42 protein-coding genes are annotated in these 42,240 nt (G+C 72.8%); 9 read left to right on the forward strand and 33 right to left on the reverse strand.

The features are described 5' to 3' along the window. Positions 1 to 83: 83 nt before the first annotated feature. Positions 84 to 1,706 carry an MFS transporter gene (locus AB0C78_RS43855; RefSeq protein WP_360760317.1) on the reverse strand — a complete coding sequence of 541 codons (1,623 nt, stop codon included), beginning with the start codon at positions 1,704 to 1,706 and terminating at the stop codon, positions 84 to 86. Between the two features lie 156 nt (positions 1,707 to 1,862). On the opposite strand from AB0C78_RS43855, the gene AB0C78_RS43860 reads away from it, so the two are divergent. After that, a complete protein-coding gene (locus AB0C78_RS43860) occupies positions 1,863 to 2,528 on the forward strand; it encodes a TetR family transcriptional regulator (protein ID WP_360760320.1) in 666 nt (221 codons plus the stop codon). Between the two features lie 103 nt (positions 2,529 to 2,631). Further along, on the forward strand, positions 2,632 to 4,044 hold the full coding sequence (locus AB0C78_RS43865) for a glutamate decarboxylase (RefSeq protein ID WP_360760323.1): 1,413 nt from the start codon (positions 2,632 to 2,634) through the stop codon (positions 4,042 to 4,044). 1 nt (position 4,045) lies between these two features. Here the strand turns inward: AB0C78_RS43865 and AB0C78_RS43870 are convergent, their stop codons facing one another. After that, positions 4,046 to 5,245, reverse strand: coding sequence for a cytochrome P450 (locus tag AB0C78_RS43870; RefSeq protein ID WP_360760326.1), 1,200 nt, complete (start codon positions 5,243 to 5,245; stop codon positions 4,046 to 4,048). Positions 5,246 to 5,406: 161 nt separating this feature from the next. Next, positions 5,407 to 5,634, reverse strand: coding sequence for a hypothetical protein (locus AB0C78_RS43875; protein WP_360760329.1), 228 nt, complete (start codon positions 5,632 to 5,634; stop codon positions 5,407 to 5,409). Between the two features lie 73 nt (positions 5,635 to 5,707). Between AB0C78_RS43875 and AB0C78_RS43880 the strand changes: the two genes are divergently transcribed. Next, positions 5,708 to 7,831, forward strand: coding sequence for a hypothetical protein (locus AB0C78_RS43880; RefSeq protein ID WP_360760332.1), 2,124 nt, complete (start codon positions 5,708 to 5,710; stop codon positions 7,829 to 7,831). 122 nt (positions 7,832 to 7,953) lie between these two features. Here AB0C78_RS43880 and AB0C78_RS43885 read toward each other — a convergent pair whose 3' ends face one another. Together AB0C78_RS43885 and AB0C78_RS43890 are read right to left on the reverse strand one after the other, a co-directional pair. Beyond that, on the reverse strand, positions 7,954 to 8,169 hold the full coding sequence (locus AB0C78_RS43885) for a DUF397 domain-containing protein (protein ID WP_360760335.1): 216 nt from the start codon (positions 8,167 to 8,169) through the stop codon (positions 7,954 to 7,956). Between the two features lie 17 nt (positions 8,170 to 8,186). Further along, on the reverse strand, positions 8,187 to 9,080 hold the full coding sequence (locus AB0C78_RS43890) for a helix-turn-helix transcriptional regulator (protein WP_360760338.1): 894 nt from the start codon (positions 9,078 to 9,080) through the stop codon (positions 8,187 to 8,189). A 163-nt stretch (positions 9,081 to 9,243) separates the two neighbouring features. Between AB0C78_RS43890 and AB0C78_RS43895 the strand changes: the two genes are divergently transcribed. Then, positions 9,244 to 9,975, forward strand: a complete 732-nt coding sequence (locus AB0C78_RS43895; protein WP_360760431.1) for an ATP-binding protein — start codon at positions 9,244 to 9,246, stop codon at positions 9,973 to 9,975. 77 nt (positions 9,976 to 10,052) lie between these two features. Next, positions 10,053 to 10,418, forward strand: coding sequence for a helix-turn-helix transcriptional regulator (locus AB0C78_RS43900; protein ID WP_360760341.1), 366 nt, complete (start codon positions 10,053 to 10,055; stop codon positions 10,416 to 10,418). Here AB0C78_RS43900 and AB0C78_RS43905 read toward each other — a convergent pair. From AB0C78_RS43905 to AB0C78_RS43915, 3 genes are all read right to left on the reverse strand, one after another. After that, the gene (locus AB0C78_RS43905; protein ID WP_151540107.1) at positions 10,400 to 11,023 is read right to left on the reverse strand and encodes an ATP-dependent Clp protease proteolytic subunit; all 624 of its coding nucleotides are present in this window, start codon (positions 11,021 to 11,023) and stop codon (positions 10,400 to 10,402) included. The genes AB0C78_RS43900 and AB0C78_RS43905 overlap by 19 nt on opposite strands. Continuing rightward, positions 11,020 to 11,649, reverse strand: coding sequence for an ATP-dependent Clp protease proteolytic subunit (locus AB0C78_RS43910; protein WP_360760345.1), 630 nt, complete (start codon positions 11,647 to 11,649; stop codon positions 11,020 to 11,022). The genes AB0C78_RS43905 and AB0C78_RS43910 overlap by 4 nt, the downstream gene beginning before the upstream one ends. Positions 11,650 to 11,737: 88 nt before the next feature. After that, positions 11,738 to 12,457, reverse strand: a complete 720-nt coding sequence (locus AB0C78_RS43915) for an SDR family oxidoreductase (protein WP_360760348.1) — start codon at positions 12,455 to 12,457, stop codon at positions 11,738 to 11,740. Positions 12,458 to 12,582: 125 nt separating this feature from the next. Here AB0C78_RS43915 and AB0C78_RS43920 point away from each other — a divergent pair, with 125 nt between their 5' ends. Further along, positions 12,583 to 13,428, forward strand: a complete 846-nt coding sequence (locus AB0C78_RS43920) for a LysR family transcriptional regulator (RefSeq protein WP_360760351.1) — start codon at positions 12,583 to 12,585, stop codon at positions 13,426 to 13,428. Positions 13,429 to 13,435: 7 nt separating this feature from the next. Here AB0C78_RS43920 and AB0C78_RS43925 read toward each other — a convergent pair whose 3' ends face one another. The 6 genes from AB0C78_RS43925 to AB0C78_RS43950 all read right to left on the reverse strand — a co-directional run bounded on the left by AB0C78_RS43925 (position 13,436) and on the right by AB0C78_RS43950 (position 19,371). Continuing rightward, positions 13,436 to 14,056 carry a TetR/AcrR family transcriptional regulator gene (locus tag AB0C78_RS43925; protein ID WP_360760353.1) on the reverse strand — a complete coding sequence of 207 codons (621 nt, stop codon included), beginning with the start codon at positions 14,054 to 14,056 and terminating at the stop codon, positions 13,436 to 13,438. A gap of 109 nt (positions 14,057 to 14,165) precedes the next feature. Continuing rightward, positions 14,166 to 14,453, reverse strand: a complete 288-nt coding sequence (locus tag AB0C78_RS43930; protein WP_360760356.1) for a DUF3303 family protein — start codon at positions 14,451 to 14,453, stop codon at positions 14,166 to 14,168. 117 nt (positions 14,454 to 14,570) lie between these two features. Then, positions 14,571 to 15,740: a lipid-transfer protein gene (locus AB0C78_RS43935; protein ID WP_360760359.1), complete on the reverse strand. Its 1,170-nt coding sequence runs from the start codon at positions 15,738 to 15,740 to the stop codon at positions 14,571 to 14,573. Next, positions 15,737 to 17,038, reverse strand: coding sequence for an OB-fold domain-containing protein (locus tag AB0C78_RS43940; protein WP_360760362.1), 1,302 nt, complete (start codon positions 17,036 to 17,038; stop codon positions 15,737 to 15,739). The genes AB0C78_RS43935 and AB0C78_RS43940 overlap by 4 nt, the downstream gene beginning before the upstream one ends. A 53-nt stretch (positions 17,039 to 17,091) precedes the next feature. Beyond that, a complete protein-coding gene (locus AB0C78_RS43945; protein ID WP_360760365.1) occupies positions 17,092 to 18,264 on the reverse strand; it encodes an acyl-CoA dehydrogenase family protein in 1,173 nt (390 codons plus the stop codon). Next, complete coding sequence (locus tag AB0C78_RS43950; RefSeq protein ID WP_360760368.1) at positions 18,265 to 19,371, reverse strand: acyl-CoA dehydrogenase family protein; 1,107 nt, start codon at positions 19,369 to 19,371, stop codon at positions 18,265 to 18,267. It abuts the gene before it with no gap. Between the two features lie 343 nt (positions 19,372 to 19,714). Here AB0C78_RS43950 and AB0C78_RS43955 point away from each other — a divergent pair, with 343 nt between their 5' ends. Both AB0C78_RS43955 and AB0C78_RS43960 read left to right on the forward strand, forming a co-directional pair. Beyond that, on the forward strand, positions 19,715 to 20,275 hold the full coding sequence (locus AB0C78_RS43955) for a TetR family transcriptional regulator (protein ID WP_225991571.1): 561 nt from the start codon (positions 19,715 to 19,717) through the stop codon (positions 20,273 to 20,275). Between the two features lie 139 nt (positions 20,276 to 20,414). Further along, a complete protein-coding gene (locus tag AB0C78_RS43960; protein ID WP_192808742.1) occupies positions 20,415 to 20,648 on the forward strand; it encodes a DUF397 domain-containing protein in 234 nt (77 codons plus the stop codon). Between the two features lie 57 nt (positions 20,649 to 20,705). On the opposite strand, the gene alc is transcribed toward AB0C78_RS43960, so the two are convergent. The 16 genes from alc to uraD form a co-directional block, all read right to left on the reverse strand. After that, a complete protein-coding gene (alc, locus tag AB0C78_RS43965) occupies positions 20,706 to 21,686 on the reverse strand; it encodes an allantoicase (protein ID WP_360760372.1) in 981 nt (326 codons plus the stop codon). After that, the gene (gene allB / locus AB0C78_RS43970; RefSeq protein ID WP_360760375.1) at positions 21,683 to 22,990 is read right to left on the reverse strand and encodes an allantoinase AllB; all 1,308 of its coding nucleotides are present in this window, start codon (positions 22,988 to 22,990) and stop codon (positions 21,683 to 21,685) included. The genes alc and allB overlap by 4 nt, the downstream gene beginning before the upstream one ends. Then, complete coding sequence (locus tag AB0C78_RS43975) at positions 22,987 to 24,126, reverse strand: glycerate kinase (RefSeq protein WP_360760378.1); 1,140 nt, start codon at positions 24,124 to 24,126, stop codon at positions 22,987 to 22,989. The genes allB and AB0C78_RS43975 overlap by 4 nt, the downstream gene beginning before the upstream one ends. Positions 24,127 to 24,158: 32 nt before the next feature. Beyond that, positions 24,159 to 25,874 (reverse strand): glyoxylate carboligase, encoded by a 1,716-nt coding sequence (gene gcl, locus AB0C78_RS43980; RefSeq protein ID WP_360760381.1) that lies wholly within the window; start codon positions 25,872 to 25,874, stop codon positions 24,159 to 24,161. Between the two features lie 26 nt (positions 25,875 to 25,900). After that, positions 25,901 to 26,797, reverse strand: a complete 897-nt coding sequence (locus AB0C78_RS43985) for a 2-hydroxy-3-oxopropionate reductase (RefSeq protein WP_360760384.1) — start codon at positions 26,795 to 26,797, stop codon at positions 25,901 to 25,903. Further along, positions 26,794 to 27,603: a TIM barrel protein gene (locus AB0C78_RS43990; protein WP_360760387.1), complete on the reverse strand. Its 810-nt coding sequence runs from the start codon at positions 27,601 to 27,603 to the stop codon at positions 26,794 to 26,796. The genes AB0C78_RS43985 and AB0C78_RS43990 overlap by 4 nt, the downstream gene beginning before the upstream one ends. Positions 27,604 to 27,673: 70 nt before the next feature. Beyond that, positions 27,674 to 28,060: a gamma-glutamylcyclotransferase gene (locus tag AB0C78_RS43995; protein ID WP_360760389.1), complete on the reverse strand. Its 387-nt coding sequence runs from the start codon at positions 28,058 to 28,060 to the stop codon at positions 27,674 to 27,676. 14 nt (positions 28,061 to 28,074) lie between these two features. After that, positions 28,075 to 29,157, reverse strand: a complete 1,083-nt coding sequence (locus AB0C78_RS44000) for an XdhC/CoxI family protein (protein WP_360760393.1) — start codon at positions 29,155 to 29,157, stop codon at positions 28,075 to 28,077. 26 nt (positions 29,158 to 29,183) lie between these two features. Further along, positions 29,184 to 30,629 carry an NCS2 family permease gene (locus AB0C78_RS44005; protein WP_360760396.1) on the reverse strand — a complete coding sequence of 482 codons (1,446 nt, stop codon included), beginning with the start codon at positions 30,627 to 30,629 and terminating at the stop codon, positions 29,184 to 29,186. Positions 30,630 to 30,764: 135 nt separating this feature from the next. Then, a complete protein-coding gene (gene pucD / locus AB0C78_RS44010) occupies positions 30,765 to 33,086 on the reverse strand; it encodes a xanthine dehydrogenase subunit D (RefSeq protein WP_360760398.1) in 2,322 nt (773 codons plus the stop codon). Further along, positions 33,087 to 34,439, reverse strand: coding sequence for an 8-oxoguanine deaminase (locus AB0C78_RS44015; RefSeq protein ID WP_360760401.1), 1,353 nt, complete (start codon positions 34,437 to 34,439; stop codon positions 33,087 to 33,089). Next, positions 34,436 to 34,921, reverse strand: coding sequence for a (2Fe-2S)-binding protein (locus AB0C78_RS44020; protein WP_360760404.1), 486 nt, complete (start codon positions 34,919 to 34,921; stop codon positions 34,436 to 34,438). The genes AB0C78_RS44015 and AB0C78_RS44020 overlap by 4 nt, the downstream gene beginning before the upstream one ends. After that, positions 34,921 to 35,793, reverse strand: a complete 873-nt coding sequence (locus AB0C78_RS44025; RefSeq protein ID WP_360760407.1) for an FAD binding domain-containing protein — start codon at positions 35,791 to 35,793, stop codon at positions 34,921 to 34,923. Before AB0C78_RS44025 ends, AB0C78_RS44020 begins: the two co-directional genes overlap by 1 nt. Positions 35,794 to 35,806: 13 nt before the next feature. Continuing rightward, entirely contained in the window at positions 35,807 to 36,673 is an 867-nt protein-coding gene (gene pucL, locus AB0C78_RS44030; RefSeq protein ID WP_360760410.1) for a factor-independent urate hydroxylase, read from the reverse strand. Positions 36,674 to 36,677: 4 nt separating this feature from the next. Beyond that, complete coding sequence (gene uraH, locus AB0C78_RS44035) at positions 36,678 to 36,992, reverse strand: hydroxyisourate hydrolase (protein ID WP_360760413.1); 315 nt, start codon at positions 36,990 to 36,992, stop codon at positions 36,678 to 36,680. Beyond that, the gene (gene uraD / locus AB0C78_RS44040; RefSeq protein WP_360760416.1) at positions 36,989 to 37,489 is read right to left on the reverse strand and encodes a 2-oxo-4-hydroxy-4-carboxy-5-ureidoimidazoline decarboxylase; all 501 of its coding nucleotides are present in this window, start codon (positions 37,487 to 37,489) and stop codon (positions 36,989 to 36,991) included. The genes uraH and uraD overlap by 4 nt, the downstream gene beginning before the upstream one ends. A gap of 174 nt (positions 37,490 to 37,663) precedes the next feature. On the opposite strand from uraD, the gene AB0C78_RS44045 reads away from it, so the two are divergent. Beyond that, positions 37,664 to 39,190: a PucR family transcriptional regulator ligand-binding domain-containing protein gene (locus AB0C78_RS44045; RefSeq protein WP_360760419.1), complete on the forward strand. Its 1,527-nt coding sequence runs from the start codon at positions 37,664 to 37,666 to the stop codon at positions 39,188 to 39,190. Here the strand turns inward: AB0C78_RS44045 and AB0C78_RS44050 are convergent. From AB0C78_RS44050 to AB0C78_RS44060, 3 genes are all read right to left on the reverse strand, one after another. Next, a complete protein-coding gene (locus tag AB0C78_RS44050) occupies positions 39,187 to 40,254 on the reverse strand; it encodes a DUF4037 domain-containing protein (RefSeq protein WP_360760422.1) in 1,068 nt (355 codons plus the stop codon). The two genes, AB0C78_RS44045 and AB0C78_RS44050, sit on opposite strands and share 4 nt — an antisense overlap. A 42-nt stretch (positions 40,255 to 40,296) precedes the next feature. Continuing rightward, entirely contained in the window at positions 40,297 to 40,914 is a 618-nt protein-coding gene (locus tag AB0C78_RS44055; protein ID WP_360760425.1) for an NIPSNAP family protein, read from the reverse strand. Between the two features lie 200 nt (positions 40,915 to 41,114). Continuing rightward, positions 41,115 to 41,990, reverse strand: coding sequence for an alpha/beta hydrolase (locus AB0C78_RS44060; protein ID WP_360760428.1), 876 nt, complete (start codon positions 41,988 to 41,990; stop codon positions 41,115 to 41,117). Between the last annotated feature and the right edge of the window lie 250 nt (positions 41,991 to 42,240).

Genomic DNA, 42,240 nt, shown 5'->3' on the forward strand with positions numbered 1-42,240 from the left:
GGCGCACCGCGCCGCCGTACGCGAGCCCGGCGCCGTCCCTGGGCGGCGAGTGGGACGGCGCACCGCGGGTCATGCGGGACGGGTCAGACGGCGGCCGCGGCGTCCACCGGCGTGTTGCCGCGGCGGACGAGCAGCGCCGCGAGCACCGCGACGACGGCGACCGCGCCGGCGACCGTCAGCGAGGTCTGGAAGCCGTCCATGAACGCCAGGTGGCTGCCGTCGGTGATGGCCTTGGCGGCGGGCCCCGGCGTGCCGGGCGGGACGGGCGCGACGCCCTGCGCGACGAGCCCGTCGGTCCCGGACAGCTGGTGCGCCGCCCCGGCGGGCACGCCCGACTCGGTGAGCCGGCCGAACAGCACGTCGCCGACCTTCGTCGACAGCAGCACGCCCAGCACGGAGGTGCCGAGGACGCCGCCGACCTGCGACGCCGTCTGCTGCAGGCCGCCCGCGACGCCGGCGAGGTGCGCCGGGGCGTTCCCAACGATGGCCTCGGTGCCGGCGACGATCACCATGCCGAACGCCAGGCCGACGAGCACGAACCACGGCCAGAGCTGCACGTACGGGGCGTCCACCCCGATCCGCGACAGGCCGAACATGGCGGTCGCGGTGAACGCCATGCCGAGCACGAGCGGCAGCCGCGGCCCGAACCGGTTGGTGAGCGCGCCCGCGATCGGCGAGGCGACGATGAAGATGCCGGTCATCGGCAGCATCCGCACGCCCGCGTCCACCGGGCTCATCCCGTGCACCTGCTGCAGGTAGAGGGTGATGAAGAAGATCGTCCCGAACATCCCGAAGAAGCCGAGGACGATCAGCCCGGTCGCCGCCGACAGCGACACCGAGCGGAACAGCGACAGCGGCAGCAGCGGGTGCTCGGCGCGCAGCTCGTTCCACGCGAACGCGGCGAACAGCACGACGGACGCGGCGAACGACACCAGCGGGGTGGCGTGCCCGAAGCCGTGCTCGCCGGCCTTGATCAGGCCCCAGACCAGCGCGAACAGCGCGCCGGTCAGCAGCGCGACGCCGGGCAGGTCGAACGAGCCGGACGCCTCCTCGTCCTTGGACTCGCGGATCACCCACAGGCCGACCAGCAGCGCGACGAGGCCGAGCGGGGCGTTCAGGAAGAACACCGACTCCCAGTTGACGTTCTCGACCAGCAGGCCGGCGACGATCGGGCCGCCCGCGATGGAGATGCCGACGGTGGAGCCCCAGATGCCGATGGCGGCGTTGAGCTTGTCGGCGGGGAAGGTGTTGCGCAGGATGGCGAGGCTCGCGGGCTGCAGGAGCGCCCCCGCGAAGCCCTGCACGACCCGCCAGAAGATCACCATGCCGAGGCCGCCGGACAGCCCGATGGCCAGCGAGGCGACGCCGAAGCCGATCACGCCGGCGAGGAAGGTGCGCTTGCGGCCGAACCGGTCGGCGATCTTGCCGGCCGGGATCAGCGTGACGGCGAGGGCCAGCAGGTAGGCGTTGGTCACCCACTGCAGGCCGGACAGGGACGCGCCGAGGTCCTTGGCGATCGCCGGGTTGGCGATGGAGACGACGGTGGCGTCCAGGCCGACCATCATCACGCCGAGGGCGACGGCGACGAGGGTGAGCCAGGGATGCCCGTGACCGCGGCGGGCGGGTCGCCCGCGCGCCTGGTCGCGCGGCCGGGACGGGCGGGACGCGCCGGGGTCGAGCACCTCGGCGCCTCGGGTCTGGGACATGGGCGGAGCCTCCGTAGCGACGTTGAGGATCCCAAACTGTCATGTGCTGACACTTGTCGTCAAATGCCTCGCGTCATCAAGAGACATGATTCAGATCACGACAATCTTCGTTCACCGTCACTTGGCGTCGGGTCCGCGCGTCGTTACACTTCGCACATGACCGCGACCGCCCCCGAGACCCGCCAGGGCACCCCGCCCGCGGGCCCCGGATCCCAGCCCCCGGGCCGGCGCGAACGCAAGAAGCAGCGCACCCGTGAGGCGCTCGTCGACGCCGCGTTCACCCTCTTCGCCGAGAAGGGGTTCGACGCGACCACCGTCGAGGAGATCGCCGACGCCGTGGACGTCTCGTCCCGCACGTTCTTCCGCTACTTCGCCTCGAAAGAGGACGTCGCGCTCACCTTCCAGGAGGAGCAGACCCGCGCCGTCATGGCGGCGCTGGCCGAACGCCCCCCGGACGAGCCGATCATGACCGCGCTCCGGCGCACCGTGGTGGAGATCGCCCGCGCCTGCGAGCGCGGCGAGCTGGGCTTCGATCCCGACCGCTTCCAGTGCCTGCTCAGCATGATGAGCGACAGCCCGACCCTGATGGCGGGCAGCCTCGAGCACGCGCAGAAGAAGCAGCAGCTGCTCACGCAGATCATCGCCGAGCGGATGGGCACCGACCCCGCCACCGACCTGCGCCCGCACGTGATCGCGGCCTCCGCCACCTGCGGGTTCCAGGCCGCCTCCGACGTCGCCCGCCGGCACGAGGGCGCCTTCGGCTCGCTGTCGGAGACCATCGACCAGGCCTTCGCGATCCTCGAGCAGGGCCTGAACTCCTAGAACCGCGTTCGACGCGCCCGCGTCCCGCCCCGGTGTGGTCCCGGGGCGGGCGGGGTACCGCCTCCCGAGGACGGCCGAGGACGGCCCCGGAGAGGACGCGACCATGGCGCTGAAGCATCCCCGGCACGACGGCCGCGGCGAGCGGGACCTGCAGGTCAACCCCATCTTCAGCCGGGAGCCCGTCGAGGTGCCCCGGTACGCGCTGCCGCGCGGCGAGATGGAGCCCGGCACCGCCTACCAGCTCGTCCACGACGAGCTGATGCTGGACGGCAACGCCCGGCTGAACCTCGCCACGTTCGTCTCCACCTGGGCCGAGCCGGAGGCGCTGCGGCTGATGGCCGAGTGCGCCGAGAAGAACATGATCGACAAGGACGAGTACCCGCAGACCGCGGAGCTCGAGATGCGCTGCGTCCACATGCTCGCCCGGCTCTGGAACGCCCCCGACCCGCGGCACGCCGCCGGCTGCTCCACGACCGGGTCCAGCGAGGCGGCGATGCTCGGCGGCCTCGCCCTGAAGCGCCGCTGGCAGCGGAAGGGCCTGAAGGGCCGGCCCAACATCGTGATGGGCGTCAACGTCCAGATCTGCTGGGAGAAGTTCGCCGACTACTTCGAGGTCGAGCCCCGCTACGTGCCGATGGAGGGCGACCGCTACCACCTCGGCGCCCCCGAGGCCGTCGCCCTGTGCGACGAGAACACCATCGGCGTCGTCGCCGTCCTCGGCTCCACCTTCGACGGCAGCTACGAGCCCGTCGCCGACATCTGCGCCGCGCTCGACGACCTCCAGGAGCGCACCGGCCTCGACGTCCCCGTCCACGTGGACGGCGCGTCCGGCGGCATGATCGCCCCGTTCCTCGACCCGGACCTCCCGTGGGACTTCCGGCTGCCCCGCGTCGCGTCGATCAACACGTCCGGGCACAAGTACGGCCTGGTCATGCCGGGCGTCGGCTGGGCGCTGTGGCGCGACCAGGACGCCCTGCCGGACGACCTCGTCTTCCACGTCAACTACCTCGGCGGCGACATGCCGACCTTCGCGCTGAACTTCTCCCGCCCCGGCGCGCAGGTCGTCGCGCAGTACTACAACTTCCTGCGGCTCGGCTTCGAGGGCTACCGCCGCGTCCAGCAGACCTGCCGCGACGTCGCGACCCGGCTCGCCGCCGAGATCGCCAAGCTCGGCCCGTTCGAGCTGATCACCGACGGCTCCGCCATCCCGGTCTTCGCGTTCCGCACCCGCGACGGCGCCGGATTCAACGTCTTCGACGTCTCCGCCGCGCTGCGTGAGCACGGCTGGCTCGTCCCCGCCTACACGTTCCCGAAGAACCGCGAGGACCTCGCCGTGCTGCGCGTCGTCGTCCGCAACGGCTTCAGCCACGACCTCGCCGACCTGCTGCTGGACGACCTGCGCCGCGTCCTGCCCCGGCTGTCGGCCCAGCCGTCGCCGGTCCGCACCGCGGACGACTCCGGCGGCTTCGCGCACGGCGCCGAGACCAAGCACCCCACCACCCCGGGCCGCCACTGACTCACCAGCTGACCAGCAGCTCCTTCGGGCGCCGCACGAACCGGTCGGCATGCCACGGCACCTCGCCGGCCGGCACCGCGAGACGCAGCCCGGGTAGCCGCGTGACCAGCGCGGACAGCGCGACCTGGAGCTCCATCCTGGCGAGCGCCGCGCCCAGGCACCGGTGCAGGCCGTGCCCGAAGGCGATGTGCGGGTTGCTCTCGCGGGCGATGTCCATCGTCTCGGACGCGGGGAAGGCCGCAGAGTCCCGGTTCGCGGCGGCCAGCTCGACGAGGACCTGGTCCCCGCGCCGCAGCGTGACGCCGCCGAGCTCGACCTCCTCCAGCACGAACCGCGTCAGCGACCCCTGGGCGATCAGCGGGACGCACCGCAGCAGCTCCTCGACGGCCGTCGGCACGAGGCCGGGATCGGCGACGATCCGCGCGTACTCGCCGCCTTCGAGCAGCAGGTAGGCGAAGTTCGGGACCTGCGACGCGGTGGTCTCGAACCCGGCGATCAGGATCGCGCGCACGAGGTTGCTCACCTCCTCCTCGCCGAGCCGGTCCCCCTCGATCCGCTCGCGCACCAGCGACCCGATGAGGTCGCCGGTCGGGTGCCCGACCCGCGTCGCCGCCAGGTCCGCCAGGTAGCCGTTCATCTCGTCGATGTCGGCCGTGATCTCCGCCAGGGACCGGTCGGACGTGCTGAGCAGCGAGTCCGCCCAGCCGGTGAACCGGGCCCGGTCGGCGACGGGGACGCCGAGCAGGTCGCAGATGACCTGGATCGGCAGCGGCAGCCCGAACCCCTCGACGAGGTCGGCGGGCGCACCCGCCTCGACCATCGCGTCGAGGAGCCGTCCGGCGATCCGCTCCGTGCCGGCGCGCAGGGCCTCCACGCGGCGCGGCGTGAACGTCCGGTACACGAAGCGGCGCAGCCGGGTGTGGTCGGGCGGGTCCTCGCTGAGCAGCGTCCGGCTCGTCGGGTCGATCGGCGTCATCCCGGCGATGCCGTCGGCCGGGATGCCGGCCCGCTCGTGGTCGCGCCCGAACGCGGGACTGCTCAGCACGGTGCGGGCGTCCTCGTACCGCGTGACGAGCCAGGCCGGCGCCCCGTAGCCGAGCCGGACGCGGACGGGCGCGCCGCCGGCCCGCAGGTCCGCGAGCAGCGGCGAGGGCCGCAGGGCATGATCCGCCGGGAACGGAAATTCCGGAAGCTTCTGCACAGCCACTCCAAAGTTGACAGACCAGGAGATTCGCCATGCCGATAATCACCCCGAATACCCCGCCGCGACATCACCGATATGCCACGTGAAGCTGGCCACCGCACCAGCCCCCACTACCCCGACCAGGCATTACGGCACCGAAAAATCGGCATTAGGGGTCGTCAACAGAGCCACGGAAGAACAATGCCCGACCCGCAACGCGGAATAACGCGCGATCCTCCCACCAGAAACCCGCCAGGCAATCGACCCACCTCATATTCGGCCTCCCAGCCCACCGTTCGGCAGTAGCGGCGCATGAGACCAGATGGCTCGATGAACTGACCGAAGCCCACGCCGATCTGTTGCTCGACACGAGCGTCGCCGACGGAGACGGCGAGATCGTCCTGCACCTGACCGGCTCCTGCCGCAGAGTCGCCAGGATGCCGTGCGGACCGTCCGGGTCACGGGCAGTAGATTCTGGCTGTGATCGACAACGACGCCGAGGGCGAGGGCGAGGTCGAGGTCGAGCGGATCCTCGACGGCCCGCCGAGCAAGATCGCGTTCCGTGCTCTCTGCGCTGCACTCGGCCGTGCGGGCAGCCCACGGCATCTCGTCTCGTTGTGCGGCGAGCGACTCGCTTCGTGGCCTGACGCCATGCGCGAGGCGCCGTGGTCCTGGCTCGCCGCGCTGGAAGCCGGTCACTCGAAGCCGGTGTGGCCGCTCGTCCGGTCGCTGACGCTGAACTCGGCGAGGTGCGGCACTCTCGATGCCGCTTTGCCGGATCCGCACGCTCAGCCTGAAGTACGCGGCGTGACCCACCTGGATTTCGGCTGGTTCGCGGGCGATCAACTCACGGCATTGGCCGAGACCCTGGACCGCTGGGGCGGTCTACGGTCGATCCGTTTTCGCGGGCTTACCGAATCGGATGAGGAGTCGGTCGCGAAGCTTGCCGGTACCGCCGGCATCGCACGACTCGAGTCACTGAATCTGGTGGACGTCCGAGAGGACATGTGGCATTTCGGGAAGCCGCCGTTCCGCCCGGCCGCCGGACCGCCGTGGCGGCTGCGGCATGCGGGGCTGCGGGCGCCCGACCTCGTCTATTTGATGCGTTCGGGACTCGCGCCCGGCCTGCGTTCCGCCGATGTGCTCATCTGCGGCACCGAGGAGGCCCAAGACCTTGCCGGCTGCGCGGAACTCGCCCGGCTCGACCGGCTGGCGATCGGGTTCCGCTGCGGCAGGGACGGACGGCAGCCGCTGTGGGAACCGTACTTCGGCAACGTCATCGAGCAGGACGACAACGCATGCGAGGCATTCTTCGCGCGCGCCGATCTCGCGAACCTGACCAGCCTCACGGTACGGGGCACGGTGATGGGGCTCGGCCGGGAGGGGCTCGGTGCGCGCGGCGTGGACGCCATCGTCGCCAGCGGCGTGCTGCGCCGGCTGACCGAGTTGAACCTCGAACTGCTGCCGGTCGGCGACGTCACCATTGCCGGCGTCCTCGAAGGGATCGACCACGACCGCATCGAGAAGCTGGCGCTCACGGATCTGGTCGCCACGGACGTGACGGCCGCGGCATTCGTCGCTGCCCGCGGCTTTCCGCGCCTGCGGCATCTTGACCTGAGCCGAAACCGCATCGGCACGACCGGGGCTCGGCGATTGGCGACCGACGCCCGGATGCCCGCACTGGAACACCTCGACCTGAGCGGCCGCAAAGGCGCCTCGCCTTACTACGGGCGCTCCGACGTCCAACCGATCGGCGACGCCGGAGCCGAGGCCTGGGCCTCTTCGCCCAACGCTTCAACGCTGACGTACCTGAACATTGCTGCTACCGGGCTCGGCGTGGACGGCCTCGTCGCGCTGATGCGGTCCGAGCGGCTGCGGAACCTCAACACTCTCGACCTGTCGCACAACCCGGTAGACGGCTGGCCTGAAGCGCTCGCGAACGCCCCGGTCTGGCGCACGCTGCGAACTCTGGACGTCACCGAGTGCGGTCTCGACGATGACGACATCGAGGCCCTGGCGGCAACGACATCCGCGCCCTACCTCCGCGGCATTTCGTTGGCTTACAACAGCGTCGGGTCGCGTGGCATGCGAGCGCTCGCATCGTGGGCGGTGCTGCCGCAACTCTGGGAACTGAACCTGCACGACAACGTCATCGGGGACGACGGCCTGATCGAACTGGCCACATCCCGAACGGCCCGGCGCCTCCTCGAACTCGACCTGGAACAGGACTGCTGGAACGCCGCCGCGCGGAAGTACGGCACACCCTTACCGGCCGAGGTCGTCGAGCAGGCGTCATTTCCCAGTCTCGACGCGGTGTTCCTCGGCATCGTCGACGAATACCACGGCGCTCGGTACTCCTGCGGATTCCCCGCCCCTATCCGGGAGGACATCGCATCGGCCGGCAACATGCGCCCTGAGCTGGCCGGATTCCTCACCCACCTTGAAATGGAAGAGCTCGACGACGATCCCGAATGGGACGAAGGCTCCGACCACGACTTCCGCATTGAGCGCGCCGAGCGCCACGTCGCCCACATCGACGAGGCCCGGAACTTCGCCCAACGCATGATCGAAGGAAACATCGGCTGGCCCCCTCCGGACTCCTGACCCCCGGAGCGCGACGCCAGAACCGGCCCAGCTGGAAGCCCGCGCCTGCCCTGTGAGGAAATGGGCACTCCGGCCTCGACCCGAAGCGCTACAACACCCACGTCGAATGCCGGCGGCTCGCTTCAGCGCGCTTCGTCGAAGTCGTACGTCCCTTGCTTGATCTCCGACACCAGGGCCGCCCATGCGCCCGGCTCCAGGCTGAGAAACCCACCCTCAGGATTCTTCGAGTCCCGGACGAGGCGGCGAGAGCCGGAGGCGCACGTCTCGACGCAGCCGTTGGCTCCTTCGCTGTGACTGCTCTTCCGAAAGATCGCCCGGTCGAGAGGGAGATCGGACACTATGCCCCTCCTTGTACCTATTGCCGCGCAAGCCGTTCGAGCATAGCCAGCGACTCCTCCGGGCTCAGAGCCATGGCCCCCATCTGCTCGAACGCCAAAGAGTAGGTGTGCACCTCCTTCTCGTCCTCGATGTACAGGGCGCTGGTCATGTTCTCGACGTAGACGACGTCCGGGGTGAAGCGTTCGGGAAATCCCATGATCGCGAAGCTGCCCACGACGCCGGGGTGCCCGCCGGCGGCCACGGGCATGACCTGGAACATCACGTGCGGAAGGTCGGCCAGTTCGATGATGCGGCGGTACTGAGCGCGCATCACGTGGGGGCCGCCCATGGCGCGCGTGAGCGCCGCCTCATCCAGAATCGTCCACAACCTGGCGGGCTGCTCGCGCTCCAGCCATGCCTTCTGGCGCGTCATGCGGGCGGAGACGCGCCGCTCGACCTCTGAGGTCGGGGAGAAGCGCATCAAGATCGACTTGGTCACGTGGTAGGTGTAGTCCTCGGTCTGCATCAGTCCGTGGACCAGACCCAGCGTGTAGGAGTTGAGCCATTCGGCCTCGGCTTCCAGGCCCATGTACGTCGCATAGTCGGTGGGCAGGCTGTTCTCGTAGCTGTCCCACCAGCCACGCTGTCGCGTCGTCCGCGAGAAGCCGACGAGAGCATCGGAGCGCGGACCGGCCACCCCGTAGAGGTCGAGCATCCGCTGCACTTCGGCCGGCGTGACACGGCGAAGGGCGTTCTCGATCCGGGACAGCTTGGTCTTGCTCCACGCGAGCCGCTCGGCGGCCTCCTCGAGGTTCAACGGCGTGGTGTTCTCTCGCAGCCTGCGCAGCTCAGCGGCGAGGCGGCGTTCGCGGATTGTCGGGGGCCTGGCTGGCATGTGACCGAGCATGCCCAGTCCGTAGTCGGCCGACAAGCGGATCCGCGGACGATCACTGGAACGATTTTCGCTCTCTTCCCTGAAACTGTTGCGGACACGGTGGCGGTCGGCGCACCATGTGACCCGAGAAGACACTGACGGTGACCAACTGATCACTGTCGACGGCGACCGTGGGACCGGCAGAGGGCGGGATCCGATGATGGTGGAGGGTGCGGCGAGCCTGGGGGTGGGTGGGGCTTGTGCGTGGCGGCTTCCGAGTGACGAGAGCGGGCCGGCGACGGCGCGGTCCCACCTCCAGCGGACGCTGGCCGGGCTGGGGCTGGGGAGGGACGTGATCGAGGACGGGAAGCTCGCCGTCTCCGAGACCGCGACCAACGCGCTCCGCTACGGGCATCCCGATCCGCAGGACCGGCCGCATGCGCCGCCGGAGTTGTGGGTGTGGGCGCGGACGGTCCCGTCCCCTCAACTCGTCGTCTCGGTGTTCGACTGCGCTCGGACGGCACTGCCGCATGCGTCCGGCGCCGGTCTCCTCGACGAGCGCGGGAAGGGGCTGGCGATCCTTGAGGAGTTCACCGCCGGGTGGGGATGCGCGGCGACACGGTCGCGGGTCGCCGAGGAGGCCGTGCGCGGGAAGGCCGTCTGGTTCCTGCTTCCGCTTCCCCTCGACTGGCCAGGCCGGACGGTCGAGGTCCATCCGGGGACGGCCGCGCAGTGCCTCCTGCTCTGTGTGACGCGGCGCGGGTTCCGGGCGACGCGGACCAGCGATGAACGCGGCGTCTCGGTCGTCGTTCTGCCCGGCCTGAACGTCTGGGTCCATCGGCGGCACTTCTGCTGGTGGGCGTCCGCGACCCGCTACGTGCGCCGTCCGCTCGTCGACCTCCAGGAGACGGTCGAGCAGGTCGTCCGCCATCTGGACGGCGGGACCCCGTGACGCGGCGGGGCCGGGGGTCGTTCTGCGGTGGGCGGAACGCGTGGCTTCGGGGGGCGGCGGCGGGTTATTTTGGGCGCATGGCCGAGATCACGCGACCGCTCACGCCCGCCGACGAGACGCCGCACGGGCCGGACGCGACGCGCCCGCCGGCGGAGCCGCTGTGGCGCGACGCGCTCGGCCGGTGCCTGCGGAGCCTGCGCCTGGAGCGCGGCGAGATCCTGACGGAGACCGCCCGCCGCGCCGGGGTGTCCCCGCAGTACCTCTCCGAGATGGAGCGCGGCGTCAAGGAGCCGTCGAGCGAGATGATCGCGGCGGTCGCCGGCGCCCTGGACGTGACGCTCGCCGACCTCACGCTCGCGGTCGCGACGAGCCTGCTGGCCGCGCCGGCCGGGACCGCGCCGGCCGGCCCGACCTGCCAGGCCGCCTACGCCCTCGCGGCGTAGCCGTCCAGGGGCTCCGGCTGGCGCTCCTCGATCACGTGGTCGATGAGGCCGTACTCCAGCGCCTGCTTGGCGGTGAACACGCGGTCGCGGTCGGTGTCCGTGCGCAGCGTCGCGGTGTCCTGCCCGGTGTGCCGGGACAGGATCTGCTCGATGTCCGCGCGGACGCGGACGACCTCGTCCGCCTGCAGGATCAGGTCCGGGATCGCGCCGCGCCCCTGCCCCATCGGCTGGTGCAGGACGACGCGGGTGTGCGGCAGCGCGGCGCGCTTGCCGGGAGCGCCCGCGGCGAGCAGCACCGCGCCCACCGCGACGGCCTGCCCGACGCACGTCGTCGCCACCTGCGGCCGGATGTAGCGGAGCGTGTCGTACACCGCGAGCATCGCGCTCGGGTCCCCTCCTTCGCAGTTGATGTACAGCTGGATGTCGGCCTCCGGGCTGTCCGCCTCCAGGTGGAGCAGCTGCGCGACGAGCGCGTTCGCCACCCCGGCGTCGATGGCGGTGCCGAGGTAGATGATCCGTTCCGTCAGCAGGTGCGAGTAGACGTCCATGATCCGTTCACCGCGCGAGTCCCGCGCGATGACGTTCGGGATCGTGTAGGTGCTCATCGGCCTGCTCCTCCGGACGGGGCGCCGAGCCCCACGGGGCGGCGGCGCGGCGGCACGATGTCGTCGTAGGACCCGACGATCGCGTCGATGAACCCGTACTCCAGCGCCTCCCGCGCCGTGTACCAGCGGTCGTGCAGCGAGTCCTCGAAGACCCGCTCGAGCGGCTGGCCGGTGTCCTCGGCGATGAGGCCGAGCACCGTGTCACGGGTGTGGCGCAGGTCGTTGGCCTGCAGTTCGATGTCGACGGCGGCGCCGCCGATGCCGGCGGACCCCTGGTGCATCAGCACCCGGGCGTGCGGCATCGCGCGGCGCTTGCCGGGCGTCCCGGACGACAGCAGGAACTGCCCGGCGCTGTAGGCGATGCCGAGCACCACCGTCGCCACGTCGCACGGGATGAGCCGCATGACGTCGCGGATCGCGAGCATCGACGGCACGGACCCGCCGGGGGAATGGATCCACAGCGCGATGTCGGCCGACGGGTCCTCGCCCGCCAGGGTGATCAGCTGCGTGGCCAGCAGCGTGCCGTTGTCGTCGTCGAGCACGCCGTCCAGCACGAGGACGCGCTGGGCGTACAGCTCGCTGCGCACGCGCTCGTTGAACAAAGGGATCTTCTGTTCCTCGCTCATGCCCTTCAGCCTGCGGCAGCGCGGGCACCGGTCACAGCCCGCGCTGCCCACGGCGGATCCGCTCTCAGCAGCGCGCCACGGCGACGGGCTACCAGGGGACGGGGCCGTCGTCGTCGCTGAAGGTGCCGGTCGGGCCGCCGTCGGGGAGGGTCGCGAGCCGGATCGCGATCGCCGCGCCCTGCTCGGGGGTGCGGACGCCGCGGAAGCCGTTGAGGTCGGTCGCGCAGAAGCCCGGGCAGCCGGCGTTGATCAGGATGTTCGTGTCCGCCAGTTCCTTGGCGTACTGGACGGTGAGGGCGTTGAGGAACGTCTTCGACGTCGCGTACGCGGCGGAGATCGGGCCGGTCTGGGCGCCGGGGGCCGTCTGCCGGGTGAGGGACCCGACGGTGCTGGACATGTTCACGATCCGGGGGGACGGCGAGCGGCGCAGCAGCGGCAGCAGCGCGTTGGTGACGCGGATGACGCCGAGGACGTTGGTCTCCACGACCGTCCGCACGGTGGCGGGGTCGACCGCGGTGGGCTCCTGCGGCATCCCGCCGGTGATGGCGGCGTTGTTGACGAGCACGTCGAGGCCGCGCTCCTCCAGCAGCGCGGCGGCGGCGGTGACGCTCGCGTCGTCGGTCACGTCGAGCGGCACTCCGAATGCGTCGACGCCGGCGGCGCGCAGCTTCGCGACGGCGGCGTCCCGGCGCCCGTCGTCCCGGGCGCCGACGCCGACGCTCCAGCCGAGCGCGCCCAGCCCGGCCGCGATCTCGTAGCCGATCCCCTTGTTCGCGCCGGTGACCAGCGCGGTCTTCGTTTCGGTCATGCCACGATCCTCGCTGCGGGGCGGGCTCGGCTTCCAACACCGTCTGGGTGGGACGCGATACCCCGGCGGTATCGCACCGAGGTCAGGGGCGCCGCGGAGGGGGTCGCGGCGGGTACCGTGGCGGCATGGAGACGCGGGAGCTGCGGTACTTCGTCGCCGTCGCCGAGGAGCTGCACTTCGGGCGCGCGGCGGACCGGCTCGGGATCGCGCAGCCGCCGCTGTCGCGGGCGATCCAGCGGCTCGAACGGCGGCTCGGCGCGACGCTGCTGGACCGCACCAACCGCACCATCGCGCTGACCGAGGCCGGGGCGGTGCTGCTGCGCGAGGGCCGGGCCGCCCTCGACGCGATCGAGGCCGCCGACCGCCGCACCCGCCGCGCCGCCGCCGCGGCCGGACGGCCCGCGCTGGTCCTCGTCACGAAGGCCGGGGCGTCCGGCGAGCTGCTGGCGAAGCTGCTCGACGCGTACGCCGCCGAACCCGGCGCCGCCGAGGTCGACGTCGTCCTGTGCGGCCCCGGCGAGCAGGAGCGGATGCTGCGCGACGGGCGGGCCGACGTGGCGCTGCTGCACACGCCGTTCGACTCGACGACCGGGCTCGACACCGAGGAACTGCTCACCGAGGGGCAGGTCGCGATCCTGCCGGCCGGGCACCCCCTCACGACCCGGCGCCACCTGCGCGTCGCGGACGTCGCCGCGCTGCCCGGCCTGCCGCTGCCGCGCTGGCCGCGCCCGGACGGCACCTACCCCGACGGCCCGGGCCTGCGGGTCCGCGACCACGCGCAGCTGCTGCAGCTCATCGCGCTCGGCCGGGCGGCGGCGGTGCTGCCGGAGTCGTGCCGGGCCCAGCTGGGCGAGCGCCTCGCCGCCGTCCCGGTGCTGGACGCGCCCCAGGTGACGACGCTGATCGCGTGGCCGCCGCACAGCCGCTCCCTGGCCCTCGCCGGCCTGGTGGACGTCGCGACCCGCCTCTAGCGCCCGCTCACCCCGCCGCCGTGAGGAGGGACCCGCCGGACACCAGCGCCACGGCGGCGTCGGCGAAGTACTGCTCGTCGGCGTCGGGGGCGAGGCCGAGGACGACGCCCTGGCCGAGGCCGACGAACAGCGCGCCGAGCGCGACGGCGAGCCGCTTCGCCTGCCCGGGCGTGACGGTGCCGCCGCCGTGCGCCCGGCCCGTGAACAGCGCGACGAGTTGCTCCTCGTGCATGCGGAAGAGCGGCGCGAGCTGCGCACCCGGGTCGGGGGTGCGCAGCGCCATGTCGAGCAGGCCGAGCTGGAGCGACAGGCCCGACCGCGCGCCCGGGCCGTCGCAGGTGCGCCGGTAGTACCGGGCGAAGGCGGCGACCGCCTCCAGCAGCGGCAGGCCCGCGGGCACGGCGCGCTCGATCTCCGCGTAGTGCGGGCGCAGGTAGCGGGTGACCAGCTCGGTGATCAGCCCGTCCTTGCTGCCGAACAGCGAGTAGATGGCGCCGGTGGTCAGGCCGGCCCGCTCCGCGATGTCCTCGAGCCTGGCCTGGTAGCCGTCCCGGGAGACGGTCCGGAGCGCGGCGTCGAGCAGGGCCCGCCGGTTGCGCTCCTTGGTCTCCTCCCTCGTCAGTCGCATAATCCGATTATCCCGATAATCGGATTATGCGGTCATCGGGGTCCCGGTTCGCGCCGGGCCGCCCGGGCGGTCAGAGCGCCGCCCGGCGGTCAGAGCGCGGCCCGGGCGGTCAGAGGGCGGCGAGGCCCTTCTGCAGGTCGTCCAGGTTCATCACCGGGACGATCTCGACGTCCGCGCCCAGCGCCGTGAACAGCGGCTCGACGATGGCCGGGATCTGCGAGCTGTCCTGCATGTCGAACACGATGGTGCACGACCGCTTGCCCTCGCTCGGGGAGAAGTAGGCCGCCTCGGGCTTGAGCCGCTCCATCAGCGTCTGCATGGCCTGCGGCATCGTGCCGTTCTTGATGGCCTCGTTGCCGAGCCGGGTGTCCAACCGCGCCCGCAGCATCACCCTCATCGCACTCATCCCCCGAATGCCGCCGGACCGGCGCGGATGCCCGCGCGCTCGTGGGAGCCCGGCGGCGTCGGGGTGAGTGTGTCCCTCCGGTTCCGCGGCAAACGCGCAGGCCGGACGCTAGTCCGGGACGCTGAGGACCAGCCCGCTCGTGGGCACGCCGGTGCCGGCGGTGACCAGGACGTTGCGGACGTCCGGCACCTGGTTCACCGCGGCGCCCCGCACCTGCCGGACCGCCTCGGCGATGCCGTTCATGCCGTGGATGTACGCCTCACCCAGCTGACCCCCGTTGGGGTTGACCGGAAGCCTGCCGCCGAGCTCAATGCCACCGTCCTTGATGTAGTCCTTCGCCTGGCCGCGGCCGCAGAAGCCGAGCTCCTCCAGCTGAACCAGGACGAACGGGGTGAAATGATCATAGAGGATTGCGGTCTGGACGTCATCGGGCGTCAGCCCCGACTGGGCCCAGAGCGCGTCGCCGACGGTCCCCATCGCGGGGAGCGCCGACAGGTCGCCGGTGTAGTAGCCGAACATCATCATCTGGTCCGGGCCCGTCCCCTGCGCCGCCGCGGTGATGACGGCGGGCCGGTGCGGGAGGTCGCGGGCCCGGTCCAGGGACGTGACGAGGACCGCGACGCCGCCGTCGGACTCCTGGCAGCAGTCCAGCAGGTGCAGCGGGTCGACGATCCAGCGGGACGCCTGGTGCTCGTCCAGCGTGATCGGCCGCCCGTGGAACCACGCCGCCGGGTTCGTCGCCGCGTGGCGGCGCATCGCGACGGCGACGCGGCCGAAGTCCTCGCTGGTGGCGCCGTAGTCGTGCATGTAGCGGCGGGCCTGCATGGCGACCCACGCGGCCGGGGTCGCGAAGCCGAACGGCAGGTGCCAGGAGAACTCCAGCCCGGTCGCGTCGGCGCGGCCGGACGGGGCGGCCTGGCCGAAGCGGTGGCCGGAGCGCTCGTTGAACGCGCGGTAGCACAGCACCGCGTTCGCCTGGCCGGTCGCGACGGCCATCGCGGCGTGCGCGACGGTGCCGCAGGCCGCGCCGCCGCCGTAGTCGACGCGGGAGAAGAACCGCAGCGCGGGGATGCCCAGCTCGCGCTGGACGGCGATCTCGGAGTTGGCGTCGGCGGTGTAGGTGACCAGGCCGTCGACGTCGGCGGGGGTCAGCCCCGCGTCCTCGATCGCGGCGAGGCATGCCTCGGCGGCGAGCCTCAGCTCGGAGCGGCCCGACTCCTTGGAGAACTCCGTCGCGCCGATCCCCGCGATCGCCGCCTTCCCGGACAGGCTGCTCATCCGGCCTCCTTGAAACGGACGGTGGCGGTGAGGTGGTCGCCGATGCTCACGGCGCCGCGTACGCGGAGCGTGCGGTCGTCGACGCGGTCGCCGGTGAGCGTGAGCGTGTCGCCGGCGTAGGCGGGGGCGCCGAGGCGCACCTCGATGCTCTCCAGCGTCGCGTCCCGGACGGTCTCCAGCGCGTACCGCTGCACGAGCCCGATGCTGGTCAGGATGTTGACGAAGATGTCCTGCGAGCCCTGGGCACGTGCCTGCGCGGGGTCGTGGTGGACGGGCATGAAGTCGCGGGTGGCGATGGCCGTCGAGATGATGAACGTCGGGGTCAGCTCGATCTCCAGCCCGCCGGACGCGGGCTCCTCCTCGACCGGCTCCGCGGCGGTCGCCGGGGGCGGCGGGGCGTCCGCCGGGGTCCACTGCGGGAGGACGATCTCGTCGTCCATCCGCTCGAACACCAGCCGGACGGGCATGCCGACCCGCACCTCGTCGGGCGGGCAGCCGTTGACGTTCCCGACGACCCGGACGCCCTCCTCCAGCTCCACGACCGCGACCGCGTACGGGGGCGTCCGGCCGGGGACGGGCGGGTGATGGTGGACGACGTAGCTGTGCACCTCGCCGCGTCCGCTCGCCACGACGTAGTCGCGGTTCGGCGAGTGGCACTTCGGGCACATCGGGCCGGGCGGGTGGCGGAGCGTTCCACAGTCGGCGCAGCGCTGGATGCGCAGCTCGCCCGCGTTCACCCCGTCCCAGAAGAACGCGGTGTCCTGGCCGATCGCGGGCCGCAGCGGATACCGCCCGCCGGTGCCGCCGGTGCTTCCGGCGGGCGGGCGCGGGCCGGGCTTGAACTTCAGCACCCGGAACAGCATCTCGGCGACGCGCTCGTCGGTCTCGTCGTACCAGGTCTGGTGCCAGGTGACGAAGTAGCCCTCGCCCATCGCGGTCCGCTTCGGGCCGGTGACGCCGCCGAACCGCATCCGCGTGCTCAGCTGCTCGCCGACCTTCACGTAGCGGTCGTAGACCTGGTCGCAGTTGGTCGCGACGATGCCGGTGTAGCCGGCCGCGTCCAGCATCGCCAGCACGTCGTCCGCGGCGCCCCGCTGGTCCGGCCGCCGGACCAGGCCGGGCATCGACCACACCTGGATCATCGCGGGCGGCGCGACGTCGTCCCAGGTCCCGGTGTCGCCGAGGGCCTGCGTCCAGTTGCGGATCATCGCGGCGTTCACCGGGTCGGGGCAGGGCAGCGGGGGCCCCTCGCCGGCGGCCTCCAGCCGGCCGGCGAGGGCCATCAGTTCGTCGTGCACGGGTCTCCTCGTTCCGTGGGCTCCCGGGTCAGCGCGGTGCGCGGGCTCCCGGGTCAGCGCGGTGCGCGGGGCAGCCCGAGGCCGATCATCGCGATCAGCTCGCGCTGGATCTCGTTGACGCCGCCGCCGAAGGTGAGCACGAGGGCGCCCTTCGCCATCCGGTCGGTCACCCGCATGAACTCGGCGGTCTCCGGGTCGCCCGGGTCGCCGTACCGGGCGAGGACGTCGCCGACGATCCGGCCGACCTCCTGCACCCGCTCCGACGCGTAGATCTTCGTGGCGGACGCGTCCGCCGCGCCGAGCCAGCCGAGGTCCTGGTTCGCCGCGACCTGCCAGTTCAGCACCTCGTTGACGCGCTGGTAGGCGTGCGCGCGGGCGAGCGCGCGGCGGACGGCGGGCTCCTCGATGAGCGGCCGCCCGTCCCGCCCGGTCGTGGCGCGGGCCCAGTGCTCCAGCCGGTTGCGCGCGCGCCCGATGGTGCCGGCCGGGCCGAGCGTGACCCGCTCGTGGTTGAGCTGGTTGACGATCAGGTCCCAGCCGTTGTTCTCCCCGCCGATCAGCATGTCCGCCGGGACGCGGACGTCCTGGAAGTAGGTGGAGTTGGTGTGGTGGGCGCCGTCCATCGTGATGATCGGCGTCCAGGAGAAGCCGGGGTCCTTGCAGTCCACGATGAGCATCGAGATGCCCTTGTGCTTCTTCGCGGACGGGTCGGTGCGCGCGGCGAGCCACACGTAGTCGGCGGTCTGCGCGCCCGAGGTGAAGATCTTCTGGCCGTTCACGACGTAGTGGTCGCCGTCCTTGACGGCGGTGGTGCGCAGCGCGGCGAGGTCGGTGCCGGCGCCCGGCTCGCTGTAGCCGATCGCGAAGTGGCACTCGCCGGCGAGGATGCGCGGGATGAAGAACTCCTTGTGCGCGTCGGTGCCGTACTGCAGGATCGTCGGCGCGACGGAGTTCAGCGTGATGAGCGGGTAGGTGACCTCGGCGCGGGCGATCTCGTTGGCGAAGATCGTCTGCTCGACGGGGCCGAAGCCGCGGCCGCCGTACTCCTTCGGCAGCGCGACGCCGAGCATCCCGTCGCGCCCGAGGCGCCGGCAGTGCTCGAGGTAGGGCGGGCCGAACGGGTCGGCGTTGATCGCGGCGCGCTGCTCCGCGGTCAGGCAGTTCTCGAAGTACTCGCGCAGCTCGGCGCGGAGCTTCTTCTGTTCGCCGGTCAGGTCGATGAACATTCAGGCCTCCTGAGCGATGAGCGCGCCGAGCGAGTCGAGACGGTCTTCCGCCCCGCCGAGCAGGTGCCCGGCCTGCTTGCCCCAGGCGAAGTAGCGATGCAGCGGGTAGGTGATGTCGAGGCCGATGCCGCCGTGCAGGTGCTGGCACGTGTAGAGCGCCTTCACGACGGGGTCGCACGCGTTGTAGGCCGCGATCGTGAGCAGTTCCTCGGCGTCGGCGGCGCCCTCGGCGAGCCGCCACACGCCGGCCCAGACGGCCACGTCCAGCGCGCGCTTGGCGATGTAGACGTCGCTGATCTGCATGGTGACGGCCTGGAACTGCGCGAGCGCCCGCTCGAACTGCTCGCGGGTCTTGGTGTACTCCTTGGTGAGCTCCAGCGCGCCCTCGATGACGCCGGACGACAGCGCGACCGCGCCCGCGACGGCGGACAGCCGGAGGGTGTCCCAGGCGGCGCCGTCGGCGACCCCGCCGAGGAGCGCGCCGGCGCCGACGCGGACGCCGTCGAGCGCGATCCGCGACAGCGGCTCGCTGGTCGCGGAGTGCTGCGGCGTGATCGTCACGGCGGACGGCTCGACGAGGAAGACCCCGATGCCGGCGCCCTCGACCCGCGCGGGGACGAGGATCCGCGCCGCCTCCCGCGCGTAGGGGACGAACGTCTTGACGCCGTCGAGCACGTAGCCGTCGCCGTCCGGGCGGGCGGTCGTCGCGATCTCGCCGGCCGGGCCGACCTCGCGGTACGCGCCGGTCAGCACGGTCTCGCCGTCGGTCAGCGGCGCGAGCAGCGCGCGCTGCTCCGCGGTGCCGTGCCTCGCGATCGGGACGGCCGCCAGCGCCAGCGACGCGTACACCGGGATCGGGGCCGTCCGCACGCCCGCCTCGCGCAGGATCACCGCGAGCTCCACCGGCCCGAGCCCGGCGCCGCCGGCGTCCTCGGGCAGCACGGCGCCGAGCAGCCCGGCCTGCGCGAACGCCTTCCAGGTGGCGCCGTCATAGGGGGCGCCGCTCTTCTCGAACGCCTCCAGCCGCTCCTGCGCGGCCTCCCGCGCGAGCAGGTCCGCCGCGAGCCCCTTCAGCTCCTGCTGGGTCTCGTCGAGGTTGAAGTCCACTCATCCGCTCCCTTCCTGGCGCGGCCGGCCGGACGGACGCCCACGGCGAAAAAGTAGAACAGATTCTAGTCTGTGTCCAGCGACCTGATCACCATCGCGGAAACGGGGATTCACCTAGCAAGTAAGGGTTCGGTGACCATGCGGGGGACGCCCGATCGGCGACCCGCCGCGGCCGATCAGATAACAGGTTCTCGCGCGGCCTGTACGCTGGGGGCCGAGCGGCGGCGCAACGGGCGCCCGCGCGAGGAGGATGACCGTGACCGCAGAGCCGACAGTGACCGGGGACGAGCCTTCGGGCGGCGCCGCGGCGGACCGGCGGGCGGGCCAGGCCGCGGGGCAGGGCGTGCGCTCGCGCAGCCAGCACCAGCGGCGCAAGCGTATCGTCCAGGCCGCCGCCGCGCTGGCCTCGCGCGGCGGCATCGAGGCGATGCAGATGCGCACCGTCGCCGAGCGCGCCGGCGTCGCGCTCGGCACCCTCTACCGCTACTTCCCGTCCAAGATGGACCTGGTCGTCGCGGTCGTCAGCGAGGAGATCGACCTCCTGGAGCGCAGCATCGAGCGCCGCCCGCCGCGCGGCGGGTCCGCCGCCGAGCGCACCGTCGAGGTGCTGATGCGCGCCACGCGGGGGCTGATGCGCGAGCCCGAGCTCGCCGAGGCGCTGATCCGCTCGCTGCTGCTGTCGGACGTCAAGACCGACTTCAGCGACCGGATGACGAACCTGATGCTGCGCGCCGCGGTCGGCCCGGCGGGCGACATCCCGGCCGACGACCGGCGCCGCGTCGTCGCCCGCGCGCTGTCGTCCGTCTGGACGATGGAGATGATCGAGATGCTGCGCGGGCAGGCGACCGCCGAGGTGATCCAGGGCCGCCTGGAGATCTCCGCCGACCGCCTCCTCACCGACTGACCCGCCGCCGCTTCCCGCCCGCTCCCCCGGGGCCCGCGCCGCCCCGCTCGTCCCGCCGGGCGCCCGTTCCTTTCCCGTGTGCGGCCCGTCACCGCCCACTACGCTGGACGCGACCGGAGCGGACGAAGAAGGTGTGCCAGTGACCGAGCAGGAACCGATCCTCAGCGACGGGGTCATCATCGAGTTCATCGATGGCAAGGACGTTCCCGTCAAGCACAAGGACTTCGGTGACCGCGCCGTCGTGATGCGCGACGCGAAGAACCCCGAGGGGCCCATCCTCTACTTCACCGAGGCCGAGTGGGACGCCTTCATCGCCGGCGTCAAGGACGGCGAGTTCGACGACCTCCTCGAGGAGGAGCCCGCGGAGGGCTGACGTCCCGCCGCCCGCGTCCCCGGGGGTACGGCGGCGCGGGCGGCGAAGCTCCCCGGCTCAGCCCGGGTGCCGCAGCGCGGTCCAGCGCTCGGCGAGCGCCCGCTCGGCGTCGGGCGTGAGGGAACCCCAGAGGCGCAGGCGGGCGAGGCCGCCGTCGGGATAGATGTTCACACGGACCTGCGCGACCTCGGGCGTCTCGATGCGGAAGCGGTGGCGGGCGTCGGGTTGGAGGCGGGTCCGCGGCAGCAGGGTCGTGCCGTCGGGGGTGGTGAGGGAGACCTCGGCGGGCGCGTTGAACTTCAGGTTCGTGGTGTCGATCTCCGCCAGCCGGATCGTTCCCGGTGCGGCCAGCCGGACGAGCGCCCACTCGTTGCCGGGCTCGCGGCGGCGCGCGGTCTCCCACCCTTCGGCCTGGTTGCGGGCGAGGCCGGGGAACAGCATGTTGTCCGGCGACGAATAGAACATGTTGGAGCATTCGAGGACGCGGGCGCCGTTCTCCAGGGCGGCCAGGTCGACGGTGAGCCCGGTCAGGAACGCGGGGTCGGGGACGACGTCGCCGTGCACGCGGATCCGCGCGATCCCGCCGTCCGGGAACATGTTCAGCCGGACGTGGGTGAAGAGGCGCTCGGCGTCCACCGGGAAGGCGTGCGCGGTGTCGCCCTTCAGCGGGCTCTTCGGGACGATCTCCACCCAGTCCGCGCCGGAGAGGTCGGCGGCGGGGCCGTCCACCGCGCAGGCCTCGACGGACGCGTGCGGCGGGTAGTTGCCCTTGAACCAGGCGGTGTCGATGACGACGCCGCGGATCACGCCGGGCAGTCCGAGCCGGACCACCGCCCAGTCGTGGCCGGGCTCGCGGCGGCGGCGGGTCTCCCAGCCGTCGTACTCCTGGCCCTTCGGGCCGAACGTCTCGGGCCGGAACGCCGGCGGCCACGGGTTGACCAGGTTCTCCTTCTCCTCGAAGGACTCGTCGCTGGCGGCGGTGACCGAGCCGCCGAGGGTGCGGACGGCGAGGTCGGGAAGGGTCGTGAAGTCGGTCAAGGCGCCTCCTTGCGGGTGAGCATGCGGCCGGACGGGGTGCCGTCGACGGGGACGCCGCGCAGCCAGGTCGTGCGGACGGTCCCGGTGAGGGTGCGGCCCTCGTACGGGGTGACGGGGTGGCGGTGGCGCAGGCGGGCGGGGTCGACGGTGAAGGGGGCGTCGGGGTCGAAGGCGACGAGGTCGGCGTCGTTGCCGGCGGCGATGCGCCCCTTGCCGGGGACGGCGGCGAGTGCGGCGGGCGCCTCGGCCATCCAGCGGACGACGGTCGCGAGGTCGTGCCCGCGCGCGCGGGCGGCCGTCCAGACGGCGGGGAGGCCGAGCTGGAGCGAGGAGATCCCGCCCCAGGCGGTGGCGAAGTCGCCCTGTTTCAGGTCGGGCGTGGACGGCGAATGGTCGCTGACCACGCAGGAGATGACACCGGACGCGAGGCCCTGCCAGAGCGCGTCGCGGTTGGCCGGGTCGCGGATCGGCGGGCAGCACTTGTAGGCGGGCTCCCGCGCCTCGCCGTCGGACAGGACGAGGTAGTGCGGGCAGGTCTCGGCGGTGATGGGAAGGCCGTCCGACTGCGCCTTGGCGAGGGGTTCGAGGCAGTCGGCGGCGGACAGGTGCAGGATGTGGGCGCGCACGCCGGTCTCCCCGGCGAGCCGGATCACCTGCTCGACGGCGCGGCGCTCGGCGGCGGGCGGCCGGGACGCGAGGAACGCCGGGTACCCGCCGTCCGCCGGGGCGGTCAGCGCGGACGGGTCCTCGGCGTGCACGATGACGAGGCCGCCGAACGCGGCGATCTCGCGGAACGCGTCCCGCATCTCGCCGGGCGACAGCGGCGGGAACTCGGGGACGCCGGAGTCGGACGCGAAGCACTTGAACCCGAAGACGCCGCCGTCGTGCAGCGGGCGCAGCGACGGCACGTTCCCGGGGATCGCGCCGCCCCAGAACCCGACGTCGACGTGCAGCTTCCCGGCCGCGGCGGCGCGCTTGGCGGCGAGCGCGGCGGCCGACACGGTCGGCGGCAGCGAGTTCAGCGGCATGTCGATGAGGGTGGTGACGCCGCCCGCGGCGGCGGCGCGGGTCGCGGTCGCGAACCCCTCCCATTCGGTGCGGCCCGGTTCGTTGATGTGGACGTGGGTGTCGACGAGCCCCGGCAGCAGCGCGGTGTCGCCGAGGTCGGTCTCGGACGCGGCGGGCAGCGGAGCGTCGCGTTCGGCGACCTCCGCGATGCGGCCGCCCGCGACGGCGACGGCGGCGGGCCGCTCGCCGTCCGGCAGGACGGCCCGCCGGGTGCGGATCACCAGGTCGTAGGTCACGCGGCTCCTCCCAGGGCGGGCCAGTCGCGGCCGATGCGCTCGGCCAGCCGTTCGAGGAGCGGGCCGGCGTCCGCCATGCACCGCTCCGGGTCGGGTTCGAGGTCGGTGAGGGCGTACGCGTCCTGCAGCCGGGCCTTGCGGAGCTGCTCGCCGGTGAGCGCGCACCGTCCGGCGACGGCGATCGCGGGGACGCCGTGCCGGGCGGCGGCGCGGGCGACGCCGACGGGCGCCTTGCCGCGCAGCGACTGCCGGTCCAGCGACCCCTCGCCGGTGATCACCAGCCGGGCGCCGCTGACGCGGGCGGGGAAGCCGAGCAGGTCGAGCAGGTGGGCGATGCCGGGACGGACGGTGGCGCCGAGGAACGCCATCGCCCCGAACCCGGTCCCGCCCGCCGCGCCCGCGCCCGGACGGTCCGCCGCGTACGCGCCGAGGTCGCGGCGGGCGATCTCGTCCAGCCGGGCGAGGCCGCGCTCCAGCGCCCGGACGTCCGCCGCGGACGCCCCCTTCTGCGGGGCGAACACCGCGGCGGCGCCGTCCGGGCCGAGGAGGCGGTTGTCGACGTCGCTCGCCACGACGACCGTCACGCCGCGCAGCCGTGACGGCAGGCCGCCCGGGTCGATCGAGGCGAGCGACCGCAGCGCCCCGCCGCCGGGCGGGAGCGGCTCGCCGTCCGCGTCGAGGAACCGGGCGCCGAGCGCGGCGGCCATCCCGGTGCCGCCGTCGGTGCAGGCGCTGCCGCCGAGGCCGAGGACGATCCGGGTCGCGCCGCGCCCGATCGCCGCCGCGATCAGCTCGCCGGTCCCCCGGCTGGACGCCTCCAGCGGCGCGAGCGTCCCGCCGGGCAGCCGCCGCAGCCCGGACGCCTCCGCCAGCTCGATCACCGCGGTCCCGTGGCGGACGGCGTAGGACGCGGCGACCGGCCGCCCGGTCGGCCCGGACACCTCCGTCCCGGCCTCGGTGAACCCGCAGGCCACGGCCGCCTCGACGGTGCCGTCCCCGCCGTCGGCGACGGGCAGCGGGACGAGGGGCACGTGCGGGACCGCCCGCGCGAGCCCCGCCGCGACGTGCCCGGCGACCTCGGCGGCGGTCAGCGAGCCCTTGAACTTGTCGGGCGCGATCAGCACGTGACCCCGCACGCGCGCCTCCTTTCCGGGGTTGCGGGACGGGACTACGGGACGGGTTCGTACTCGCGGACGGCGTCGATCCGCACGCCGTTGGCCGTGTCGGCCTCCCGCTCGATCATGATCTCGACGAGCACGGGCCGTGACGTGCGGGCGGCCTCCTTGCGCGCCCACTCCAGCGCGGGCCGGATGTCGCCGGGCTCCATAACCCGGCGGCCGGCGCAGCCGTACGCCTCCATGATCTTGACGTTGTCGGTGCCGTGCTCGTCGTAGCGCAGGTCGACCTGGTAGTTCATGTCATAGCCGCCGTGGTCCTCCGCCATGCGGATCAGCCCGAGGTACTCGTTGTTCAGCATGATCAGCACGAACGGGACGTCGTACTGCGCGGCCACCGCCAGCTCCTCGACGAGGAACTGGAACGAGTAGTCGCCGACGATCCCGACGACCTCGGCGTCCGGCTCGGTGCGGGCCAGGGCCGTCTTCACGCCGATCGCGGCGGGGATCTCCCAGCCGAGCGGCCCGGCCTGCCCGCACACCTGGTAGTGCCGGGGCTTCGCCGCCTTCTGGTGCTGGCCGCCCCAGATCTGGTACAGCCCGATCGCGGTGACGAAGTAGGTGTCCGGCCCGTAGAACTCGTTGATCTCCTTGTAGACGCGGGGCGCCTTGATCGGGACGTCGTCGAAGTCCTCGCGCCGGGTCAGCGTCGCCTTCAGCTCCTGGATCCGCGCGACCCACTCCCCCGCGCGACGGCCCGCGCCGCGCTCGCGCGCGAGGTCGATGATCGCGCGCAGGAACAGCCTCGTGTCGGACACGATCCCGAGGTCCGGGCCGAACACCTTCCCGATCTGGGTGGGCTCGATGTCGACGTGGATGAACGTCCGTCCTTCGCGGTAGACGTCGAGCTGCCCGGTGTGGCGGTCGCCGAACCGGGCGCCGAGCGCCAGGACCAGGTCGGATTCGAGGAACGAGGCGTTGCCGTACCGCTGCGACGTCTGCACGCCGGTCATCCCGGCGTAGAGCGGATGGTCCTCGTCCATCGCGCCCTTGCCCATCAGCGTGGCCTGGACGGGGATCTGCAGCAGCTCGGCCAGCTCCACCAGCTCGGCGTGCGCGTCCGCGAGGATCACGCCGCCGCCCGCCAGGATCAGCGGACGCTCCGCCGCCAGCAGCAGGTCGAGGGCCTTCTCGACGCGCGGCCGGTGCGGTTCGGCCTTCGCGACCGGCAGCGGCGCGTCGATCGAGGCGTCCCACTCGATCAGCTGCCTCTGCACGTCGATCGGAAGGTCGATCAGGACGGGCCCGGGCCGGCCGCTGCGCGCGATCCGGAACGCCTCCCGGAAGATCCACGGCGCCTGCGCGGCCTCCTTCACCTGCACCGCCCACTTCGTGACGGGCTCGGCGATCGACACGATGTCGACGGCCTGGAACGCCTCCTGGTGCAGCTTGTCCGACGCCGCCTGCCCGGTGATGCACAGGATCGGGACGGAGTCGGCGTGCGCGGTGTACAGGCCGGTGATCATGTTGGTGCCGGCCGGCCCGGAGGTGCCGACCGCGACGCCGACGCCGCCGGTCGTGCGCGACCAGCCGTCGGCCATGTGCGCCGCGCCCTCCTCGTGCCGGACGATCAGGTGCGCGATCCCGCCGTCCTCCTCCATCGCCTTGTACAGCGGCAGGATCGCGGCGCCGGGGCAGCCGTAGACGACGTCCACGCCTTCGGACTTCAGGACCTCGACCACCGCCCGCATGACGGGCATCTTCGCCATGATGCTTCTCCTTCGGTTCCGGGTGGTCAGGCGGCCGTGGTGCCGGAGGCGCGGCCGGAGAGGTCCTCGACGACCTTCAGCAGCGCGGAGTGGTCGAGGGAGCCGTAGCCGCGGGCGCGGGCGGCGGCGATGAGCTGGGCGACCATGCCCGTCATCGGCAGCGACACGTCGGCGGAGCGGGCGGCGGCGGTCGCGATCCCCATGTCCTTGTGGTGCAGGTCGATGCGGAAGCCGGGCGCGAACTCCCGGTCCAGCATCGACTCGCGCTTGAGATCGAGGATGCGGCTGGCGGCGAGCCCGCCCGCGATCACGTCGATGCCGGCGCGGGCGTCCACCCCGGCCGCCTCCATCAGCACGATCGCCTCGGCGACCAGCGCGTACGTACCGCCGACGATCAGCTGGTTGGCGGCCTTGACGTACTGGCCCGCGCCGCTGCCGCCGACCCGCGCGACGGTCCTGCCGACCGCCTCGAAGACCGGCGCAGCGGCGGCGACGTCCGCCTCGTCCCCGCCGACCATGATCGACAGGACGGCGTCCTTCGCGCCCTTCTCGCCGCCGCTGACCGGCGCGTCCAGCACCCGCAGCCCGCGCTCCCGCCCGGCCTCGGCGACCCTGATCGACGTCTCCGGCCGGATGGTGGAGAAGTCGATGCACAGCGTCCCGGGCGCGGCGTTCTCCAGGACGCCGTCCGGGCCGAAGTACACGGCCTCGACGTGCTCGTCCTGCGGCAGCATCGTGACGACGACCTCCGCGCCCGCGACCGCGGCCGCGACCCCGTCCGCCGCCGATCCGCCGGCCGCGACCAGCGCGTCCACCCCCTTCGGGACGACGTCGTAGCCGGTCACGTCGTGGCCCGCGCGGACCAGGTGGGCCGCCATCGGCGCGCCCATGATGCCGAGCCCGATGAATCCGATCTTGCTCATGTGCGGTGGTTCTCCATCCATGCGAAGTCCGGCTGCGGGTCCACGTACTCCAGGGCGATCCGGCCGCGGTAGCCGATCTCGTCGAGGAGCGCGAACAGCGCGCCGAAGTCGATGCCGCCGGTGCCGGGACGGCCGCGGCCGGGCGCGTCGGCGATCTGCACGTGGCCGATGTCCGCGGCGTGCTCGCGCGCGGCCTTCTCCACGTCGTCGCCGTTGCTGACCAGGTGGAACGTGTCGAACAGGAGCTTGACGTTCGCGGCCCCGGCCGCGCGTGCCCGCTCCACGACCGCCATCGCGTCGGCGGCGGTCTCCAGCGGGTAGGCGCCGTTCAGGCCGCGCGCGAGCGGCTCGACGAGCAGCGTCCCGCCGAACGCGCCGACCTTGCGGGCGGCGTAGGTGAGGTTCTGCACGGCGACCCGGTCCTGCTCGGACGCGGCGACGCCGTCGAGGCGCTGCCCGTAGAGCGCGTTGAACGCCCGGACGCCCGTCCGCTCGGCGATGCGCGCGGTGACGTCCACGCTCGCGCGGAACTCGGTGGCGCGCGCAGGGTCCGACAGCACGCCCCGCTCCCCCGCCGGCATGTCGCCCGCGTACAGGTTGAGGCCGATGAGCCGGACGCCCGCGTCCTCGATCGCCTGGCAGAACGCGTCCTCCTCGGACGCGGACGGCACCGGCACGCCCGGCCACGGCCACCAGAACTCGACGGCGTCGAACCCGGCGTCCTTCGCGGCCGCGGGCCGCTCCAGCAGCGGCAGGTCGGTGAACAGGATCGAGCAGTTGACGGCCCACTCACGGCTCGCATTCATGCGTCCTCCTTGTGGGGGGCGACCCCCCACGCCCCCCGGCAACCCCGCCGCATGCCCTCGCTTCGCTCGGTCATGCGGCTTCCCTCGAACGTTGGTAGCTCTGCCAGCTGCCATGTTCGGTGATGTCGGTCAGCCCGGCATAGGAGGCGGACGGCCGGCGCAGCAGCATGGCGAGCGCCGACGACCCGTCGTCCAGCTCGATCACGCCGAGCTCCAGCTCGGGCGGCTCGGCGGGCAGCAGCCGGTCGCGCAGCACGTCGAGGGTCACCTCGTACACCTCGCCGGCGACGCGGGCGCCGCCGTGCGCGACGGGCGCCAGCGCCGGGCAGCGGTCCCCGACCGAGTAGAAGCGGTAGCGGGGCGCGGTGCCGGCGGACGCGACGAGCGGCGCCCCGTCCAGCAGGTGATGCAGCGGTCCCCCGCGCATCGCGCCTCCGTTGAGGAATATGGGTGGCACGTCCTCTCCTCCGTTCACTGGGCCGCCGCGACGGCGGCCCGGTCGTGGTGGATCGGCCCGTTGATCTGCCCCAGGGGCAGCGCGGTGCCGTCGCGGCGCGCGGCGGTGAACTCCGCCGCGATCGCCAGCGCGGTCTCCTCGGGGGTGCGGGCCCCGAGGTCGAGCCCGATCGGGGAGCGCAGCCGCGCCAGCTCCCGGTCGGACAGCCCGGCCGCACGCAGCCGGGCGAGCCTGTCGTGATGGGTGCGCCGCGACCCCATCGCCCCGACGTAGGCGACGGGCAGCCGCAGCGCGACCTTCAGCAGCGGGACGTCGAACTTGGCGTCGTGCGTCAGCACGCACACCACCGTCCGGCCGTCGAGCGCGCCGCGTTCCGCCTCGGCGGCGAGGTAGCGGTGCGGCCAGTCGACGACGACCTCGTCGGCGCCGGGGAAGCGGGCCGGCGTGGCGAAGACGGGCCGCGCGTCGCAGACCGTCACGCGGTAGCCGAGGACGCTTCCCTGCCGCGCGAGCGCCGCCGCGTGGTCGATCGCGCCGAAGACGAGCAGCCGCGGCGGCGGCGCGTAGCCGTGGACGAACGCCTCGACGTCGTCGCGGCACCGCACGGAGATCATGCCGGTCCTCCCGGCGTCGAGCATGGCGCGGGCCTCGGCGACGACCGCGGCGTCGATGTCGGCGCGTCCGGTGGTGCCGGTGTGGTGGGACGGGTGGACGGCCAGGACGCCCGACCCGTCCACCAGGTGCGCGAACGCGACCTGCTCGTCACGCGCGAGCGCCGACGCGGGGACCGGCCCCGGCGACACGAGCACCTCGACCGTCCCGCCGCAGGTCAGGCCGACGGCGAACGCGTCGTCGTCGCTGTACCCGAACGTCTCGCGGACGGTCTCGCCGGTGTCGAGGGCCGCGCGGCACAGCTCGTACACCGCGCTCTCGACGCAGCCGCCGGACACGCTCCCGACGGCCTCCCCGTCGGCGGACACGGCCATCGCCGCGCCCGGCGCGCGCGGCGCGCTGCCGCGGACGGACACCACGACGGCGACGGCGTACCGCACGCCCGCGTCGTTCCAGGCGGCGAGCCGGTCGGCGATCTCACGCATGGACGGTCCTCATCTCTCCCGGGGCCTCACTTGATCCCGAGGGCTTCCTCGATCGGATGCAGGGCGAAGTAGGCGACGAACACCAGCGACAGCGGGTACAGCAGCCAGTGGATCTCCGCGAACCTCCCGCGCGCGACCTTGAGCAGGGTGTAGGCGAGCACGCCGGCGGCGACGCCGACCGTGATCGAGTACGTGAACGGCATCAGCACGATGGTGAGGAACGCCGGGATGGCGATCTCCATGTCGGCCCAGTCGATCTTGCGGGCGTGCGCCATCATCAGCGCGCCGACGACGACCAGGGCGGGCGCGGCGGCGCCGACCGGGACGACCCCGGCGAGCGGCGTCAGGAAGATCAGCGCGGTGAGCAGCAGGCCGGTGACGACGCTGGCGAGGCCGGTGCGGGCGCCCTCGGCGACGCCCGCCGCCGACTCCACGACCGCGGTGTTCGCCGAGCCGTTGACGCCGCCGCCGACGATCGCGCCGAACCCGTCCACGGTGAGGATGCGGCTGAGGCCGGGCAGCCTGCCGTTCTCGTCGGTCATCCCGGCCTCCTCGCAGACGCCGAGGATCGTCCCCATCGCGTCGAAGAACCCGGACAGGACCAGCGTGAACAGCACGACCGTCGCGGTGACGACGCCGGCCCGGCCGAACCCGCCGAACAGGTCGACCTTGAACATCAGCCCGAAGTCGGGCGTCGCGACGACCGAGTGCGGCAGCTTCGGCTCGACCGCGCCCCAGGACTTCGGGTCCACCTTCGCGACCTTGTCGACGATGACGGCGAACACGGTCGCGGCGACGATGCCGATCAGGATCGCGCCCGGCACCCGGCGGATGAACAGCACGAGCGTCAGCACCAGGCCGGCGCAGAACACCAGCACCGGCCAGCCGACGAGCTGCCCGAACACGCCGAGCTGGACGGGCGTGGACGCGGTGTCGTGGTGGCCGACGAACCCGGCGTCCACCAGGCCGATCAGCGCGATGAACGCGCCGATGCCGACGCCGATCGCCTGCTTGATCGCCAGCGGGATCGCGTCCATGATCAGCTGCCGGATCCCGGTGACCGCGAACAGCACGATCACCACGCCCTCCAGCACGACCAGGCCCATCGCCTGCGGCCACGTCATGTGCGGCGCGGCCTGGAACACCACGATCGGCGTCACGCCGAGCCCGGCCGCCATCGCCAGTGGGGCGTTGCCGACCAGGCCCATCAGCAGCGTCGTCAGCCCGGCCGACAGCGCGACCATCGTGGTGAGCTGCGCGGGGTCCAGCGTGGCGCCGGTGACGTCCTTCGCGTCACCGATGATCAGCGGGATGAGGATGACCAGGTAGGCCATCGCGACGAAGGTGGTGAGCCCGCCGCGCACCTCGCGGGCGACGGTGGTGCCCCGCCCGCGCAGGTCGAAGAACCGGTCGAGCGCGGAACGGTCGGGGGTGGACGGCTTCTCCGGAAGCCTCTCCTGGGTCTCGGTCACGGTTCGTGCCCTCCTCTAGGGCGTGATCGACTACCGGCGCGGCCCCGCGGGCCGTCCGTGCTGGTCGATCGGGTGCGGTTGTGGGGTGGATGCCCGCGCCGTCCCCCGAGACGGAGCGCGGGCCGCCCCTGTTGATCAATCGCTGGCCGGAGACTCCCTGATGATGTGCTCCGGTCGAACCGGCACTCGGGTGAGCGCTCTGCCCGTGGCGTCGCGGATGGCGGCGACGATCGCGGGCGTGGAGGAGAGCGTGGGTGGCTCTCCGGCGCCGCGGAGCCCGTATGGGGCGTCCGGGTCGGGGTTCTCGAGGATGTCGAGCCGCATCGGCGGCATGTCGAGGATGGTCGGGATGAGGTAGTCGGTGAAGGACGGGTTCCGGACGAAGCCGCCGGACACGACGATCTCCTCCATCACGGCGAGGCCGAGGCCCTGCGCGGAGCCGCCGTGGATCTGGCCCTCCAGCGACAGCCGGTTGAGGATCTTCCCGACGTCCTGGACGGCGGCCATCTCGACCACCTTGACCAGGCCGAGGTCGGCGTCCACGTCGACGACGGCGCGGTGCACGCACAGGGCGAGCTGGGTGTGGGTGACGCCCTGGCCGGTGACCGGGTCCATGCCGGTGGTGGGGCGGTGGTGGAACTCGCGGGTCTCCTCGATGGCGTCGTCGCCGAGGACGTCCTCGATGCTGCCGAGCACCCCGGCCGCCCGGGAGACGATCTTTCCGCCGATCGCGGACAGGTCGTCGTGGCCGTACCGGCGGGCGGCGCGCGCGAGCAGTTCGGCGCGGACGGCCTCGCAGGCGGTCTTGACGGCGCCGCCGGACATGTACGACTGGCGGGACGCGCTGGACGAGCCCGCGTCGCCGACCTTGTTGTCCGCGGGCGCGATGGTGACCTTCTGGACGCCCAGCTCGGTCCGCGCGACCTGCGCCTGGACGGTGACGAGTCCCTGCCCGACCTCGGCGGCGGCGGTGTGCACGAGCGCGGTCGGCTCGCCGCCGATGACCTCCAGCCGGACGCGGGCCGTGGAGAAGTCGTCGAAGCCCTCGGAGAAGCAGATGTTCTTGATCCCGACGCCGTAGCCGACGCCGCGCACGACGCCCTCGCCGTGCGTGGTCTGGGACGCGCCGCCGGGCAGGTTCCGGATGTCAGACGCGTCCAAGGCCGGCGGCATCGGCATCGCCTCCAGCCGCGTCAGCATCTCCGCGAGCGGCGCCGGCGACTCGATGACCTGGCCGGTCGCGAGCTCCGAGCCCTGCGAGACGGCGTTGCGGCGGCGGATCTCGACCGGGCTCAGCCCGCAGGCGGCGCCGACCTTGTCCATCATCGACTCGTAGGCGAAGCACGCCTGCACCGCACCGAACCCGCGCATCGCGCCGCACGGCGGGTTGTTCGTGTACACCCCGTACGCGTCGATCTTGATGTTGGGGATCTCGTACGGGCCGACGCCGAGCGACGCGGCGTTCCCGGTGACGTTCCGGGTGGACGAGGTGTACGCGCCGCCGTCCAGGATGATCTCCACGTCGGCGTAGACGAGCTTCCCGTCCGCCGTGGCACCGTACTCGTACCGCATGAATGCAGGGTGCCGGTGGACGTGCCCGAAGAACGACTCGTACCGGTTGTACGACATCTTCACCGGCTTCCCGGTGTGCAGGGCGAGCATCGCCGCGTGGATCTGCACGGAGAGGTCCTCGCGGCCGCCGAACGCGCCGCCGACACCGGCGAGCGTCATGTGCACCTGCGACTCGTCCAGGCCGAGGCACGGCGCGATCTGCGACAGGTCGTTGTGCATCCACTGCGTGGAGACGTACAGGTCGACGCCGCCGTCCTCGGACGGGATCGCCAGGCCGGCCTCCGGCCCGAGGAACGCCTGGTCCTGGATGCCGACCTCGAACTCCTCCGACACGACGACGTCGGCCAGAGCGCGCGCGGCGTCGACGTCTCCGACGCGGACCGGCTGGTGCCGGGTGATGCCGCCGAGCGGCTGCACCTTCAGCCGCTCCGGGTCGGCGATCACGGCGCGCGGGTCGGTGATCGGCTCCAGCACCTCGTAGTCGACGGCGATGCGCTCCATGGCGCGGCGCGCGATCTCCGGGTGGTCGGCGGCGACGACCGCGATCGGCTCGCCCTGGTGCCGGACCTCCCCGATGGCGAGGACGGGCTGGTCCTCGGTGTGGTCCTCGCCGTACACCTTCTTGCCGGGGACGTCCTCGTGGGTGAGGACGGCGTGCACGCCCGGCGTCGCCAGCGCGGGCCCGATGTCGATCGAGCGGATGCGGGCGCGCGGGTGCGGGCTGCGCAGCGTCGCGCCCCACAGCATCCCGTCCATCCACAGGTCGGACGCGTACGCGAACTCGCCGGCGACCTTCAACGTGCCGTCGGGGCGCAGCGGGCTGTCGCCGACGCCGCCGATGCCGGGCGCCACGACGTGGCCAGGGCTCTTCACAGGGGCCGCCATCTACAGGACCTCCTCCGCGAGTCGCATGAGGCGCCGGTGGGCGTCGGCGCCGCGCCGCCCGACCACGTCCTGCGGGACGGAGACGAGCGTGTCGGCGGCGACGATCGTCCGGCCGCCGACGAGCAGCCGCTCCAGCGGCGGGGTGCCGCCGAACGCGAACGCGACCACCGGGTCGTCGACGGCGGCGTGGAAGCCGTCGACCCGCCACAGCGCGACGTCGGCGAGCTTGCCGGGTTCGAGGGTGCCGATCTCGTTCTCGCGGCCGAGGCAGCGGGCGCCGCCGAGCGTCGCCATCTCCAGCGCCTGCCGGGCGGTCAGCGCGGTCGGCCCGTAGCGGGCGCGCTGCATGTAGACCGCCTGCCGGATCTCCCCGGCGAGCGGGACGAACTCCGCCGACGCCGACCCGTCCACGCCCATCCCGACCGTCGCGCCCGCCTCCAGCAGGTGCGAGACGCGCGCGATGCCGGCGCCGAGGCGGGCGTTGGAGCTCGGGCAGTGCGCGGTGCCGGTGCCCGTCTCGGCGAGCCGCTTGATGTCGGTGTCGTGCAGGTGGACGCAGTGCGCGAGCCACACGTCCGGGCCGAGCCAGCCGATCGAGTCCATGTACTCGGTCGGGGTCATCCCGAAGTGCTCGTTGGTGTGCTCCTCCTCGTCGAGGGTCTCGGCGAGGTGGGTGTGCAGCCGGACGCCCTTGTCGCGCGCCAGCTCCGCCGACCGGACGAGCAGGTCGCGGGTGACGGAGAACGGGGAGCACGGCGCGACCGAGACGCGCAGCATCGAGCCGAACGAGGCGTCGTGGTAGCGGTCGATGGCCGCCGCGGTCTCGGCGAGGATCGTGTCGAGGTCCTCGACGACCTCGTCCGGCGGGAGGCCGCCCTGCGACTCGCCGCGGTCCATCGACCCGCGGCACGGCTGGAACCGGACGCCCAGCTCGGCCGCCGCCTCGATCTCGGCGGCGAACAGGTCGCCGCGCCCGCGCGGGAACAGGTAGTGGTGGTCGGACGAGGTGGTGCAGCCGGACTTGGCGAGCCACCCGAGCCCCGCGCTCGCCGCGCCCGCGACGACCTCGGCGTCCATCTTCGACCACGGCTTGTACAGGGTGGTGAGCCACTCGAACAGCGTGTTGTCGGTGGCCAGGCCCTGGCTCGCCCACTGGTACAGGTGGTGGTGCGCGTTGACCAGGCCGGGCGTGGCGAGGCAGCCGGTCCCGTCGATCCGGTCGGCGCCTGCGATCTCCGGCGCGGGGCCGGCGCCGACGGCGGTGATCCGGTCGCCCTCGATCACGAGGTGGCCGCCGGGGTGCTCGTCCCCCGACACGGTCACGACGTGCGCGTTCTCGATGATGGTCGTCACGGGTGTGTAGCCTTTCGCCGGGCCGCCAGCCGCACCGCGTCGAGGATCTTCTCGTAGCCGGTGCAGCGGCACAGGTTGCCGGCCAGCGCCTCGCGGATCTCGGCGTCGGACGGCGCGGGGTTGCGTTCGATCAGGTCGTGGGACTGGACGATCAGGCCGGGCGTGCAGAACCCGCACTGGACGGCGCCCGCCTCCACGAACGCCTGCTGGACGGGGTCGAGCCGCTCGTCGCCGGGCTGCCCTTCCGCCAGGCCTTCGACGGTGCGGACCTCGCGTCCCTCCGCCTGGCCCGCCGCGACGAGGCACGCGCAGGCCGGGACGCCGTCGAGGTACACCGTGCAGGAACCGCATTCGCCCTGCTCGCAGGCGTTCTTCGAGCCGGGGAGGCCCATCCGCTCCCGCAGCATGTAGAGCAGGCTCTCGCCCTCCCACACATCGTCGACGGTCTCCTCCGAGCCGTTGACGGTGACGTTCACGCGCATCAGGAAGCCTCCCTTCGCTCGGCGCGGTGGTCGTTCCAGGCCCAGGTCAGCGTGCGGCGCGCCATCACCGCCAGGGCGTGCTTGCGGTAGTCGGCGGTGCCGCGCACGTCGTCGATCGGCGCGGCGGCCTCGCGGACGAGCTCGCCGAACCGCTGCGCCACCGCGTCGGAGAGCGGGCCGCGGCCGTCCCAGTCGAGTTCGTTCGAGACGAACTCCTCGGCGGCGGTCGCGCGGCGGGGGGTCGGGGCGGCGGAGCCGACGCCCGTGCCGACGCGGCGCTCCTGCGGATGCAGCGCGACCGCGAACGAGCACACCGCGATCACCATCGCGTTCCGCGTGCCGATCTTGGAGAAGTACTGCGGGCCGGGCGCGGGCGCGGTCCAGATCGCGCGGATCAGCTCGTCCGGCTCCAGCGCGTTCCGCTTCACGCCCAGGTAGAACTCCGTCGCCGGGATCATCCGGACGCCGCGCTCCGCCGACTCCACCTCGATCACCGCGTCCCCGGCCAGCAGCGGCGGGTGGCTGTCGCCGGCGGGCGACGCGGCGCCGAGGTTGCCGCCGATCGAGCCGCGGTTGCGGATCTGCGGGGACCCGACCGTCCGGGACGCCTGCGCGAGGCCCGGCAGCCGGTCCCCCAGCTCGCCGATCACCCGCACGTACGGGACGCCGGCGCCGATCCGCAGGCGGCCGTCCACCTCGTCCCACTCCGTCAGCTCGCGGACCCGGTTCAGGTCCAGCAGCGCCGCCGGCCGGTGCACGTCGAAGTTGATCTCCACCATGACGTCGGTGCCGCCCTGGATCGGCAGCGCCGCCGGCGTCTCGCGCTTCGCGGCCAGGGCGTCCGCCCAGGTCGCCGGGCGCAGAAAGTCCATGTCGCCGCCTCCTTCAGTGCCAGGCGGACGGGGCGTCCGGGGCGTCGTCGGTGAGCACGGTGCCCTCGATCAGCCCGTACGGGCGGTCCGCCGCGAAGTAGACCTCGTTGTCGTTGTCCATTCCGAACGGCTCCAGATCGACGAGGAAATGGTGCTTGTTCGGCATCGACATCCGCACCTCGCACAGTTCCGGACGTTCCTCCAGCGCCCGGCGTCCCATCGCATAGAGCGTCTGCTGAAGGGACAGGCTGTGCGTCGTGGCGAATGCGTCGAGGAGGGCTTTGCGGGCGGCCGCGTAAGACTCGTCCCATTTCGAGTCGGTGCCGCGGTGCCGCCATTGCGCCGTCACCGCCGTCGCGAGGATCCGGTCGTTGGTCGGTTCGAGCGTCGTGAACTCGTCCTCGACGAACCCGTGGAACTCGCTGCCGGTCGAGTTCAGGACGGTCAGGTCCTTGAGGCCGGAGACCACCGACTCGGCGCCGTCGGAGCCGTCGCTGTGGACCACCGCCGTCCGCACCTCCGTGCCGCCCTTGACGAACGAGTGCGGGCCGGTGATGCGGTCCCACGCGTACTCCTCAAGCTGCACGCGGGCGTGGTGAATGGTCGGCTGCGAGTCCACGAAATGGCGCGCCAGCAGCAGCCCGAACTCCTCCAGCTCCCCGATCCCGTACTTCTTCGCGAACGCGAACACGGTGTTCTTGTGCGTGTCGGTCGTCAGCACGGCGGCGTTGTCACCGGTCAGATGCACCTCGTCCATGTCACCGGACAGGAACACCCCGACGTTCAGGTCCCGGATGCGGTGCGTCCCGCCGTCCCTCGTCACGCGGACGACGCGGACCTCCGCCTTCCCGTAGCGGTTGGGGCCGAGAACGATGGCCATCGGGTTAGCTCCCTCGGTAGGTCGAGTAGGCGAACGGGCTCAGCAGCAACGGGACGTGGTAGTGCCGCCCGGCGTCGTCGATCGTGAACGCGACGGTGACCTCCGGGTAGAAGTCGGACAGGCCCGCGGTGTCGAACACCAGCCGGTGCACCCCGGTGCCCGGCTCGGCGCCCCACTCCTTGATCCGGCCGTCGGCGTCGGTGCGGGCCTGCGCGACCACCGTCCAGGTTCCGTCCGGCTCCCGCCGGTCGAGCCGGACCGCGACGCCCGCCGCCGGCAGGCCCTTCGCCGCGTCCAGCACGTGCGTGGACAGGCTCATCGCTCCCCCTCGGTGCCCGGCGCGGCGGCGAGCCTCGCCAGCCGCAGGTCGACGATCTTCGCCAGCTCGGTCCGGACGGCCGCCCGCTCTGCCTCGGCGCCGTTGCCGAGGCGCTCGCGCAGCGCGGCGAGCATCTCGGCGGCGCTGAGACCGGTCGCGCAGATCAGGAAGACGTGCCCGAACCGCTCCTCGTAGGCCCGGTTGCCCTCCACCAGCGCCGCCCGCAGCTCCACCGCCGCCGCGTCCATCCCCGACTGCTCGCTCCGCGACCACGCCGCCTCCCGGCCCGCGTCCCTGATCCGCTCGCCGATGCGGGGATGCGCGGCGAGCGCCTCCTCCACATCCGCCCAGTCCAGGCCCGCGAGCGCCGCCGCCGACGCGGCCCGCAGCTCCGCGAGATCCGCGTAGGGCCGTCCGGCCGCGACCTCGGCCGCCCAGCGGCGGGACGCGCAGCACGCCAGCAGCCCGCCCTCCGTGACGTCGAGCCGTTCCCTCACCGGCACCTCCCTGTCTCCGTCATTGCCGCCAGTAGATACGGCAACCGGGCGCCGGGTGAAGGGACAGGACGTCCGAACTGTGACCCTGCTCACGCCGGTGTTTTCGTGCGTTGCTCCAATCGCGGGCGCGAGCCGTTGACACCCGGCCCGGTGAACGGTGAGTTAACTGGTTCTATGAAGCTGCGCGCGCTGCTCGACATGCCGGAGCTGCGGCTCGAGGTCGTCACCGGCGACGACCTGCTCGACCGGGCGATCACCTGGGTGGTCACCACCGACCTGCTGGACCCCGGGCGGTACCTCGGCGGCCGCGAGCTGGTCCTGACCGGCCTGGTCTGGCGGTCCGAACCGGCCGACTCCGAGGTGTTCGTCCGCGCGCTCGCCCAGGCCGGGGTGTCCGCGCTGGCCGCCTGGGACCTCGCCACCGGCACCATCCCCGGCGACCTCGTCGACGCCTGCCGCCGGCACCGGATCCCGCTGTTCAAGGTCCCCGAGGACGTCGCGTTCGCGACCGTCACCGAGGAGGTCGTCCGGCACCTGTCCGGCGCCCGCGCCGCCGACCTCACCGCCGTCCTGGACCGGCACCGCCGGCTCGTCGCCGGGATGAGCGAGGGCGCCGGCCTCGGCGCCGTCCTCGACCTCGTCGGCCGCGACCTCGGCATGCGCTGCTGGGTGCTGACCGCCACCGGACGCGTCGTCGCCGGCCCGCCCGGCGCCCCGGACGGCGCCGCGCTCGCCCGCGCCTTCCTCACCGCGCCGCGGCTCCCGCACCACGCCGCCGCCCCCGGCGTGTCGATCTTCCCCGTCGCGGAGGACACCACCTCCCGCGTCGCGGACTGGTTCGTCGCCTGCGAGGGCGACCACGCCGACTGGCCCGCCGAGCGCCGCGCCCTCACCACCGAGCTCGCCGCGATCGCCGCGCTGGAGCGGGCCCGGCTGGACGACCGGCTCAGCGTCGAGGGGCGGCTCGCGCAGGAGCTCGTCCGGCTGGTGGTGTCCGCCGCGGCCGCCGACGAGATCGTCCCGCGGCTGGAGCTCGCCGGGCTCGACCCGCACGCCTCCTACGTCGCGGTCGCCGCCGCCGGGCGCGGGACGCTGCGGCCCGGGGAACTGCGGTCCGTCCTCGGCGAGGTCATGCCCGTGCCGCGCCCCGTCGTCGGGCTGCTGGACGACGAGGCCGTCGCGCTCGTCCCCGTCCCCGTTTCCGGCGAGGCGGCGCCGGACGTCGCCGCCTCGGTCCAGACCGCGCTCGACGCGCTGGCACCGGGGTTGGCCGGCGCCGGGATCACGGTCGGGGTCAGCGACGTCGTCGGGGCCGGCGAGCTGCGCGGAGCCGTGGACGAGGCCCGCTACGCGCGCCGCCTCGCGTCCGGGCGCACCGACCCTGTGTGCGTCGTCCGGCACGACGAGCTCGCCACGCACGTCCTGCTGCTCGCGACCGTGCCCGAGGACGTCCGGCAGATGTTCCAGGTGCGGCTGCTCGACCCGCTGCGGAAATACGACGAGGTCCACAAGGCCGACCTGATCCGGACCCTGGAGACGTTCCTGCAGAACTCCGGCTCGTGGACGAAGTGCGCCGAGCAGCTGCACCTGCACGTCAACTCCGTCCGGTACCGGATCCAGCGCATCCAGGACCTGACCGGCCGCGACCTGACCCGGCTCGAGGACCGCGTCGACTTCTTCCTGGCGCTCCGGCTGTCCTAGAGGCCGCGCTCCATCCAGGTGCGGTAGGCGACCTGGAGCGCGGCGCGGCGGTCGGCATGCCCGAGAACGTCCACGCTGTCCACCCACTGCTCGACGGAACCGATGCCCGGCCGCAGCCCGGCGACCTCTGGATCGCCGATGCCCGCGACGAGCCCGTCGACGACGGCGGTGTCGATCATCCAGTAGGGGCGGTCCCAGAACGGAGCGATCGCCTTCTCCGGCGCCGGCAGCCCGCGCTCACGCTGGGCGCGCAGGAGGATCTCGGCCGCCTCCGCCAGCGCCGCCTCCCTGTCCCGCCTGCCGCCCGCGGCGACGGCCGTATCGAGCGGGCCCGCGAGATCCCTCGCGATCGGCAGCTCCCTGAAGGCGGTGCCGCGCCACTTGCCGTACGGCACCCACGCGCCGGACAGCGTGAACGCCAGCCGCATCAGATCCTCGGCGACCCGCGCCGCCAGGATCCGCGAACCGGTCTCGTCACCGCGCGCCGCCGTCCGGCCGACGACCGGCAGCCACTGCGACGCGCGCCGCCACCACGCCGCCAGGACGTACCGCTCGACGTCCGGCGGATAGCGGCGGAGCGTCGCGCGGATCCCCGCCAGCGTCGGGGTCCGGTCCTCGAACACCGGCCCGGCGGTCACCTCCAGGACGCACTGGCCCACCAGGCACAGCCAGTCGAGCACCGACAGCCCGCCGGTCGGATCGACGCCCAGCCGGGACCGGCAGAACGCGCCGACGGCCGACACCTCCACCTTGTGGGACACGGTCTCGTCCCAGGTCACCGGGAACCGCACCGGGTGGCCGCGGTACCGGTCGGGGAGTTCGCGTTCGAGCATCGCCGTCACGTCCGGCGCCGCATCCGCCTGCGCGTCGTCCAGCAGCAGCGTCAACCGGCAGCCCCAGTCGTGGTCGCGGCTGGTCGCGTCGTCGAACCCCAGCACGTCCGACCCGGAACCGAGCCGCGCCGCCGCATACCGCAGGCCCGGGAAGTGCGCGTCCAGCAACGGCCGCACGAGATCGCCGTAGTACGCGCGGGCCAGCTCCGCGCCGCGCAGATCACCGTCCACCCGCCCACCCCAGCAGATCGGGCACCGGCCGGGCCAACCATTTCAGCGCAGCAGCGACCTGCCGGTGGGCGCCAGCCTCAGCACCCGCGGCTCCGGCACCCCGCCGGGAAGCTTCACCCGCTCCGACGCGATCACGACGATGTGGCCGTCACCTGTGCGGACGGGCAGCGCCGGGAAGTCGTTCTCCGCCTCCAGCGTCGCCAGGGCCAGCGCGTCCTTGCCGTACAGCGGAACGACCTCGTCCAGCATCATCTGCTCGACCTCCGCAAGCCGCTCGCCGAACGACCACAGGAACGCGAAGACCAGACCCCCCGGATCCGGCGCCCCGACCGGCGGCCGCGGCCCTGGCTCGGGGACCGGACGCAGCGGCCGCAAGAGCCGCGCATCCGACGAGTCCAGCATCGTCGCGTTCGCCTGCTCGCGATGCGCCTTCCACACCGGGCCGAAGTAGAACGCGCGCAACGCCTCGCCGCGCCGGCTCAGATCCTCGAACGCCCTTATCCAGACGAACCTGTCGGGATCGTCCAGGTCCCGGAACTGGCCGAGCACCGTCATGCCCGCCGCCTCCTGCGGCTCCACCAGCTCCCGGTCGAACAGCTCGATCAGCTCGTCCCGCCGGCCCGGGCGCAGCCTGTACTGCCGCAACTCGATCACGTCCACGGCCCCCAGCGTCGTCGCCGCGCCCGCCCGCGGACGACCCGATCCCCGGCCATTTCCCACCGAATTCCGGCCACCCCACCGCCCGGCGCGTTCGTGTGGCGGACTCAGGACGCGAGCGCCGGACTCAGGACGTGTGGCGGACTCAGGACGCGTGCGCCGGACTCAGGACGTGTGGCGGACTCAGGACGCGTGCGCCGGACTCAGGACGTGTGGCGAACCAGCGCCGGGACGAGCACGTCCCAGGTTCGGCGGGGAAGCTCATTGCCGGTGCCGGGCAGGACGACGAGCTCCGCGCCGGGGATCTCGGCGGCGAGGGCCTGGCCGTTGCCGAGCGGGAAGAACGGGTCGTCCTCGCCGTGCACCACCAGAGTCGGCGCGGTGATCGAGTTGAGCCGCTCCCGCCAGCGCGGCTTGCAGTCCATCACGGCGAACGCCGTTCCCATCAGGTCCCCGCGAAGCGCCTCCCCCGGGTCGCGGGACACGACGTCGGCACGGTCATGGATCCGCTCGATCCTCGCCCGCGCCTCGGCCTCGTCGAACCCCGCCCCAGCAAGCCGCCGTGCGTTCCCCAGCATGAACTCGACGACCGAACCGCGGTCGGTCCAGTCGACCGCGGGACGGTTCATGAAATGCGCCGTGACCTCGGGTGCGTGCTCCGGCAGATCGGCATCGTTCGGCCCGGGCGCGGTCGGCCGGGTCGCGATCAGCGTCAGGCTGGCGACGCGCTCGGGATGGTCGAGGGCCAGCAGCTGGGCGATCCAGCCGCCGGTCCCGAACCCGACGACATGCGCCGCGCCCAGCCCATGCGCGTCCAGCACCCCGGCCGCGTCCGCGACCAGGTCGCGCAACGTGTAGTCGACGGCCGAACCCTCGGATCGTCCGGTGCCGCGCAGGTCGTAGCGGACGACGAACCGCCGGAGCGCCGCCAAGCGCTCGCACAGCTCGTCCGGCCAGGTGAGCATCGTGTTGCCGATGAGCAGGACGGGCACGTCGGCCGGTTCCCCGAACGTCTCCGCGCACAGCGCCACATTATTGATCTTGACGAAGGTCTCCATGGAGGTGCAGACCGTCGTCACGGCCGTAACTCATCGCGATCACGGCGCGGCCGTGCCGGGCTCTGCTCAAGGTGCTGGCGAGACCGTGGATAAGGGTGCTCGGGCCCGTTGGGGGATGGATATTCGGGGGCATTGGCGGGAGGGGCGTTCGGGCCTCGACGCGAGGGGTTTTCGAAAGAATCACAAGAGGGGTGTTCGGGTGGTGGGGTGGCGCTTGCGTACGGGGCCGCCCCTCCAAAGTCAAGGGCGCCTTCGGCGTCGCTTCGCGATG

This window comes from Actinomadura sp. NPDC048394, from assembly GCF_040651755.1.
GTDB lineage: Bacteria > Actinomycetota > Actinomycetes > Streptosporangiales > Streptosporangiaceae > Spirillospora > Spirillospora montaniterrae.

Bases quoted from the DNA above. Each gene is read 5' to 3' on its own strand.
- AB0C78_RS43945 (WP_360760365.1), bottom strand. From the start codon at position 18,264: ATGTTCATCGACCTGACCGGCGAACAGAAGAAGCTCCGCGCCGAGCTG.
- pucL (WP_360760410.1), bottom strand. From the start codon at position 36,673: ATGGCCATCGTTCTCGGCCCCAACCGCTACGGGAAGGCGGAGGTCCGC.
- AB0C78_RS43905 (WP_151540107.1), bottom strand. From the start codon at position 11,023: ATGAGCACCTACACGATCCCGAACGTCATCGCGCGGGACTCGCGCGGT.
- AB0C78_RS43990 (WP_360760387.1), bottom strand. From the start codon at position 27,603: ATGAATGCGAGCCGTGAGTGGGCCGTCAACTGCTCGATCCTGTTCACC.
- AB0C78_RS43855 (WP_360760317.1), bottom strand. From the start codon at position 1,706: ATGTCCCAGACCCGAGGCGCCGAGGTGCTCGACCCCGGCGCGTCCCGC.
- AB0C78_RS43920 (WP_360760351.1), top strand. From the start codon at position 12,583: ATGGAGACGCGGGAGCTGCGGTACTTCGTCGCCGTCGCCGAGGAGCTG.
- AB0C78_RS43865 (WP_360760323.1), top strand. From the start codon at position 2,632: ATGGCGCTGAAGCATCCCCGGCACGACGGCCGCGGCGAGCGGGACCTG.
- AB0C78_RS44000 (WP_360760393.1), bottom strand. From the start codon at position 29,157: ATGCGTGAGATCGCCGACCGGCTCGCCGCCTGGAACGACGCGGGCGTG.
- AB0C78_RS44045 (WP_360760419.1), top strand. From the start codon at position 37,664: ATGAAGCTGCGCGCGCTGCTCGACATGCCGGAGCTGCGGCTCGAGGTC.
- AB0C78_RS44025 (WP_360760407.1), bottom strand. From the start codon at position 35,793: ATGGACTTTCTGCGCCCGGCGACCTGGGCGGACGCCCTGGCCGCGAAG.
- pucD (WP_360760398.1), bottom strand. From the start codon at position 33,086: ATGGCGGCCCCTGTGAAGAGCCCTGGCCACGTCGTGGCGCCCGGCATC.
- AB0C78_RS44020 (WP_360760404.1), bottom strand. From the start codon at position 34,921: ATGCGCGTGAACGTCACCGTCAACGGCTCGGAGGAGACCGTCGACGAT.
- gcl (WP_360760381.1), bottom strand. From the start codon at position 25,874: ATGGCGAAGATGCCCGTCATGCGGGCGGTGGTCGAGGTCCTGAAGTCC.
- AB0C78_RS43985 (WP_360760384.1), bottom strand. From the start codon at position 26,797: ATGAGCAAGATCGGATTCATCGGGCTCGGCATCATGGGCGCGCCGATG.
- AB0C78_RS43910 (WP_360760345.1), bottom strand. From the start codon at position 11,649: ATGAGCGAGGAACAGAAGATCCCTTTGTTCAACGAGCGCGTGCGCAGC.
- AB0C78_RS43925 (WP_360760353.1), bottom strand. From the start codon at position 14,056: ATGCGACTGACGAGGGAGGAGACCAAGGAGCGCAACCGGCGGGCCCTG.
- AB0C78_RS43895 (WP_360760431.1), top strand. From the start codon at position 9,244: ATGGTGGAGGGTGCGGCGAGCCTGGGGGTGGGTGGGGCTTGTGCGTGG.
- AB0C78_RS43915 (WP_360760348.1), bottom strand. From the start codon at position 12,457: ATGACCGAAACGAAGACCGCGCTGGTCACCGGCGCGAACAAGGGGATC.
- AB0C78_RS43930 (WP_360760356.1), bottom strand. From the start codon at position 14,453: ATGAGGGTGATGCTGCGGGCGCGGTTGGACACCCGGCTCGGCAACGAG.
- AB0C78_RS43860 (WP_360760320.1), top strand. From the start codon at position 1,863: ATGACCGCGACCGCCCCCGAGACCCGCCAGGGCACCCCGCCCGCGGGC.
- AB0C78_RS43935 (WP_360760359.1), bottom strand. From the start codon at position 15,740: ATGAGCAGCCTGTCCGGGAAGGCGGCGATCGCGGGGATCGGCGCGACG.
- uraH (WP_360760413.1), bottom strand. From the start codon at position 36,992: ATGAGCCTGTCCACGCACGTGCTGGACGCGGCGAAGGGCCTGCCGGCG.
- AB0C78_RS43900 (WP_360760341.1), top strand. From the start codon at position 10,053: ATGGCCGAGATCACGCGACCGCTCACGCCCGCCGACGAGACGCCGCAC.